Origin of the sequence: Marinomonas transparens (genome assembly GCF_016463975.1) — a bacterium.
In the GTDB taxonomy this organism is placed as follows: domain Bacteria; phylum Pseudomonadota; class Gammaproteobacteria; order Pseudomonadales; family Marinomonadaceae; genus Marinomonas; species Marinomonas transparens.
Genome location: NZ_JAEMNX010000002.1, coordinates 170,574 through 228,244, shown reverse-complemented (window position 1 = coordinate 228,244; position 57,671 = coordinate 170,574). Strand labels below are relative to the sequence as shown.

Below are 57,671 nucleotides of genomic sequence, written 5' to 3'. Positions count from 1 at the left end.
AAAATTGTCATTTCCTAAATGCACCACGGGTTATTAAAGCCTTTTAAGCATATGTGTCATAGCATCATTTTTGATAATGGCGGTGAATTTTCAGGTCATCAAAGCATTGCCAAAGCACTGAAATGTAAAACCTATTTTGCTAAGCCTTATCACTCGTGGCAGCGAGGTCTCAATGAAAATACAAATGGTCTGCTGAGACGTTTTTACCATAAGGAGTTTGCCATAGGTCAGCTCACCGATCAGGAAATTGCAGATACACAAATGCTAATCAATTTAGGGCCGAGAAAATCGCTAAACTATCTCACTCCAATTGAAGTATTATTAAATAAGCGTGTGTCACTTATTGTTGATATCTAGGATTTTTATAGATGAGTTAATTCTTTATGATTTTTGAGTCCTATTTATCTTGAAAAACACCGGTTATCTGAAAATAAAGTTTTATTTTTAGGCTTTTAATGTGAATTATTTTGTGTTAATTTTTATCAATATATAGGGAGGTATGAATAATGAAAGTAAAATCAATTGATTTTCGTCCATTCTTGTTAATAAAAGTATTTTTTTTAAATCAATGCCTTGTCTTGCATCCGATGTTAAGTTTTTATCCAATTTTATTAAAATATTTCAATGGTTTGGAAATGAATCTGGAGTGAGATATGTCAAGTTATAATAATATATACGATAAATTTTCTCAACGGCTTTCAGGTACTATTTCGGATTTTTCAGAACTTCAACTTGCCAATTTAAAAGAAAAATTTAAGACTTGTGGGCTAGTTAATGTTCGGAATATTCTTTCAAAAGATATGTGGAAGCAACTTGTTTCTGAGACCAATAATATTGTCAAGGAACACGGTATCAAGAGAAATATCAGTCTTGAACACAGTGACAATACACGTAGGGCGCTTACTACTGTTGGAAATGAGTTGTGTCGAAATAATGGCCCATGTATGTCTGCGATTTATGATAATGAGGCTTTCTTGAACTTTATCTCTGAGATAGCGGGGGAAAGGGTCAGTATATTTCCAAATCCAGTTGAACAATTAGCCGTTTCTCTAATGACAGAGCCTGGCGATACTCATGGTTGGCATTGGGATGATTGTAGTTTTGCACTCATATGGATGATTGAATGTCCTCCGCCGAGTTTCGGAGGGTTTACACAACTTGTTCCGAATACCGGTCATGAAAAAGGTAAAACGAACATCTTTGAAGTTTTAACACAGCATTCGATTGAGTCACACTATTTTCCGCAAGAGAGCTTTTATTTCTTTCGCTCAGGAAATTTTCTGCATCAGGTTCATCCGCTAGTAAAACCTACTCGACGTTTGATCATAAATATGGATTTTGTATCTGACTCTGACTTGAAGCGAAAATTGGACACTTCCACCACTGAACTATTCTACTAAATTTAAGGAAATACTAATGTTAGATGGATCTAAGAAGCTGCAATGCTCGAGAAAAATTTCTGAGAAAATTTCTGAAGTTATTACGTCGGGGGCAAACTCACCAGGCCGATTATTTCGGGATGTTGAAACGCCAATAATTATTGCAGATAAAGCAAAAGGTAGCATTATTCAAGATGTAGATGGGAATGAATACATCGATTATATGATGGGGCTCGGTCCCAACATATTGGGTCATTCACCTGATATCGTATCATCAACATTAGAAAGTCAAATTAAAAATGGAGCTGTTTTTGGTATAAATTGCAAATATGAATATGAGTTGGCTTCTCGATTGGTAAACGCAGTTTCTCATGTAGATGAGATTCGTTTTACCTGTAGTGGAACAGAAGCAGTGATGACAGCAATACGTGTTGCTAGAGCTTACACCAATAGACCCTATATTTTAAAGTTTAGAGGTGGCTATCACGGTCATTCTGACGGACTACTGACGCACGCAACAAAGAGTGCTGTGCGCAACAATCCTTTGTCTATGAGAGATGGAATCGCAGATGTCGTACGAAATGCCACGCTGATGTCTAGATATAATGACGAAACCATGGTCTGCGAAATTTTCAAGGAAAATGGAGCTAACATTGCGGCAGTGATTGTTGAGCCTGTTGCTACAAATATGGGGTTGATCCTACCCGATGTCAGTTTTTTGGGGGCGTTACGTAAATGCTGTGATGAAGCCGGTGCTGTATTAATTTTTGACGAGGTTGTATCTGGTTTCAGATGCAGTTATGGAGCAGTATCCGACGAATTAGGTGTAATTCCTGATTTAACAACATTTGGTAAGGTTATTGGCGGTGGATTACCAGTTGGTGCTTATGGCGGTCGCCGAGAGTTGATGAAACAGGTTGGTACCAATGGTGGTGTGTTTCAAGGCGGTTCTTTTGCAGGGAACCCGCTTACAATGGTTGCTGGTGTGGCTGCTCTTGATGAGCTTTCGTCGGGGCATTTATTGGATAACACAAAACTTCTAGTGGAGTATTTCTGTCAAAGGACACGCGAAAAGTTTGAAGCTTATGGGATTCCTTTTGGGATACAGAGTTATGGAACCATGGCGACTTATATCTTCAATTCGGATATGAAGAGCTTAAGAAACTTTGATGATGTAGAGCTGCAAAATTCGGATTTATTTGCAAAATTTCATCGCCGTATGGCAGAAAGAGGCGTGCTTTTTGCTCCGACAATCGAAGAACCAATTTTCTTCAGTACTGTTCACACCAAAGAGCAGATTGATTTAACGGTAGACCTATCTGTTGAAATTCTCAGTTCAATAATTTGAACAATTCTAATCATCGGTGCTAAACCGGTGCTGAGCTATTTTCATTATTGGAGGAATTCATGGATCAAAAAAGCATTTTTGAACAATTTATTGTATCCGCTGGTAAGTATCCTGATGCAATTGCAATTGTCGATTCTAAAAGCTCAATTACTTACTCCCAGCTTCTTGGGAAAATTGGGAGTATTTCAATACAACTCTACGAATTTGGGTGTCGAAGGGAGGAGATAGTACCTATTATCTCAAGTGGTGGGGCAGATATGGTCGCCGGAATGTTTGCTTGTCTTCAAGTGGCAGCGACATTTGTTCCTATTGACATATCATCGCCTTCTGAGCGAACTGTACAAATGCTTGAAGATCTTGGAAGTCGAATAGTTCTTACAGATGCCACTTCCAATATAGATCACGTCTTAATAAGCGGCTTGAATATTATTCGACCTAAGTCGAATGTTGTGTGCGATCGTAAGCGTTTACTCAGTGATGACAGTATTATATACGGTTTTTTTACCTCTGGAAGTACGGGCAAACCAAAATGTTGCTTAAATACCCATCTTGGGCTGGTTAACAGGTTTGAGTTTAATACTTCGGTAAAAATGTTAAATGTCGGCGATTCCATACTACAAAACTCAAAACACACTTTCGATCCGGTTTTGTGGCAGACCCTTTGGCCACTTACTCTCGGTGCTACAGTAGTCATTCCTGAGCGAAGCGGGCTGTTGGACATTGAGAAAACTATAGATACGATTTCACACTTCAATGTAGTCATGACGGATATTGTTCCTTCTGTGTTAACTGTGCTTTTAGATTACTTAGAACACCACCCTGATAAAGCCTCCAAATTAGAAAGCTTGATGGAACTCTTTGTTGGAGGAGAGGAAGCGTCTATTCAGTTGTTAGAACGGGTAAGGGGATTCTTGCCTTGGGTGCGTTTAACTAATACTTACGGACCAACTGAGGCTGCTATTGGTATGGTTTATCATCACTTCGATGGTACTGAAACCTCTGATATTCCGTTAGGAAAGCCAATTCCTGGAACCATTGCGGTGGTTCTGAACCAAGAATTTAAACCTGTAGAAGATGGAGAGATTGGGCAGCTTGCTATAGGTGGCGCATGCTTGGGCAAAGGATATTACAATGATTACAGCAAGACAGCATCTGTATTCAAATCTATTGAACTTACGAATGGAGTGAAAACAGTGTTTTTGACAGGTGATCGTGCGGTTATTCAAAATGAGCGAATTTACTTTCGTGGACGCACTGATAAACAAGTAAAAATTCAGGGGGTTCGGGTTGAATTAAAGGAAATTGAATCTACATTCGAAGAGCACCCAGAAATTATTCAGTTTAGAGTGGTGCCAGTGTTCCAACACAATAAGGAAACCACATTAGTATCATTTTTTACAGCTCATACAGGGCTGACCTCAAAGAATCTACGGTTATTTGCCAAAGATAGATTACCAAGAGAATTTATCCCGAGGGTCTTTAATCAAGTTTCGGAGTTTGTCACGACTACTTCTGGAAAAATAGATCGTTCTGTCATTAGGCGAATGGCAGACGAAGCTACTTTTGATAGAGTTAAAAGTAATGTTAAAGGGTTACAAGAACTAGTACAAAATCTGACAGGGATTTTGGTACAGGTGGGCGAAAATTTATTTGAGGCGGGCCTCGATTCTCTGAATGCAATACGACTTTCACTGAAAATCGAGGAAAATTTTTCAGTGAAGATGTCGACCTCACATTTATATGAAAACCCAACAATTGAAGCGATTCAGAATTTTCTTCAAAATAAGACAGGTCAAAATGTTAATGAATACTCCGTTTTTTCAAAGTGGCAAGATATAAAAATTTCACCTAAAAAAATTCGTGAAAAAGTTCTTCTTACTGGCGCTACAGGTTATCTCGGCGCTCAACTTTTATCTTATCTTAGTAAGGAAGATGGCATTGATGTTATATGCTTTATTCGGAGTTCCAATGAAGCTCAGGCTATGTCGAAGTTGCACAAAGTTGCCTTGAAATTTTCCCTGCACAATAGAATTAATTGGGACAATGTCAAAACTATCTTAGGTGATTTTACTCTTCCTGGATTGGGTATTAGCGAGAGAGATCGGGACTGGCTACTTTCAACATTAACCCGAGTTTATAATGCTGCTGCAGAGGTGAACTTTGTAAAGCCCTTTTATATGCTTGAAAGAACAAACGTTCATGCTGTTGTGGAACTAGCTGAAATAGCCGCTTCTGTTCCTGATTGTCAATTTTACCATATCTCGTCCACTACTGTGATAGGCGGAAACGGTACATATGTAGATACGCCCCCAACCGCTAGAGACTTCGGCTCAATGAGTAGTGGTTATGCACAATCTAAGCTTGCCGCAGAGTTGGCTCTGCAATCCATTTCTTGTAATGGTTTTCCGGTTACAATTTATAGAGTTGGGGAGCTTATGCCCTCTCCCACAAGCTCGATTCCGAATTCGAAATCTATTGTAGTTTGTTACCTGCGCACCTTAGCTCATATCGGTATTTTTCCAGATGATCTTGACAGTCTAGATTATAGTCCAGTAGATGCTGCGGCTAAACAAATAGTCCACCGTAATAGTGATAATAAACTCGTAGTTGGTTTAGCAAATCAGAACCGTACTAGCCTATTTAATATTGTTGAAGGATTAAATCAATCAGGAGCAAATATTGTTTCTGCTCCTAAATCACATGTATTTGAAGCTATAAGGCTTTCGGTCTCTGAGGGCTTAGCCCCCGAATACGTGTCTATCATTTGGTCGTTAATTCGAAATCTCGGCGCAGATAATCATTGGCCAATCTTGTCTTACTCTAACAAGTTGAGTGAACTTATTGGGCCATCTGGTGAATGGCCAGAAGTGTCGGTCAATTACCTTTCTCAGGGGCTAAGGCACATCTACGAAGCTAGAACTTCGAAGGCGCCTACGTATGCTTCCCTGTCATGTGAGTAATTCATTAATTTAATAGAATCGACATTATTAATTCATTTAGATAGGAATAACATTATGAATGCAGGTACTCAATGTGCTTTTCAAAATCTTGAAGCAAAAAAGACAGTTATTCTTGGGATAAACAATAATGAGGATGCAAGTGCTGTACTGTTGGTTGGTGGAAAACTAGTTGCTGCTGTTCAGGAGGAAAGGTTTTCTCGCAATAAGCTCAAGAAATGTTGGCCAATAGAAAGTATAAACTATGTGCTTAATCACGCTGGGGTGACGCTAAACGAAGTTGATATTGTTGCATATGGAGTCGCTGGTGAATTCTCGACATACGATATCTTTCCTCGTTACGCTGCTCGTATTCGAACAGAAAATGATGCTGTAGCAATCGAATCAATTTGTCGTCGAATTGAAGAAGAGGTATTAATCGACAGTGATACGTCAGCAGAATTTATTTCGTTTATTGATAAGTACGGGCTAACTGGCAAAGTTTTTAGGATGTCACACCATGAAAGCCATGGTGTTGGTGCTTATGCCTTTTCGCCCTTTAAAGATTCATTAGTGCTAACAAGTGATGGACGAGGGGATTTTGAATCTTTGTGTATATATAAGGTTCTCAATGGAAAGGTTGACAAGATCCACAGTGAACTCACAATAGATTCTATAGGATATTTTTATAGCATTATCACTGTTCTTCTTGGCTATAGTCCTTATCGTCATGAAGGGAAGGTTACAGGCTTAGCTGCACATGGTGACCCGAAAGTTTGTATTTCTCTGATGAAAAAAATGATTGATGTTATCGATGGTCGTGTTAAATCCCAATGCGGGAAATTCTATAACCCATCAATGAATAGTCTTAATGAATTGAGCTCTGAGTTAATAAATGAAGCATCACAGTATTCCCCAGAAGACATAGCCGCTGCTGCGCAAGCACATCTGGAGAATATGGTATGTTCTGTATTGCAGCAATATCTTGATCCAGACTTGCCAACTAATGTTTGCTTGAGTGGTGGAACTTTTGGAAATGTTCTGCTCAATCAAAAAATCTTTCAAATGGACGGAGTTGATAGTGTTTATGTCGTTCCATTCATGGGAGATGGCGGTCAATCGGCTTGTTCAGCTGGAGCAGCTTACTTCTCTCTTTTTAATGAAAAGCCCGCATATGAATCGCTCTTTTTAGGGCCATGGGCAAATGAAGCGGAATCACTTTCATATGTGTTAGAAAGTCTGCCGTTGTCTATTTATTGTCAAAAGGTCAGTACACCCGCACTAGAAATAGTGAAGCTACTGAAAAAAGATAATGTAGTCGCAATAGTCAAGGGGAGAATGGAGTTTGGACCAAGGTCGCTTTGTAATCGGAGTATTATTTACCATGCAGTCGATCCGACTGTAAATGATTGGCTTAATGAGCGCCTCAACAGGACTGAGTTTATGCCATTTGCTCCAGTAACGGCTTTTTCTTTAGCCCCAAAGTGTTATTTGAACTGGAGTGCTAACAATCTAAATTCATATAATATGACTATGACATTCGATTGTACCGAATTTATGCAATCACAATGTCCCGCTGCAGTACATATAGACGGTACTGCACGACCACAAATTATTTCGGCCAATGGTGATAGCTTGATGTTTGAACTTTTGACGGAATGGTTTAAAGAAACAGGCCAGCCTAGCTTAATTAATACATCTTACAATCGCCATGAAGAACCTATTGTTTGTAATATCAGGGAAGCGTTATCACCTCTAGTTGATGGAGTAGTCGATGCAGTTTTGCTTAATGAAGAATATCTTTTGACTAGAACGGAGAAAATATTATGAATTTTGATATATGGGTAGCATTTGTGGTGACGTATGCGGTGATTTGCCTTTTACCCGGACCAAGTGTGTTTATGGCTATTGCTCAATCAATATCGAAGGGTTTTTATCCCGCATTTTTGTGTATTCTTGGTGACGTTGTGGGTGGGTTTGTCGTAATGACGCTTTCTTATGTGGGCGTCGGCGCCATTCTTGCTGCTTCGTATGAGGCTTTCTTGATTCTAAAATGGATGGGTGTCGGCTATATGGCCTATTTGGGCGTCACTGCGTTGAGACATGCAAAAGGTCTTACTGAAATTACAGATAGTTTCAATCAAGCGGATAGCCTTTATTGGGAAAGTATCCGAGCTGGTTTCTTTACGGGTCTTCTTAACCCAAAAGCCATATTGTTCTATGTCGCTTTCCTTGCCCAGTTTGTTGACCCAAATCGTGAGCCAGTTCTGCAGTACGTTATTTTAAGCTTATCGGCCTCATTCGTTGTCATCCTTGTTTTATCGGGATATGCCTTGATTGGAACGAAAGCACGCGTGCTTTTTTCAAGCCTTTTAGCGAGAAAGTGTCTTGGTTTTTTGAGTGGTTTTTTATTCCTCTGTGGCAGTGCTTGGATTGCAGTAACACGTTGAAGTTTTGGGCAGACGTTAGTGCCGAGTAAGAATGTTATTTTTCTTTGACTACTACATAAGCCATTTTTATCGAGATAACCGCCTCGGCAGCTCGGATGGAGCAGCACATTACCAACCTTCATGCTTACATCAATCACCAGTTTATGGATAGTTAAAGGGCGTTGTTAACTCATAAGGGAAGCGATGAAAGAATGGCCTTACCGACTGGTGAGGTCATTTTTTTTGATTATTGACGAACAGATTAAATGAAACAATTACTGTGTAACATTAATTCTAATCAGACGAGAGTTGTAAGGCTTAGGAGTCGCTTAAGAATAGGCTGGTATTCTTAAAAAATATGCTCTAATCAGGCAAAAACGTAGCAATATTTATGGAAAAATTGCATAGTTGCTATGTTACATCTTGTAATGCTGATAGCAGCTTAAGCTGATGTTTTAGTAATAGTAAATACTTTTAATCATTCAAATTGGATAAGGGTTATCGATGTTACGGTCTTTAAAATTTCAAATATACATGCTTACTTTGTTGCCATTACTTATTGCGGGTGTGCTATCGGCGATTGGGATGCTCACGGCCATTCAAGTCGTGCAGGAAAAAACCACACAGACGATTTCTCATTCTGTTTTAGGTGTTGAAAAAAAAGGTTTAATGGCTGTGATGGACTCGGTGAGAACACTCGTCGAACCCTATGCAAAGCAGCCTAATAAAGAAGGCCTGCCTGAAGCGTTAAAGCTTTTGAACTCAATAAAATTCAATGGTGGTCAAGGTTATATATTTTCTTTTACCTCTGATGGCACCATGCTTCAACATGGCGTAAGTAACAAAATAGTGGGATCAAATATTATTGATCGTACCGATGCGAAAGGTAAGTTTTTCTTCAAAGAACTTGTTAAAGCGGCAAAAAATGGCACTCATTTCGTCGAATACTATCATCTCAAACCGGGTGCTAAAGAGCCTTCCCTAAAATACGCTTATTCCTTATACATTCCTGAGTGGGATCTAGTGATCAGTGCGGGTATTTATCTAGATGAGACACAAAAAATAGTCGATACGATAAAAGCAGAGATTAATGACTCTAAGAATTCGATACTGATTCAAAATATAGTGATTACTATTGTTGTTATGCTGCTTATTATCCTGCTGGTTTCTTTCGCTGTGGCGATACTCTATCGGTCGCTTAATACACTGCGTCTTTCGGTCGCCGACCTTGCGAATGGTAATGGCGATTTAACTGTAGAGTTACCCTATAGCTATATCGATTTAATTGATGAGATATCGAAAAACTTTAATCGTTTCCTTGCTTCTCTTAACTCTGATATCACGCATTTAAAATCGACAACCCAAGAGTTAAACCAGATTGCAAAAACGTCTTCAGAGCATCAGTTACTGTTGGTCGAGTCTGTTAACACTCAAAAAGATGGCGCTTTACAGGTGGCTGCCGCAGTAGATGAAATGTCCTCTACTGCCAGTGACATCGCTAATAATGCTGAGGTTACTCGCTCATCTGCCGAGTCTGCTAATACACAAACCAAAGATGTCCTTAATCAAGTGGAAACATCGAATGAGCAACTTGAGAACCTCAACACATTGATGACTGATGTTGAGAAGTCTATAAATGAATTAGGACAAAATGTAGAAGATATTAATTCTGCCTTAAGTGTGATCCAAAGTATCTCTGAACAAACCAACCTACTGGCACTGAACGCCGCCATTGAAGCCGCACGAGCTGGGGAACAAGGTCGAGGTTTTGCTGTTGTCGCCGATGAAGTGAGAACGCTTGCCCAGCGCAGCCAAGAGAGTACCGTTGAAATCAGTGGTATTTTAGATAAGTTGCAAGCCAGTGCTGCGAATACTGTTAGCGACATGGAACGTTCTGGCGTGCAACGCAACAAAGTGCTTGAGGCTATGTCAAATATTCGTGCGCTCATCAGTAGTAGCACTGAATCCATTGAGGGTCTGACTCTGTTGAACATTCAGGTTGCGACCGCCGCAACAGAACAATCTGCGGTTGCCGATGAGATTGCGAAGAACATCAATGGCATTGTTGTACAGGCTGATAACATTAGTTCTGGCGCAGAAAAAGCGTCTGAGCAAATGTCTGGTCTGGAGAAGCAGTCTCAGCTTATTGAAAATATAACGAGTAAATTTAAGGTGTAATAATAACTCCCCTCCGTAACAGAGTCTTTGTGCGGAGGGGATTCTGCTTTCAGGCTTATGAGTCTCCTCTAATAATATTAACTAATTGTTATTTATGAAAATAAATAACATGCCTCAGACTCTACCCCTATTAAACCCCAAGATACTTTAATGTCCGAGTGGCTATTATTTAATAGTGCTACGCAGGGATCTAGTAATAAAAAGGATGAATACTATGCTTATAAATAGAAAGTGGTTATGTACCGCATTTGGGATTGCTTTAACAATGTCGCCTCTTGTGACGCAGGCAAAGGTCACTAATTTTAGCGTTACCAACACCATCAGCCCTGTTTTTGAGGGTACCCGTTTTGGTGACGTAGGCGCCTATGAACGTATTGATGCGATTGCTGAACTTGCGATTGACCCGAACTCAACGCGGGGGAAAAAAATTGTCGATCTGGAATATGCTCCCGTAGGGAAAGACGGACTTGTTCATTACTCAACTAAGGTGTCGGTGCTGCGTCCAATAGATCCAGCAAAAGCGAATGGCACTGTATTTTATGAAGTGTTAAACCGAGGAAGAAACTTGTCTCTCGCTTTATTAAATAGGGCAAGCAGCCTTGGTATGCCTGAAACAGCTCAAGACGCGGGAGATGGCTTCTTGATGGACAATGGCTACACCCTTGTATGGAGCGGTTGGCAAACTGATTTGCCCGAGAATAAACTCAAACTGAATGCCCCTGTACTGCCTTCTGTTACTGGTCTTTCACGAGAAGAATTTATATTCGATAAAGCCGATCCGGTTGTCACTGCCAATCTAACCTATCCGGCGCTGGATATGGACAGTAAAAATGCCACGCTGACCGTGCGGCAGAACGCAGATGACCCGCGCTCCACCGTGGCCGGTTTATCCTTTAAATACCTGTCGCCTACGCAAATCGAGATTACCCGCCCCGAGGGCTTTGATAACGGCGCCATTTATGAATTCATCTATAGGGCGAAAAACGCCGTTCCCGCAGGACTGGCCTTTGCCGCCACTGCGGATGTGGTGAGCTTCTTGCGCGGTTCCAAGGGCCATGATGTGGTATCGCCATTGAAAAATATCGATAACAGCATCGGCCTTGGTCTTTCACAATCTGGGCGTTTTTTGCGCGATTTCATCTACCAAGGCTTCAATGCCGATGAGTTCAGTACTAAGGTGTTTGATGGGGTGATTACTCACATTGCTGGGTCCCGTAAGACCTATACGAATTATCGTTTTGCCAAAGTAGGCCGTTACTCTCGCCAACATGAAGACCATGATGTGCAAGGTGATCAATTTCCCTTTAGCTATGCCTCGTCAACTGACCCTTTGACGGGTCGTACCGATGGCATTTTAAAAGCATGTCGTATCAGTAATACTTGCCCTAAAATCATGCAAACGGATACCTCGACAGAGTTTTGGCAAGCAAGGGCAGCCCTAATGTCTACTGCGCCAGACGGCACCGAGATTAAGGTTCCAGACGAGGTTCGTTTGTACTTCTTGACTGGTGCACCACACTTTAATGTTTGGGGAGCGGTTAGTAAAACCGATGACGTATGCCAATACCCAACCAATCCTATCAGTGCTACACCGGTGATGCGGGCGTTAACAAGTGCAATGCAGGACTGGACAACCAATGGAACTAAGCCTCCTGCTAGCCAGTATCCAAATATTCGTGATGGCAGCCTTGTTGCCTTGTCTGAACTGCATCTACCTAACAGGATGAGCGACGACATGCCTGTTTATAATGTGCTTAAAGTAATGGATCACAGTGTTATCCCTCCTGTTGCGGGTAAAGCCTACCCCGTACTTGTGCCGCAGCTTGATGCAGATGGTATTGCCATGGGAGGCGTAAAGGTGCCTCGTGTCGCTGCACCCTTAGGAACCTATTGGGGTTGGAACTTGCGCAATGAAGGTTATGCCAAAGGTAACCTTTGTGGTTTGAAGGGCTCTTTTATTGCCTTTGCAAAAGAAAAAGGCGCGATAGAGGCCGATACACGTACCTCGATATCTGAACGTTATGGCGATGTGGAAGGCTATGTGAAAGTGGTTAAAGCGAAAGTGAAAAGCCTAGTTGATCATGGTTTTATGTTACCGGGTGATATGGACTTTGTGGTTCAACAGGCTAAAAAAGACTTTGAAAACCTTTAATAAGTCTATTAGGTGTCAGGTTAGTATAAAGCCTGACACTGCCATTTTTAATTCATTAAGTAATAGTTTTTCCATGAGTATTATTAAAAATAATACTCACCACTGATTTGTTTTGAAGAAGGTGACATTCCTGCGAAGTCGACACAAGTTTTAATAGGGAATGTCATTTTTTGATTGCTTAAAGATAAGTTATTGGCTGTGACAATCATCTCGCTTATAGCGATTTGCATTCGAAATCAGAGGGCGACTTTAGCGTCACCCTCTAATAAGTGGATAACGCTTATTGATACTTTTCTTTAAATTCCATTTTTAACCCCAATGCCGTTTCTTTTTTAAAGCCATTCCAATAGGTGTGTTCTGCTGTTGGGTTGCCTTCTGAATCCAGTGCATAAACACCGTTATTAGCATTTTCGATCAGGTCAAAATAGGATGACATGCCTAAATCTCCTTTCGTATGTAACCCCATGAAGGCGGTAATAAAATGCTGAGAAATATTATTCATACGTACATTGTCCCAAACCACATCATTGTAATGTTGAAACCCCTCACTGGTTAAATTCCATGCCTCTTTTGGTGCTGGCATAGGTGCGGCTGCTGAGTGTTCTGCATTCTCAAAGGTCAATAAATAGCGGTCAGTATTAACGCTTTCTTCGAATATGGCTTTGACGCCATTTTCATAACCTGATGTGGAATCAGCGGATCCCGCCATATACAGCATAGGCACTGATACACCTGATAAGCCTTCTTTATCCCAGAGTCCTAATTCTTTGCCCCAAGGACCAATCGAAACGATTGCCTTTAAACGTGGGTCAGGAAAAGCTTGATAAGCCTTGTTGTCAGCCGTATACATGGCCAGCAAACCGCCTGTAAAGTCCACTCCCACTTGAGAAACGGCACCACCGGCAGAAACCACTGCGCCGTATCCGCCCATTGAATAGCCAATTAAGCCAGTGTTTTGAGTGTCTATTAGGCCTGATAAAAAGTGATTTGGTTGCTCCATTGCATTCAATACAAACATTTGGTCAAGGGGGCGATTCACTAAGGTACTGACAAAAGCGTTTTGATCTCGATAGGTGCTGTCTGTGTGATCAATTGATACCACCACATAACCTTTAGAGGCCAGGTTTTCTGCAATTGGAGTCAATAAAAATCGATTACCAGGGTAACCATGAGAAATGATAATGAGCGGGTAAGGGCCAGAGTAATTTGCTGGGGGCGCATTACGTTTTGCTTTACCTGATAGGCTTACCTTGGTTGTACCATCAAATAAATACACGTTGTTATAGGCGCTGTCTTTATGATGGTGTGGTTTTTTGTCGTTTCGGTATTTTCCATAGGCTGACTTTCTATCGTTATATTTTCCGTAGTCAGATCTATAGGATTTATCAGCCGCTGGATACCAGATTTCTACGGTTAATGGTCTATCGTATATAGGTAATGAGCCATCCTTAGGATTTGGACCTTCAGTACTTAGAGTAACCACATCTATTTGGTTTGGATTAATAAGATTAAGTGTTCTTACACCAATAGAATACTCACCGTAAGGCGCTAGTGCGGGAGCATCGGGAAGGACTTGATCGATCGGGTTGTCAGCCATGGCAGTCATACTGATCAGGCAACTGATAAATATACTATTTCTTAAGCTGTTTTTCATTTTTATTTCCTACTGCAATATTTAAATGATATTAGGCCGAAATGTTTTTATATCGACAGTGGGAATATAACAAAAATACCTCTGTGTTTTATTTATATTTAATAAGTATTTTAATTGAATTATCTCAATTATCTCAATTATCTCAATTATCTTTATTTAAATTGTTTATTGTTCATATTTCTTCTTCGCAGTAGTAACTTTTTCTAGATATTTTTGAGATTCTGATTTTGGGTGGTTATATCTAAGTTTTTTATAAACATTGCTGGTTGATGTTTTATTTATCTTCTCCATTGCTATTGTTCTGTTGGCATCAAAGGTTTTTAACACATTTCCCGTGCCGCCGTTATAGGCGGAAATCATTGAGTATTCTTGACTGACTTTATTGGCGACTTTAACTAGGTATCGAGTTTTTAGAATATGCAGGTAAGCGCTACCGATATCTATGTTATTTTCAGGAGAGAAGAGCACTTCTTTTGTTGGTTGCCCCGATTTTTTCTTTACTAGGTTGTAAACATCTTTACCCGCCGTAGCAGGCACAACTTGCATTAAACCATAGGCATTGGCAGGGCTAACAGCATAAGGGTTAAAAGAACTTTCTGTTTCAATTATGCCATAGATGAGCGCTGGTGATAGGTCGTAACGTTTAGCGGCAGCAATGACATATTGGCTGTACTTTTCTTGGCGAAGGTGTTCGTGCTGTTCCACCAGTTTGAATTCAACGGCGTAAACTGTTTTTCCATTTTCTTGGCTTTTTTGCAGTTTATTGCTGACTAGATAATTTGAGTAACGTTCTGCACGCCAGCGATATTGTACTAACTTGCCATCATGGTCCATCACTTGTGGGTATAAAAAAGGGACGCCTTCGATATTGGGCGCCGAACTGGAAAAAATATCGGTTTTGCTCGGGTCTGCTGTGGTGAGTAGGGTGGTTGTGACGGCTTTTTTTAGGGCATCAAGAGGTGAGTCTGTGGTTAAGGTCTCGACACGAACTAAGCCTTTGTCAAAATCAACAATGGTTCTGGCTTGGTAGTTGTTAGTGTATTTCACGTACTTTTTCTTATCAGGGAGTTCGCTATTCTCTTTGCCCCATTTTTCATCTACTTTTTTGTTAAGTTTTTCATATAACGCTTTAATCGCTTTAAAGTCTGCCGTGATTAGTTTTTTGCTGGTTTTAGCTTGTTTCGCGATGGCTTTGACATCGTCAATATTGTCGGCATTTTGTATCTGTTCTGATAACAGCTTAATTGAGGTGAGTGAGTCGAATGATTGGCAGCCGCTTAATGTTAGTAGTAGAAAACCCATAGATATAAGGGCGAATTTCGGAACAATATTTTTTAACATTCAATGGTTACTCATATAAATAATCGATATGAAACACGTGCACTGTTGTTTAAGCATGTTAGCCGAAAGGGGCGTCTGTATTTTGTAAAATTATACAGCAATGTAATTTTAATTTAACAGGACGGGCATTTTTAACCTTGTTTCGTCTCTTTTGGGATTGATAAAGAGGGTAATTGAGCACAGGTTTTTGTTTGTGTTGGGCGGTGTGCTTTATTTATATGGCAGTGCTGTTTTTTTGTGTTGGATTCAAGGCTGCGTCATGGCCATTTCATTTGGCATCTGTTTATGCTTTCAAGCACGGTTAGCCATTACTTTGCGATATACTGTTACGACGCTTAGCCATCTTTAATGAACTTTTAAAGAGAGTCTACTTTTTAAATTGACCGCTTTATAGGCCATTTATGACTATTGAATTAAAGAATTTGCCTGAACAGGAGGTTGCTTGTTCGAATTGTCAGGCTTGTTGTTGTCGTTTAGAAGTGATGATTATTAGCGATACTGGCGTACCAGAAAAGCATATATCAGTAGATGAATGGGGAGGTGAAACCATGTTACGGCTAGGTGATGGTTGGTGCTCCGCGGTAGATAGAGACACTTACATGTGTACTATATATGAGAAGCGTCCTTGGATTTGTCGTGAGTTTGAGATGGGCTCCTATGAATGCATTGATGAGTTTAATCAGGCGTAACTTTCTCCCTAATTCTATTGTTCAGTGAAGGAATCATTATGAAAGCCACTTTTTTAGGTTTTAACCCTGAATACGCTGAAGCAGCTCCTACTTTTGAGGAAGTGAGCCAATTATCTGGTGTGGCGCTACTCGAGTTTGGTGCGCCTTGGTGTGGGTATTGTCAGGCGGCTAGGCCAGCGATAGAAGAGGTATTAAATGGTGCTTCGGAACTTTCCCATATCAAGGTCTACGATGGTAAAGGCAAGCGCTTGGGTCGAGCTTTTAAGGTGAAGCTGTGGCTGACCCTGATTCTTTTGCGTGATGGTCAGGAAGTGGAGCGTCTTGTACGACCAGTTGGTTCAGACGAAGTACGTCAGTTAGTGTCTTTCTAAAAGCCTTTTTACACTGCCTTTAAAAAACGATCATCAAAATATACACCAATAAAAAAGACCGCCGAATGGCAGTCTTTCTCAAAAGTTGTTTTATTCTAAAAGCTTAAACGATAGATGATTGGCTTTTATTGAATAGGCCGCTGTCTTTTTTGCGAGCAAAGAAGATGATGATAGCAAAGACGAATAATAGAGCAGCAGGAATAAAGTTCGCTTGGTCATATACTGCGTGATAGTACATAGCGCCAATCATGATTAAAGCTAGGCCTGCAGCAGCTAGAGAACTAAGTTTCTTGATAAAAAGGCCAATGGCACCAGAAATTTCACATACACCAATGAAGTAGCCAAAGAACACTGGTAAGCCAAGTGTTGCGAATGATTGATGCATCATTGGAACGCCCATTAATTTGCCAACGCCGCCAGCAATAAAGGCTAGAGCAGTTAGTGCCATGATGGCCCAAAGGCCGTATTTTTTAAATTTATCCATAATAAGTTACCTGTTTCGTTTGTTTCGTTTGTTTAGTTGATATGGGCTAGTATAGAGCAAAGAGACTTAATTAAAATTGATTGTATTTCATAAAGAGTATAGCTTTTTGTTATGTTTTTAATGGATGTTTTATAGGGCGCAGGTAGGTCATGACATTAGAGCAATTGAAAATGCTAAAGGCCGTGATTCAAGAGGGGTCATTGCAGGGGGCGAGTAATAGACTGTTTAAGACTCAGCCAGCCATCAGTAAGGGCTTGCAGCAGCTAGAATCAGGTTTAGGAATTGCTATATTGGATCGTTCTGGGTATAAGCTGAAGCTTACTCAACAGGGAGAGCTTATTTATCAAAAAGCTCTCATGCTGCTTGAGCAAAGCGATCAACTTAGTCAAATGGCGAAGCATTATAAAACGGGCTCTGAAGCGAAAGTCGTGATCGCCGTAGATGCCATGTTTGATTTGGAAAAACTGGTGCCCATATTTGAACACATTCAAAATGAGTTTCCTCAAACTCAAGTCATATTGAAGCAAGAGTTTGTAACGGGAGGAATTGACTCGGTGGTCAATAATAAAGCGCAACTTGCTATATCCGCTGCAGAAGCAAGCTTTTTGAATACATTTAAGTTGGTGACCCAGCATATATACACGCAAAGTATTATTAATGTTGCTGCGCCTAAGATGTTAGCCAGACATAAAGACTTGGTCGAATCTTCTCAGTTAAGGGATGAATATCAAATTATCGTTCAGGATACAGGTAACTTAACGAAAGGTGTGGAGCTTGATGTACAGCAAGGCCAAAGGAAGTGGTACGTGAATGATTACCACAGTAAGCGGACTTTATGTTTAAGTGGAATCGGTTGGGGGCGCTTGCCATATTTTATGGTGAAAGAAGACATTGAAATGGGGAGGTTGGTTCCGATTAGCCTTAATGACACGAAAACGGAGATAGAAGTCAAAAGTTATGTGATGAAACCAAAAGGTCAGGTATTAGGGCCCGTTGCTAATAAGTTGTGGGATCAAATTAGTCTGTTAGAGCATTAGTATCAGGCTTTGATGTCGATTAAGCGGCCGATGCTTTTATTGGCAGCATCAATTACTTTGGCATTGGCTTGTGCTTCTAGTTTGCTACTGTTGGCCTCTATTAGTCCATCTTGAATCTCAGAGCCAGAGTTACTTTTCTCAATAGATTGTTGCTGCCCTATTGTTTGAGTTGAGGCATCGGCGATTTTTCGACTTGCTTGGTCGAGTTTGTTCTGACTATTTTGTAAGCCAGTTTGACCATGAAGAAATGAGGAAGCGTTAATTTGCATCGTGCCAACCTTGGTTAAAAATAACCTTATTTTAAGTGTAGATAATAAGTAAGAGGTTATATTTTAGACATAAATAATACTGTTGTCAGCAAAACTGTGTCTTTCCAAGGTTGAACAATTGAGCAATGTCTATTGTATGGAATCCCCTTAGATGAATAAAAACAGGGACTTGTATGAAAAATAATGTGATTTTGAATCTTTTTAGTGTGTTTTTTGGGGCTTTATTTGCTTCTTTTGTTGTTGCTGCTGAAGCGATAAATAACGCCAATGCCGCTGCTTTTTATGCTGCCATAGAGTCTAATAATACCTTGTCATCATCTGTCGGTACCAAGGTGGAGTCGTTAAGTGCAACCTTGCTAGAAACACCTTATGGTGACGGGAGTTTGGGAGAGGGCGAGAACGGGTTATATGATAAAGACCCTTTAATTCGTTTTGATGTTTTTGATTGTACCACTTACGTAGAAGCCGTACTTGCAGGGGCGATATCGACTTCGATTGATGACTTTATGCCGAACCTTATGGCATTGCGCTATCGCGATGGCAAGGTGTCGTTTATGGCTCGTAATCATTTCCCAAGTGCCGATTGGATTCCTAACAATCAGGGGTTGTTAACCGATATCACTAAGGTCGTTGCGGGTGGTGCCATGATGGTAGGAGAAACCGTTATTGACAAAGCTGCTTGGTATCAAAAAATGGGCAAAGACCGCCTTAAATGCGATGACGAATCTTCTGCTGATTGTGATGGATTATTGAGTAAATTACATGCTGAAGGAAAGGCTTTTTCTCCGCAAACTGCGACTATCGATTATGTTCCTCTAGGTGCAGTATATTTAGATATAAAAGAAGATAAATGGGCTGGTATAAATCAAGCCTTGTTGGACCGTATTCCGACGGGAAGTATTATTAATATGGTTCGCCCTGATTGGCAGTTAACGAAATGGATTGGTACTAATATGAACGTATCTCATCAATCGATTGCGATTCGTAAAGACGGACGCTTATATCTGCGCCACGCTAGCTTGACCCATAAGAAGGTGACGGATGAGGATTTTATTGAGTACTTTTCAACGTACTTGGCTGGTTCTTCCTTAAAAGGTTTTAATGTTCAGATGTTGAATCAATAGCGACGAGTATGTTGTCTTTTTAAGTGAATAGTTTGTTGTCCTTTCAAATGAATAATGGCGCTATGTAGCGCCATTATTGTCTGCAGAGTTGGGTTTTCTACGGCCGCGCTTTCTAAAATTAGTATTGAAATGTTGCAGATGTAAGTCTAATGCGTCGCACGAAATTCTAATTTCTCTCACCGATAAAAATAGAGAATACATCAGGAAAATGAGGCTGCCTCCGAAGATATAGCTGCCGACTTGTTGATATTCCAAATAGATGGCCATCATAGACATAACGCAAAGAAAAAAACTGATGACGCCAGCTTCCTGCATTCGTCGTATTAGGTAAATACGTTGTCTTAAATTAGTGATTTGCTCAGTAGTATTGTCGTTTTCCAACTTTGGGTCAAAAGTACGAATAATGGAAGCTAGAGTGACGAATCGATTGGTGTAAGCCAGCAGTAGTAAGGAAACCGCGGGGAATAGCATAGCAGGCGTGGTTAGAGTAATGATCATAATTAGCCTTTTGATAGAAGGTAAGTGTTAATGTCTGTGTCTCTTTATATTACTGTTTTAATCGTCTTAGTATTGCTTTTTCGTCTCATAGCTTTGATGGAATATACATGCTGTATGAGATGCATTCCTTTTTTGATCTATTCTATTTTCCAATTTTAAGTAATTTAAATTTTTTAAGTTATTGTCTTATAAGTAAATATAAAGATATTTTATGTTTTAATGAAAATAAAAGAAACGTCGACTTGATTATTTTGAAATTGCGTTTTACTTTTATATTACCCATTTGTGTTTTATGGGCCACCGCTTAGTTGTATTTAAGAACAGAATGTTGCTTTGAGATGATAGACAACATGATAGGACATCATTACGGATAAATATTCAGCTTATTGTTGTTAAGCATAACGTCAAATAAAAATAAAAAGGACTTAAATATGGATATCAGCTTGACTAAAAAAACCTTAAAAACCGCCGGATTAGCGTCTTTGGCCTTGGCGTTTTCGCCACTCTATGCCGCTAGCTTAGAAGGGTATGCCACGCAAAATGGAAATACCACTGGTGGTGCTGGAGGGAATGTCGTTTACGCCACAACCGGGACGCAAATTAACCAGGCGATGTGTGAACGTGCTGACGATGATACGCCTCTGATTATTTATGTTACTGGGGTGATTAATCACGGCAATACTGAAAAAGTGAGCGGGAGTTGCGATACCAGAGATAATGAAATTCAATTCAAACGAGTGAAAAATTTATCTTTGATCGGTACCAGTGGTGGTGCTCTTTTCGACGAAATTGGCATTCATTTACGTGAAGCTTCTAATATCATTCTGCAAAATCTCCATATACGTAATGTGAAGAAGTCGGGTAGCCCAACTTCAAATGGTGGTGATGCGATTGGTATGGAAAAAGATGTATATAACGTTTGGGTAGACCATAACTTCTTAGAGGCATCAGGCGGTGAAACATCTGGCTATGACTCCTTGCTGGATATGAAAAATAATACCCAATACGTAACTGTGTCATACAACCATTTTTACCTTTCTGGAAGAGGTGGCCTAATGGGGTCAAGTGATAGTGATGACCAAAATGGTAATGTGACTTTCCACCACAACTGGTACGACACTATTGATTCACGTATGCCGTTATTACGTCATGGTACGGCCCATGCTTATAATAACTATTACAATGATATTGCCAAATCAGGTATGAACCCTCGAATTGGGGGTTCTATCAAGGCTGAAAATAACCATTTTGAAAGAGCAAAAAACCCTATTGGTACCTTCTACACCAATGATATGGGCTATTGGGACATCAGTGGTAATATTTTCGAAGATGTTACCTGGTCGCCGGCTAGTAAAGAGCATCCAGCAGGCCCTAACCCTGTCTCCACGACGTCAATTAGTATTCCATACTCTTATCAGCTAGATGCTGCTAATTGTGTGAAAAGCATCGTCATGCAAAGTGCAGGATCACAAAAAGGCTTGAAAACCTCTAATGGTAATTGTGGCGTTCACTAAGAGGACTAATCCTCATTAGGATGTGAATAGCATAAGCCATTCACAACCGTCCTATTAAGAGGCATGTATAGCATGCCTCTTTCTTTATGCAAGTTTCTAGTTAAGCCCCAGAATGATGGCTGCGCATTATCAAAATGGGGTCTTTGACATTGCTATCATGTCTGGTTAACAGTGCCACAGCAGATAATCAAAAATTCAACCTGCCCTAGTGTTATTCGGTAAAAGCATGACCCATTACTAAGGTAAGCATGAGAAGGAGATTTGCTGAACCTTAGTAGGCTTATGTGCACCTTCCTTATTTAGAGTGCGCTTCTTTCTTCGCCAAGGAAATAAATACTATACCTAACAAGATGGTCAGTGTGCCAAGGGCAAGAGAAGGCGTGAGTTTTTCATTTAGAACAATTAAGGACAACACTAACCCCACCACAGGAACGCCCAGCATAGAAAATGACATGTTGGTACTTGATAGCCAACGGCTGGCTGTGTTCACTGCTACAAAGCAGAAAGCCGTGGCGAGCGGCCCAACGAAGAGCAAAACCAGGCTAAATTCTTTTATCTGACTTATGTGCAAAGGGCCTTCACTCCAAGCAGCCAAAGTGCATAAGGGGATGGCTGCCAGCAGCATTTGCCATGGGGCCAGTTGGTACACTGTGGCTTTGCTGTTGGAGTATTTTAAATGCAGGATGCAACTAGCCCAGCATAACGAGCCGCCAAGTAGCATGGCATAGGGCAAAATATCTTCTAAAGAGTGAAAGTTTAGCGAAGCGGGGTTGAGCAGGACGACTATGCCTATAACACCGCTAATAAAACCGATTTTTTCAGATCGAGATAGGCGCTCGCCAAACAGTAAAACCGCTGCTGGTGTAACCCAAAGTGGGGTGGTATAAGCCAATATCGCAGAACGTCCAGCGTCAATTTGTGTCATGGCAATCGCGCCTAGGGCGGTAAATAACATCATTTGAATAAGACCAACACTCATCACTAAGGGCAGGTCTTGCTTACTAGGTAGTTTGAGTTGGCCTAGCCAGATTTGTATTGCAAACAAACATAGGCAGCCGGTCAAAAACCGCAACGCAGAGAACCACAAGGGGCCTACGAAGTTGAGACCATACTTCATCATGGGCCAGTTTGCTCCCCAGATAAAAATGGCAATAACCAGTAGTATGGTAGCAAGCATTTTGCTCGATAGGGTTAAGCCTGAACGTCGATGTAGCATAGCGACTAGAGCTGCCATTTTGATCTCTCTTATGATTCGATGAGGTATGGCTTAATGATAAGGAAAAAACGGTAATGAGTTATTCTTATATTTGCTGCAAAAAGTATTTATTTAGTGTATTTATTCTTTAAAGTTTTCAAATAAAGGAATAAGTTCATGGCTTCACTGGATAAAACTGATATTTCTATACTTAATGAATTGCAAGAGAATGCGCGTATTACCCATGCGGAGTTAGCCCGGAAAGTCAACTTGTCTACCACGCCTTGCTTCAATCGCGTCAAAGCCATGGAAGCATTAGGTTTGATTCGCCAACAGGTGACCTTACTGGAAGCGGATCGTTTAGGACTGACTGTGAATGTCTTTATTCATGTAAGCTTAGAAAGGCAGGTTGAAGATATTTTGCAAGGCTTTGAAAAAGCCATCGCGAATCGTGCCGAAGTGATGGAATGCTATTTAATGACAGGGGACGAGGATTATTTACTTAGGGTCGTGGTGCCTGATATGAAAACCTTAGAGCATTTTATTCTTGGCTTTCTTGCCAAAATAGCAGGGGTATCCAATATTCGTTCTAGTTTTGCCTTAAAACAAGTGCGCTATAAAACCGCCTTGCCTTTACCTGAACAAGGTGTGTCTATTACATAGATAGACAAATACATAAGGGGAAATACTATGCAGTTAGTTGTAGGCACTTTATCCACTTGGTCATCACGAGCTTGGATCTGTAGTCAGTTAGCGGGTGTTAAGCTTGATCTTATTTGGATCGATTTAAGCAAAAGTGGTTATAAGACAGAAGTGCTGAAATATGCTCCTACAGGCTTGGTTCCTGCCTTGTTGGATGATGGCTTAGTCGTGCATGATTCTTTAGCCATTGTCGAATATTTAAATGAACTCTCTGGTGGTGCTCTGTACCCAGTGGATTCATCGCAAAGAGCGATAGCCAGAAGTTTATGCATGGAAATGCATGCTGGCTTTATGAATCTAAGAAGCCAATGCCCGTTCTCGTTGGGTGCTGTCGCGCCTTTAGTGGACATCAATGACAGTATTCAGATAGAAATTAGTCGTGTTGAGGCGATTTTCTCGCAAGCTAAGTTGCCTTTTATGTTTGAACAAGCAGGTGCTGTGGATGCGTTTTACGCCATTTTGGCTTATCGACTACAGTCCTATGGTATTGTATTAGAAGGAAAAGCGGGTGAGTACCAGCAAAGTTTATTGGAATGGCCGCTATTGCAGCAGGCTATTAAGCTTAGATAAAAATTGGCTCAGTTATTTTGATAGGATAAAACGGTTATTAGAGACATCCGAGTTATCTTCTCTACTAATGGTTTTATCTACAAAGTAGATACCTCCACAAATACTACTTTTAGCCCTCGACTTTAGCCGTGTAAGTCTCTATATTCGCACCCCATTTGTGTTTATATTTTGTACGCTTTTTAGCAAGACAAGTGTAAACGGCTTTCAATTACTCTTTATCTCAGGACTCTCTTTTGATTTCCACAGCGAATATCACCATGCAATTTGGCGCAACGCCACTGTTTGAAAACATCTCCGCAAAATTTGGCAACGGCAACCGATACGGTTTGATTGGCGCGAACGGTTGTGGCAAGTCTACTTTTATGAAAATTCTGAGTGGAAAACTGGTTCCAACCTCTGGCAACGTATCTATTACTGTGGGTGAAAAGGTAGGTACCTTGAGTCAGGACCAGTTTGCTTTTGAAGAGTATTCCGTCGTGGATGCTGTGATCATGGGCGATACTGCTCTGTGGAAAGTAAAGCAGGAACGTGATGCTATTTACGCTAACCCAGAAATGAGCGAAGCAGATGGCATGCGTGCTGGTGAATTGGAGGCCGAGTTTGCTGAAATGGATGGCTACAGTGCGGAAAGTCGCGCTGGCGATATCTTGTTAGAAGCGGGCATTGCAGAAGAATATCACTTTGGTTTGATGAGCCAAGTTGCACCGGGTTGGAAACTGCGAGTCTTGTTAGCACAGGCCTTGTTCGCTAACCCAGATATCTTGCTACTGGACGAGCCAACCAACAACTTGGATATCCATACCATTAATTGGTTGGCTGGTGTGTTGAATCAACGCAAATGCACCATGATCATTATTTCCCATGACCGTCATTTTTTGAACTCAGTGTGTACTCACATGGCAGATATTGATTTTGGTGAGTTGAGAATTTACCCAGGTAACTACGAATACTTCATGGAGGCTTCGTCTTTGATTCGTGAGCAGTTGCTGACCGAAAATGCAAAGAAGAGTGCGGAAATGGATGACCTTCAAGCTTTCGTAAACCGTTTTTCTGCCAATGCATCGAAGGCGAAACAAGCCAGTTCCCGTGCTAAAAAATTAGAAAAAATCGAATTGTCAGAAGTGAAGCAATCGAGCCGTATGACACCTTCACTTAATTTCAAACAAGATAAGAAACTGCATCGCCAAGCATTGATTTTGGAAGATCTCGGACATGGTTATGAAGAGGACTTGCTTTTTACCGGTGGCAATATGATTGTCGAAGCGGGTTCAAGGCTGGCCATTATTGGTGAGAATGGCGCTGGAAAAACGACTTTTCTGCGTTGTTTAATGAATGAGTTGGACGCAAAGCAAGGTGAGATTAAATGGTCAGAAAATGCCGTGATTGGTTATTGTCCGCAGGATAGTTCCGCAGATTTTGATTGTGATTTAACCTTGTTTGATTGGATGTCTCAATGGCGTACGGCGAAACACGATGACTTGAAAGTTCGTGCTATGTTAGGCCGTTTACTGTTTACCGCAGATGACTTTAATAAAAAAGCGCGTGTTTGTTCTGGTGGTGAGAAAAATCGCCTTTTATTTGGTAAGTTGATGATGATGGATCTCAATGTATTAATTATGGATGAGCCAACGAACCACATGGATATGGAAGCGATTGAAGCGCTTAATAATGCTTTGATGGATTTTGATGGCACCTTGATTTTTGTGAGCCATGACAGAGCTTTTGTGTCGTCATTGGCAAATCGTGTCATTGAAATAAAAGATCAACAAGTAATTGATTTCCAAGGTACTTATGATGAGTACTTAGCGAGCCAGCAAGAGCTACGTTTGGTTGCCAACGGCTGATATTAGATCGTTCGGATGAATGTAAAAAGCCAACAACTTAGTGTTAAGTTGTTGGCTTTTTTGTGTGTTTCACTAGGCGAAGCTTTAAAGCTTGAAGGTCGCCATCACTTCTTGGGTTTGGTGGGACGTTCTCGCTAATGCGTCGCTGGTTTCATTATTTTGTCGTACCTGTAGGCTTGCCTGATTGGAAAGCTCTGAGATTTCTTCGTTGAGGTGATTGAGTTTTTGTACCATATCACTTTGCATGGTGACACTTTGAATTACCGTGTTGCTGGCCTTGTTTATGTCATCAACTGATGCGGCAATTTCTTGAAGGTATTGGGTCGTGAGAGCAATCTCTTCTGTGGTTTTTTTAGATTGCTGGTGGCTTTCTGTGATGCGTATTTCAGCTTCTTTAGCGCCGCTTTGCAGTTTACTTATCATGGCCTGAATTTCATCGGTAGACGCCTGAGTACGACTTGCTAGACCTCGTACTTCATCTGCAACAACGGCAAAGCCTCGTCCCTGTTCGCCTGCCCGTGCGGCTTCGATGGCGGCGTTAAGAGCCAATAGGTTAGTTTGCTCTGCAATAGCGCTGATGACGTCTAGTACCGAGCCGATGGTTTGCGATTGCTCGGCAAGTTGTACTACAGTTTTTAAGCCTGCATCCAATTCATTGGATAGTTTATCGAGAGACTGCACCGTTTGCTGAATAGAGTCTTGCCCCGTTTTGGTTTTATCCACTGTTGTTTGGGCTGAAGTAATAGTCGATTGGGTGCTTTCGATGACTTCGTCTTTAAAGCTGTCTACTTCTCTTATGGTGTCAGCCATTTGAGTAAACATACCTTCACGCTGCTGCGTGATAGCTTGCGTTTTTGACGCTACCGATTTTAGCTCTAGACTCTTTTCTTCTACTTCTTTATTGAGAGAGACCGCCTTTGTGAGGGTCTGGGATAAGCGTTCAACAAAGGTATTGTAAGAAGTGGCAATTTGGGTTAATTGGTCATTACCCGACTTTGGTAAACGGGCTGTTAGGTCCCCTTCCCCGTCAGCAATGTTTCCTAGGGCGTTTTGTATCTGACGAATAGGTAAGAGAATAGAGCGCACAATGACAAAAGAAATAAGTAGGGTGATAAGAATAATGATGGCGCTGATAATGCCAAGTCTAATGGCTTCCTGTTGAAATTGGGTGTCTACATCATCTAAATAAACACCAGAGCCAAGAATCCAACCCCAGGGCTTAAACCCCTGAACATAAGAAATTTTTTCAACTGGGTTTTCACTACCGGGTTTTGGCCATAAATAATCGACAAACCCCGCGTCTTGAGCTTTAACGACTCTGACGAATTCTGAAAAGAGTTTTTTGCCATTGGGGTCGGCTAGGTTTGATAAATCTTTGCCATCGAGTGCCGGTTTGACCGAGTGCATTACTACGACAGCGTTGTAGTCATTGATCCAAAAATATTCAGATTTTGAATAGCGTGTGTCTTTTATGGTTTCCATGGCATAGCGTTGCGCATCAGCTCTGCTGAGTTCACCTGATTGCTCAAGTTTATAAAAATGGCTAAAAACGCCTGTAGCGGTTTCTACAACATGTTTTGTTTGAGCGTATTTTTGATCCAATAAAGATTGTTTGTTGACGGTAAGCGCCATATAAACAACTAAAAACAGCCCGATAGAAAAGAAGAAAACCAAGCTGGTTAGTCGTAGGTTTATCGGGATTTTACGTAGTGTATTTATCATAAGATAACCTTTTTATTGTTGAGCTCTTTGATTGTCGTCAATGATATTTGATATTTAAACTGGTATATGTCGTTTTTTTGTTATTTCTGTTGTTTTTTTATTGATTTTACATTATTAGGGCGACGTTCTTAGCTTTGTATCGCATTGCGTTAAGAATATACAAGTCCATTTCTCTTTCCTTAGCTCTATCCTGAGCGGCTTTTATTAGGTGTTAGTTATATAAACTTTATTTATATAACCATAATGTTATTGAACTGTCATTTCTATGTCATGTTTTATCTTTAAATTAATTGTTTGCTTCCTTTTGCAGGGGGAAGTTATTCACAAGCGTAAGCTTTATTGAGCAAGCATAATTTATTGAATAACAGGGCAGTATTATGAATATTAAACATAAGAATGAATTGAGCTTTGATGAACTGGATGAGTTAGTCCGTCCAGCACCGGAAGTGGTTGAGTTTGAAGAAGTAGCCCATAAGATGGTCTCTCGTCGTGGTTTTTTAGGTGGCGGTGCCGCCGTTGGAGCTAGTGCTTTTGTTATGGGGTCTACAAGCCTAGCAGCAGGTAAGGCGTTAGCAGCGGATCAGACTGAATCTCGTCTTGCCTTTAGTATGGTGAAAGCCAATACCCTAGATACAGTTACCGTGCCAAAAGGCTACAAGTGGGAAGTGCTGGTTTCCTGGGGCGATCCATTGTTTAGTAATGCACCAGCATTAGATACCAGCACAGGCGGTACAGGCGCTTCTCAAGAATTGGCCTTTGGTGACCATAATGACGGCATGGCTTTTTTCTCGAAAGATGGCAAGCAAGTCATGGCGATCAATAACGAATACACGAATGCAAAAACCTTACATGCTAACCGTGAAGGCGGTATGCCAACCACTGCGGATGATGTGCGTAAGAACAAAGCGGCACATGGCGTGTCTATCGTTGAAGTGGATAACCGTGGCGGTCACTGGGGCATAGTGCAGGATTCACCTTATAACCGTCGTATTACTGCGGATACAGAAATGGATATTACGGGGCCTGCCCGTGGCCATGAATGGCTGAAAACATCAGCAGACCCTAAAGGTTTAGTTGCTAAAGGGACTTGGAACAACTGTGGTAATGGCCAAACCCCTTGGGGCACTTATTTAACCTGTGAAGAAAATTTTAATGGTTACTTCACGGCCAAGGACAAAGATTACAAGATGCCTGAAGCGTTTAAGCGTTACGGTGTCAGTACGAAAGGTCGTTATGATTGGGCGTTGGGAGATGAGCGTTTTGATCTTACTAAAGAGCCCAATGAACCCAATCGTTTTGGTTATGTGGTTGAAATCGACCCATTAGATCCGACTTCTCGTCCTAAAAAGCGTACGGCTCTTGGTCGCTTTAAACATGAAAATGCAGAGTTAACCATTGCGTCTGATGGTCACGTAGTGGTGTATTTAGGGGATGATGAACGTGGCGAGTTTTTATACCGTTTTGTATCCAAGCATAAGTATCTGGCCGGTGGTAATAACCGTGATTTGCTAGAAGAAGGTACCTTGTATGTGGCTAAATTCCATGACAATAATCGTGGGGAATGGCTAGCATTAACACCTAAAACAACCGGTATGACAGATGCTGAAATTTCTATTCATACTCGTATGGCGGCTTCTAAAGTAGGGGCAACGACCATGGACCGCCCAGAATGGGTAGCAGCGAACCCTAATAAAGTAGAAGTTTACTGCTGTTTGACCAACAACAAAAATCGTGGTGTGAAGCCAAATGCGGGTGGTGATGCCACGCCTGCTGGTGGCCCGAACCCACGAGTGAAGAATAACTTTGGTCAGATCTTACGTTGGAAACCCATGAATGAAGATCATACTAGTAGTGAGTTCAAGTGGGATTTGTTTGTGATGGCCGGTAATCCAGCGGTGTATGATGATGCGAATGCTGGCTCACAGAATGTGAATCAAGACAATATGTTTAATTCTCCTGATGGTTTGAAGTTTGATTCTAAGGGGTTATTGTGGATTCAAACGGATGGTAATTACTCTAACCAGAAAGGCTTTCAAGGTCAGGGTAATAACCAGATGTTGGTAGGTGATCCAGAAACGGGTGAGATTCGCCGCTTCTTAGTTGGGCCAAAAGAGTGTGAGATTACTGGCTCTGCTTGGAATGCGGAACGTACTACTATGTTCATCAGTGTGCAGCATCCAGGTGAGAAAGGTAACTCCCATTGGCCTGATGGCGGTCAGTCTGTGCCTCGTTCTAGTGTTATCGCGATTTCTCGTGAAGATGGTGCGGTGATCGGTTAAGACTTTGTACCTTTAAGTAAAACCGAATAAGTAAAAACCCCAGTATGAAATTCATGCTGGGGTTTTTGCTTATCTATTGCTCTAGTTAATCACCGCCACTTGGCTTTCGTGTGACAGATAATAACCATGTTTTTCATGATTGGTGCGAGAAATAAGTTTGCATGTGGCGTAGTCTTCTGTGGCTGTGCTTTTATATTTTAGAGGGGAATCGCTATGGATTTATTGTCTTCATTGGCAACATTAACACTGAACTGGGGGGCTTTCTTTTTTGTTTTTTTATTACTTGTCTTAGTGGTTTCCATTGCCGTTATGTACTGGGTAGATACGCATCAGACTGCTCATACTATAAGACGAAACTATCCAGTGGTTGGACGTTTTCGTTACTTTTTTGAACACCTGGGTGAGTTTTTTCGTCAGTATTTTTTTGCGATGGATCGAGAGGAGCTGCCTTTCAATCGCGCTGAACGCTCTTGGGCTTATCGAGCCGCTAAAAAGGTTGATACGACCATTGCCTTTGGCTCTACTCGTACCCTTGAAACACCGGGAGATATTTTCTTTTTAAATTGCGCTTTTCCTACCCTAGATGAAGATGCGGTTCAGCCAAGAGATGTTTGCATTGGCGAATACACTGCTAAGACCCCCTACAGAACTAATTCTGTGGTAAACATCTCAGGAATGAGCTTTGGTGCTTTATCGAAACCTGCGGTGCAGGCTTTATCAAATGGGGCTCGAAAAGCGGGTATTTGGATGAACACAGGGGAAGGGGGTTTGTCTCCTTACCATCTTGAAGGCGGTTGTGATTTAGTTTTTCAAATTGGTACGGCTAAGTATGGTGTGCGAAATAAAGAAGGGCATTTGGATGATGAAAAATTAGCAAAAATTGCAGCGCATGAAACTGTTCGCATGTTTGAAATTAAAATGAGTCAAGGAGCCAAACCTGGGAAAGGTGGCATGTTACCTGGTGAGAAAGTGACAGAGGAAATTGCGCATACTCGAGGTATTCCTGCTGGACAAGATTCTATTAGTCCAAATGGACATAGAGACATCAAATCGGTTGATGACCTTTTAAATATGATAAATCGTGTTCGTCAGGTTACTTCTAAGCCAGTGGGTTTTAAAATGGTGGTGGGAGATCTTAAATTTTTTGAAACCTTATGTGAATTGATACATAAGAAGGGCATTGAGTATTGCCCTGATTTTATCACCATTGACAGTTCCGATGGTGGTACAGGGGCGGCCCCTCAACCTTTGATGGATTATGTCGGAATGCATTTGAGAGAGAGCTTACCAATGGTCGTAAATATTATAACGGCCTATGGTTTGCGAAAGTACATTAAAATCATTTCTTCGGGCAAGTTGATTGTGCCGGGAAAAGCGGCTTGGGCATTGAGCGCAGGTGCTGACTTTGTGGTGACAGCGCGGGGTTTTTTGTTCTCGTTAGGCTGTATTCAAGCTTTGCAATGCAACAAGAATACCTGCCCGACAGGAATTACTACTCATAACCCAGAGTTGCAAAAAGGGTTAGTGCCACAGGTAAAATCTGAGAGAGTGGCGCACTACGTGGAAGGGCTTGTGCATGGTATCGGCATGATTGCCCATTCGTGTGGTGTGAAAGAGCCAAGAGAATTGAATCGCTCCCATGTTCGTATCATTGAAAATCAAAGCCGTTCGCAACTTTTCAACGAGATAAACCCAATACCGAATACCCGCCCTGAGTATATTAATATGGTCGGCTTTCATGATGCTGAAGCGTCATCTGAAGGGCGTCTACAGTGAGGGGCTTAACAGCATGTTAAAAGAGAGAAACAGATGATTCCTTTTGTGAGCCGAGCGAATGCCTCGAATCAATCTATTTGGATTGCAGCGTTATCAGCCTCGATGCCGAATGAGGTGGTTGTGCCTTTTTCCGAATTGACGGACGATCAAAGAATGCAGTGTGATTTGGCTATTGTTGCTAATCCGAGTCCTCAGGATTTATTGATGCTGCCTAATTTAAAGTGGGTTCACAGTGTTTGGGTGGGAGTAGAACGCATGATTAATGAGTTGGTTTCCCCAAGTTTTTCTATTGTTCGTCTTGTTGACCCTGAGTTGACTAATACTATGTCCGAAGCTGTGCTCGCTTGGACTCTTTTTTTGCATCGAGATATGCCCACTTATACACAACAACAAGAGCAGGTTATTTGGTTACAAAAGCCTATGGTACGAGCCAAGGATCGCCGTATAGGTGTTCTGGGACTAGGAGAGCTAGGGCAGGTTAGCGCTAAACGTCTAGTAGATAATGGCTTTTCTGTTTCAGGCTGGAGTCGCCGAGCAAAGCTGGTGGCAGGTGTTCAATGCTTTCATGGTGAAGACGGGCTCGGCCAGCTATTGAGTCAAAGTGATATTCTGATTTGCCTGTTGCCTTTGACGCCACAGACAAAGGGCCTGTTGGGTGAGAAAAACTTGTCTTTGTTGCCATTTGGAGCCGGTCTTATTAACTTCGCCAGGGGGCCTATTATCGATGATCTTGCTTTGCTTGATGCCCTTGAGCAAGGACATGTTTCCCATGCAGTATTAGATGTTTTTATGCAAGAGCCTTTGCCTTCAGATCATGTTTATTGGAGGCATCAAAATGTGAGTGTATTACCACATATTTCTGCACCGACTCACCCTCAAAGTGCCAGTAAAATTGTCGCAGACAATGTTCTTCGTTATCGATTGGATGCTAGTATTCCAGAGGCTGTTGATTTGAATCGAGGTTATTAGTCCTTACCCTTCATCTAATAAATCCAATAACAGGAAAAAAAATGCCCCATTGTATTGTTGAATATAGCCAGAATTTAGAACAAGAAGTACCACCGGCAGACTTGTTGGAAGCGGTGAAAAACGCCTGTCTTGCATCGGCACTTTTTACCGAAGAAGACGTTAAGCTACGTAGTTCTCCTTATAAAAGCTTTATGACGGCGGGTCGTGAAGATGCCTTTATCCATGTGACATTACGTATTTTGTCTGGGCGTACGACGGAGCAAAAAAGAGATCTTTCCCAGCGGGTATTAGAAGCCTTAACTGGATTCTCGTTAACCGAGGTTAGTTTCACGGTTGAAATATGTGATATGGAACGAGATAGCTACAGTAAAAAAGTGGTGCTTTCTTGAGACGGTAAGTCTTCTTTTTATGCTATTCAAAAGGTACCAACAGATGAAAGTCATTGCATGGTGTGTGATGTTTTTGCCTAGCTTACTTTGGGCACAGGGCGAAGCCGTATCAGCACCACATCAATCATCGTCGGCAGCGGCAAATTCTACCAGTGAAACGGAAGAGACTTATCGTCCAGAAGAGCCTCAAGCTCCTGAATCCATTGAAAAGCGTGCCCGTGATGCGAAAGGCTTGTTTGCCCAACGAGCGATTCGCGAGGCTGCTACCGTCGATAATCCCTTTGTTTTAACGCCCCATAAGCCGACTTATTTTTTGCCTATTAGCTATAGCAATAGCATGGAGGATGAAACGTTTTTAGGAGATAAGGCTGATACGGAAAGTTTGGATAACTTAGAGTTTACGTTTCAAGTGAGTCTGAAGTTTCCATTGGCTTATGGCATTGTCGGGCGTAATACCAGTTTGTGGGTGGGTTATACCCAGCGCTCATATTGGCAAGCTTATAACAGCAATATCTCCTCACCCTTTCGCGATACGAATTATGAACCTGAGGTTTTTATTTCGACCAAGCCTAAATGGGATTTGTTTGGCGTGAAGCCTGAGTATGTGATCTATGGCTTTGTACATCAGTCGAATGGACAGTCTGGTGAGTTGTCACGTTCTTGGAACCGTGTATACGCTGACATTTTATTTGAAAAAGGAAATACGGCCTTTTCTATTAAGCCTTGGTACCGCCTACCTGAAAGCAAAGAGATAGATGATAACCCGAATATCGAGCGTTATTATGGCTATGGTGAATTTAGCATGATACATATTATTGGTGACTACAGTATTGATGCCATGATACGCAATAATTTACGTCTATCAGGTAATAAAGGCTCATTGCAATTGGGTTTTAATTTTCCCTTATGGGGAAGGTCTAGGGGCTATGTTCAATACTTTAATGGTTATGGGCAATCTTTACTGGATTATGATCACCACACTCAGTCTGTTGGGCTTGGTATTATGTTGACCAATTGGCTATAAAATCCATACTGACATTTTTTTGTCATAAAGTTGTCATCGCTATGTCATTTTTTGCTTCTAAGGTAGATAGCAATTCAACCTAGGAGTACAACCATGAAAATGAAATTTCTTCCTGTTGCTGCAAGTGTAATGGCGCTATCTCTATTGACTGCTTGCGGTGGCGAAAATGCTAAAAAAGGTCATACACAACCTGTTGCTGAAGCGGCTTCTATGAACAATGAAGATTTGTATGAAGTGCATCATGAAGGTCGTATTTATGTGTTTGATGATCGCGCAACCTATGAGTCCTTTTTAGCGGTTGGAGAAACAACATTTCGTAAAGTTCATATTGGCGAAGGTCCAAAGGGCGAAACGATTGTATTCGGTCTAACGAGCGCAGATAAAAAGAAAACATCGGGCATTGCTTCTATTGATATGTATGAAGGCAAGTTAGCGGGTGCAGAGCCTTTTTATGGTGAAATGCGTGTAGAAGGTCGTATTTATGTATTTGGTTCTTTGAAAGAAATGAACTCGGCGCGTACCGTAGGTGAAGTGCCATTACGTTATACAGACATAGGTGCAGGGCCAAAAGGTGAGACCGTAGTATATGCATTGAATAGCAGTAATAAGAAAGTTAAGCCTACTGCAATGATTACTATGTTCAAAAAAATGAATGGAATGAAATAATAGATTTTATTCTAATATCTTGTTCTAAAAAGATAAAAACGCCTCGCTTTGTCGAGGCGTTTTTGCTTTCTATGATTGTCACAAAATTGTCATCAAAATGCCCCGGAACTGACATTTTAGTCCTTTATGTTGGGTTGTAAGACAACTCAATGAGGTGGCATAAATGAATATACTTCAAAATATACAGGCGTTTGATGTCCATACTTTCTACTGGTGTATGGCAAGGAAGCGTCGAGTTACTTTAACTAAGATTGGCCGTGCCGTTTCTTTTACGGCTGATGGCCCTTTATATGCCTTAATTGCCGCTATGTTATGGTGGGCAGGCTATGAAACATTAGTACTTGTTTTAGTCGGCGGTTTTTTATTAGAGCGGTGTTTATATTTTATTCTAAAGCATGGCTTTAAACGTAATCGCCCCGCCGATGCTCTGGAAGGCTTTAATAGTTTTATCATTCCGTCCGATCAATTTTCTTTTCCATCTGGGCATACTTCAGGTGCTTTCTTTGTGGCCTATTGTTTGAGTGACTGGTTCCCAGGATTAAATATTCTCTTATATTGTTGGGCTATTAATGTCGGCTGTTCTCGAATTTTTCTTGGGGTGCACTTTCCTACAGATACGGTCATGGGCGCTTTGCTAGGTAGTAGCTGTGCCATCCTTATGATAGGTATGCTGGCATGAAAATATTGTATGGTGTCCAAGGAACGGGCAATGGTCATATTACTCGCGCAAGGGCGATGGCCGCAGAAATGAAAGAGGCGGGTATTGAAGTAGACTTTGTCTTTTCAGGACGCCCAGCGAATGAATACTTTGATATGGAAGTATTTGGCAACTACCGTACCTTTGAAGGTCTCAGTTTTATTGCTCGTAATGGTCAATTGGATTTGTATGCGACGTGTCGTAATGCTCGATTTTTAACGTTATACCGTGATATTCGCCAGTTTAATGCTCGTGGTTATGATTTCGTTATCACTGATTTTGAGCCCATTGTGGCTTGGGCTGCGAAGCGTCAAAACATACCCTGTATCGGATTTGGTCATCAATATGCTTTTCAGCACGATATTCCTCGCTATAAGGGAGATCGTATTGCCCAGTTGATTATGGCTAACTTCGCTCCTGCGTCTACTCAGTTGGGGGCCCATTGGCATCATTTTGGTTGTCCTATTCTACCGCCACTCATTCATTCCAGTGAAACTCGTAATAGTCCAGATGCAGAACAGGTTCTAGTGTATTTACCGTTTGAAAACAGTGAAGCCGTTTTAGAGTGGTTGGAAGACGTGCCTAATTATCGCTTTCGAATGCATTGTAAGGATATTGAGCCGGGCGTGTATGGACATATCGAGATATTTCCTTTTAGTCGCCAGCGGTTCCAGCAAAACCTGAGTGAGTGTGAATCTGTATTGTGTAATGCTGGGTTTGAGCTAAATTCGGAAGCCTTGCAGCTAGGGCGGCGTATTTTAGTGAAACCTCTTCATAAGCAAATAGAGCAGCACTCTAATGTGATCGCGTTAGAATCATTAGGGCTTGCTCGAACCTCAGAGACTTTGAATGCTGATATTATTCAACATTGGTTGGAAAGTAGCCGCGTGGTGCAAATTTCCTATCCTAATGTTGCTAAAGCGGTTGTTGCTTGGTTACAAACAGGAGATGAATCGAATCTCACGGACTTATGTGCATCGCTTTGGGCACAAACCTCCAACACATATGGCATTGATTTTTCTTTTAAGACCAAATCACACCTTTGTGCTCAAAGAATTATGGCTTAAGCCATGATTCTTTGAGCTATCACTTACTTTTCTATATTCTTTAGCCGCTCATCTTTTCTATGCCGTTAGAAGTGAAGTAGATAACTAAGCCCATTTATAGTAAAAGAGAGTGATTAACAACAAAGTGATCCACTTGAAAGGTATTCACGTACGAGTCTCAGTTGCTAAAAAACGAGTCTTAGCGAATACTTTAGTGTTTCACAAGAGTGACTCAGCAGGAATGGCTTTAAATGACACGTAAAACACCTATTATTATTACTGGTGGAGGTCAACGTCTTGGGTTGGCCTGTGCAAAGGCTCTGGTGGCCCAGAATTACGAAGTGATTATTACTTATCGCACACCACGAGAAGACTTTGAACTGTTAGAAAACCAAGGTATTAGTTGTATTCAAGCGGATTTTTCAACGCAATTAGGGGTAGATAAGTTTATTGCTAGTATACAGCGAGACTATAAGGCGCTTGCTGGTATTATCCACAATGCTTCTGAATGGGTGTCTGAGAAAAACGCATCGGATACGGCTTTATTAATGGAAAAAATGTGGCAAGTTCATGTTTCAGCACCTTACCGTATAAATCTCGCATTTGAAGAATTATTATGTGCGGGTTCTAAAATAGAAGGTCAAGCAGATATTATTCACATGACGGATTATGTGTCTGAAAATGGTAGTAATAATCACATTGCCTATGCATCAAGTAAGGCTGGTTTAACCAATTTAACTTACTCGTTTGCTAAGCGGTTTGCTCCTCATATCAAGGTAAACGCTATTGCACCTTCGTTATTGATGTTTAGTGATAATGATGATGAGGAGTATCGACAAAAAACCTTGAATAAGTCTCTTCTTCAAAGGGAGCCTGGTGAGCAAGAGGGCGTGTTGGCGATACAATATATATTAAGTAGCCGCTATATAACGGGTCGAACCTTGCCCTTGGATGGAGGTCGGCATTTGGTGTAAAAGCTAAATGGACCTTTGAAAGCCTCCATAACATTTGAGAGGGCTAAGTAACTTAGGATGAATTTATGAAAACTTTCATAGCAGAAACAATTAAAGGAAATGGGCTTATCCTTTCAGAAGAAGTGATAAAAGGAACGAGTCCTGTTCTTTCAGAAACCGCAATAAAGGTACGCGAGGCCTTGGTCAATAGTGGCTTAGAGACGCCGATGATTGATAATGGACTCACAACCGAAGAAAAGTATTTCCGTATCAAGAGTGCGTTTACAGATATTGTGGAAACCTTAGGTTTAGACCTAAACGATGATAGCTTGTGTGAAACTCCCCACCGTATTGCGAAAATGTACGTAAAGGAGATTTTTTCAGGGCTAGACTATAGCCAGTTTCCTAAAATTACTGTCATCGAAAATAAGATGAAAGTGGATGAAATGGTGAAGGTGAAAGATATTAGTTTCACTAGCACTTGTGAGCACCATTTTGTGACTATTGATGGCATGGCAAAAGTCGCTTACTTGCCGAATGACAAGATTATTGGTTTATCTAAAATTAATCGTATTGTACGTTTTTTCGCTCAGCGCCCCCAGGTGCAAGAGCGTTTAACTCAGCAAATTTTAGTGACATTACAGGCTTTGCTGGAAACCGAAGATGTAGCCGTTAGTATTAATGCTGTTCACTACTGTGTGAAAGCGCGAGGTGTGATGGACGCGAGTTCATCGACGCAAACTACAGCATTAGGTGGTATGTTTAAACGTAGTGATAAAACGCGCGGTGAATTTTTATCGAATTGATTGATGGTTGATGTTGAACATAAAAAAAGAGCTATTTTAAGCTCTTTTTTTATGTTCAGAGTTTCGTTTTGTGAGCGGCTGGAGGCCTGTAGTGGATGTTATTTTAAGGTGTGTTTTAGGGGATAAGAATGAGTGACAGTAAAAAAGTAACTTGGTTTCCTGCAAAGAAGAATGGTTGGGGGTGGGGCAAGCCGAATACCTGGCAAGGTTGGCTTGTTTGGAGCTTGTATATGTTCGTTGTTATTGCGATCAGCTTTATTTTTGATCCCAAGGAGACGCTTATCCAATGGAGCATCTGGGTAGGCATTAGTACTTTTTTACTGTTACTTATTTATTACATTAAGGGGGAATCGCCCAGTTGGAAATGGAAGCGCATAGAGAGAAAAAAACATAAGTTGTTTAAGTGATTCGAAGTGAATTTAAAGATTTAAGTTTGATGTGGCGTTCGATTTAATAGCATAAAGAGATAAGGGGCGATTGTTATGCGCACATCGGGTATTTTACTCATCATTGCCTATTTAGGCTTCATTAGTTTGGGTTTGCCAGACGCTGCCCATGGTATTAATTGGCCTTTTGTAAAGGCTGAATTTGACGTCCCCATAGGTTGGTTGGGAATTGTCATTACTGCGGGTGGCATTGGCTATTTACTATCCAGCTTTTCGGTCGGTGTATTACTGGCTAAATTCGGCATCGGTTGGTTGTTATCAATCAGTAGTCTATTAGTGAGTATGGGCTTATTCGGCTTTGCAATGAGTAGTGACTTCTTTCTTTTTTCTCTATATGCCATTGTGATTGGAATGGGCTCTGGAGCAATTGATGCGGGTTTAAACTCTTATGCCGCCGAACATTTTACTGCCAAGCATATGAATTGGCTGCATGCGGCTTTTGGCGTTGGAGCAACGCTTGGCCCACTCATTGTGACCTTTGTTTTGGTACATGGTTTGCAAAATTGGCGTCTTGGCTATGGTGTTCTAGCCTGCATTCTTTTGCTGATGACAGCGGTATTTGTTTTTAGTCGGCATCTGTGGAGTAGTGATAAGCACCTGTATAGGCAAGTTGGTGAAGTTGCCCCGGTGGTTGTGGTTTCTCAACGACAGGCTTTAGCTCATCCCATTGTGCGTTTCCAGATAGCCTTTTTCTTCTTGTACACAGGGTTCGAAGTGGGAGTTGGGCAATGGGCTTTTTCTCTGATGACCGAGTCCCGTGGAATATCTGTGGCTAATGCTGGTATGTGGGTTGCAGTATACTGGGGGGCGCTTGCTTTTGGCCGTGCCATTTTTGGTTTTTTAGTAGAGCGTTTTGCGATTGATTCATTATTAAGGTTTTGCCTAATGGGGATGGTTTTAGGTGCCTTGTCATTTTGTATTAATACGACACCTTATGCGAGTTACCTAGGGTTAACCTTGATGGGATTTTGTGCTGCACCGCTTTTTCCTTGTATGGTTTCTCAAACTGCAAAGCGCATGGAGAAGGCCTATTCTACTCATGCTATTGGTTTTCAAATGAGTGGTGCCGTTCTGGGGGCGATGAGTTTGCCTTTTTTGAGCGGCTTGCTGGGAGAGTCTTTAGGGTTAACTTTATTAGGTGTGAGCTTTGTGTTTTATGCGCTTGGCTTATGGGGGATTTTTGAAATAATTCTGATTAAGTCTAAAGTGGTTAAGGTAAAAAATGACATACCTCAACCACTTTAAGATGGTCATTTTTCGGCTGTATGTAGAGTGTCTCGCTTTACTAGGTTGGGGAAAAGATACATCCATATTCCTACTACCGCTATGGTGCCGATACCGCCAACAATGATGGCCGGGACAACACCAAACCATGTGGCTGTGACGCCAGATTCAAAGTCCCCTAGTTGATTTGAACTGCCAATAAAAACCGAGTTAGCAGCGCTGACTCGCCCTCGAACTTCATCTGGTGTTTCAAGTTGCACAAGGGTAGAGCGGATAACTACGCTGATCATGTCAGAGGCTCCAAGTAAGATGAGAGCGCTCATAGATAAGATAAGATTTTCTGAAAGGCCAAATAGGATGGTAGCCACACCAAATACGGCTATTGCTGCAAACATGATTTTTCCCACGCTGTGCTCTAGTGGTCTTCGAGCAAGATAAATAGACATTAAAAGTGCTCCGAGAGCTGGGGCGCAGCGTAGTAAACCTAGCCCCCAAGGCCCTGTATGTAAGATATCTTTGGCGACAATAGGCAGCAATGCCGTTGCCCCACCTAATAAAACGGCGAACATGTCGAGAGAGATTGATCCAAGAATGGTTTTATTGCCACGGATATAAGACAGCCCACCCAGTAAATAGCTCAAATTAATAGGGGCCTTTTCTTGAGCCACAAAGTTGTAGCGTAAAAAGAGCAAAATAGTGCAAGAAACTAAAAAGCAGCTCATGCTAGAAAAGTACAGTGTTGTGGGCCCTAGTAGGTAAATAACACCTCCTAGTGCTGGGCCTGCTATAACCGAGATTTCACGAGCAGAGGCGATAGCGCTGACTGCACTGGATAGCATATGTTTTGGTACTAGGTTGGGCAGAATTGCTTGTGATGCTGGCATTTCAAAGGCACGAGCTGAGCCAAGTAGCGCGGCGCACAGATAAATCATATTGGCAGAAATACTGTCATTGAGATTGCCATAAGCGAGAATAGCGACCGTGCTTGCCATGGTGAAACGGGTGCAGATACAAATAAAGCGTCGATTGTAACGGTCTGCCACATGACCAACCACTAGAGTGAGTAGAAGTTGAGGAAGGAATTGACATAATCCGACCAAGCCTAATGCCATAGGGCTATTGGTGAGGTCATACATTTGCCAGCCAATGCCTACACTGAGCATTTGAAAAGCAAAGGAGGAGGCGATTTGCCCAATCCAAAAATGCACAAAGTTTGATTGTTTAATAAGCGATGACATAGCAGCCTTGTAGGAAGTTAATTGTCTAGATAATAGAAAAAGACAGGTTTGTCGTTAGCTAAAATGAACGGATATAAGGTATGGATTTGCGTATTAAAACCACAATCTTATTAGCATTCTATGCTACTTTGTTAATACATCAGGACTGTGTCCTTCGCTAATTTAGCGCCTTGTATTTTACCCCGTGTTTACTATCACTCAAGTTTGAATTAAGGATAAAAATTGAAGAGCTCAACTCCAGCGTTCAGCGAGCGTCTTTCTCGTTGGTTATTGTTATTGTGCTTGGTTCAAGTGGGCATTGGGCAGTCTTTTATTTTTACATCTTTACCGCCTATTGGTCGTGAAATTGGTCTAGCGGATGTTCGAATCAGTACACTTATTACCGCCGGTGCCGTTGCATTTATTGTTGCTGCATTCCTTTGGGGGGGAATTATCAATCGTATCGGGCGTGTTCGTTCTGTGATTATCGGAATGGGCAGTTATGCCGTTACGATAGCATTGACAGGTTTCGTTCTTCAGCAAGCTCTATTAACTGACTTATCAGCGGAACAAGCTTATTACAGTGTGTTATTGCTGAGGGTGGTTTTTGCGCTTGGCATTGCTGGGATTTTACCTGCTGTTCAAACCTATTTGATTGCTCATAGTGACGTTAGTAACCGCAGTGCTAACATCGCCATGATAGGGGCTTCATTTAGTATCGGAATGATAATAGGACCGGCTTTTGCAGCCTTATTGAGTGGTTTGGGTTTAACTGCACCTTTCTTTATTATCTCTTTTCTGGCTGGTATCGCCGCCATATTGGTCGTCCTATGCGTAAAGGATAAGAAGCATGTTCGTCAATTAGAAAAAAAGCCAATCATTAATTGGTTAAAGCAGCCTGTTATGCCTTTTTTAGGCATGTCCATTTTAGTGGTTTTATCCATGACTGGCGTACAGCAGATAATGGGCTTTTTGATACAGGACAGGTTTCATCTTGATGCGGCGCAGACAACGCATCAATTAGGCTTTGCCATGATGACCATGTCTTTCTTTAGTATTGTGGTTCAGATGGTATTGGTTCCTAGATTTCAGCTTGGAGTCGTCACCTTAATCTTTACCGGTGTAGGTATTGGTGTTTTATCACAATTGGCCTTTATCTTTTTAACCTCTTATTGGGGAATATTTATCGCCATGGGGTTGCTTGGTATGGGGTTTGGTTTTTTGTTTCCTGGGGTTGTAACGGCGCAAACCTTGTTAGTAGAAGATGATCAACAGAGTCGATTAGCGAGTATCAATGCTTCTATGCAAGGGATTGGAGCGGCATTAGGGCCTATTGTATTGGCTTCCTTGTATCAGTTGGGGGCTTCTGTGCCATTTATCGCATTAACCGCAACTCTTGCCTTTATGCTGATGGTTTTCCTTTATTGTCGGTCTCGACTTCTTCAAGCTTAAATGTCATTGCTAATAAAACCGCGCCTTTAATTCAGTTTCTTATGGACTGGAGGCGCTGCGTGTCTTCGCTCAACCTGTTTAGGTGAAATGCCAAAGTGTTGATGGAAGCGGCGGCTAAAATGGCTCAAGCTTAGGTAGCCTACCTCATAGCTTACTTCTGTCACTGAATGATGTTCTTGTAGCCTTTGATAAGCAAGATTCATACGGCGTTGGTGTTGGTATTCTAGAGGAGTACAGCCCAGTTGACGTTTAAATGTTTGGTAAAACCGACTGCGGCTCATGCAGGCAATTTTTGCTAGTTTTTCTGAATCTAAAGGCATGGTCAAATTTTGTTCTATCCAGTGCAAGACATTGGTTAATTCATTTGCATCAGGTGTATTCAGACTAAAGTGTAAGAGTGCATCTCTACCATGGTGTCTTAAAATTCGCGTCACTAATTCATTTACACCAAAATCGACCAATAAATCCCGATCAGGGTCATTTTGTATAAAGTCACTGGTCAGGCGGTCTAAGACCTGTTGTGTTGCCTGAGTATGTAAGGTATGCAATGGCTGGTTAGGGTCGATAATAGTACCAGAGGGCATTGATTTCACTAGGATGTCGTTCATTCGGTCACAAATTTGCGCGACCCTTTCTTTGGATATTTCTACCGTGAGACAGGTCGTTGGTTTGTCTAGTTGTGCTTCGGGGAAGTCGATAAAGACTTCTTGATCTGGTGCGAGAATGAAAGACTCGTGCGGAAGAAAGGATATGTCTTTTTGAAACTCGGTATGCATGACTTTCGCTCCTGTCACCATGCCGCAATATAATAAAGAGTCGGCTTTTAAACTGACTTTTTGTGCTTGCTCATAGGTATCGTAAATACTTAGCTCGGCATGGGGGCCAGCAAAACAGACGCGGTTTTCTACCAGTTGAGTTGCTATACGTTTTTGCCATAGTAATGGACTGGCAGCTGACATTGAACGACCCATGTTCACACCTCTTATATTTTTTGTTTGGCGTGGTTTATTTTATGTTGTTTCATCATCACTCTTGAAGGGCGTTGGGTCAATACTAATACTGGATCGTCAGACAAGTTTCATGGACTGACAGGCAAGTCTTTTTGTTTGATTTTTTCTAAAGTGGTAGGAGGGGTTAACCTCTGAAATAAAAACAACAAAAATGGAGAAACTTTATGATCTATGCAACACCAGGTAGTACAGGTAGCGTTATTTCTTTTCAAGCGGAATATGGCAACTTTATTGGCGGAGAATGGGTCACACCTGTTAAAGGTCAGTATTTTGAGAATATTAGTCCGGTAACTGGCGAAGTCTTTTGTCGTATACCTCGCTCTACAGAAGAAGATATTAATTTAGCACTTGATGCTGCCCATGCAGCGCGTGCCGCATGGGGGAAAACATCAGTCACTAATCGTTCTAATCTGTTGTTGAAAATTGCTGACCGTATTGAGCAAAACCTTGAAGCGCTCGCGGTAGCAGAAACTTGGGATAATGGTAAAGCGGTACGTGAAACACTGAATGCAGATATTCCATTAGCAGCAGATCATTTTCGTTATTTTGCGGGCTGCTTGCGAGCTCAGGAAGGCACGACTGCGGAGCTAGATGAAAATACCGTGGCCTATCACTTTCATGAACCGCTTGGTGTTGTTGGGCAAATCATCCCGTGGAACTTCCCTATTTTAATGGCCGCTTGGAAATTGGCGCCTGCTATTGCCGCAGGTAACTGTGTGGTATTGAAACCTGCAGAGCAGACTCCTGCCTCGATTCTAGAGTTGGTCAAAGTTATTCAAGACCTGCTTCCTCCAGGCGTTTTAAATATTGTTAATGGTTATGGGGCAGAAGCGGGTCAAGCCTTAGCTACCAGTAAGCGTATTGCTAAAATTGCCTTTACTGGTTCCACTCCAGTTGGCTCTCATATTCTAAAATGTGCTGCAGAAAATATTATTCCTTCAACCGTTGAGTTGGGTGGCAAATCACCAAATATCTACTTTGCCGATGTAATGGAGCAAGAAGAGGCTTTTATTAGTAAGAGTATTGAAGGTTTGGTTCTCGCTTTCTTCAACCAGGGTGAGGTTTGTACCTGTCCTTCTCGTGTTTTGATTCAAGAATCAATTTATGACGAATTCATAGCTTTAGCCATTGAGCGCACGAAGAATATTAAACGTGGAGATCCTTTAGATACGGATACGCAGGTGGGGGCCCAAGCCTCTAAAGAGCAATTTGATAAGATCATGAGTTATATCGATATAGGTAAGAAGGAAGGTGCAGAGCTATTGATCGGTGGTGATGTGGCTTCGGTTGATGGCTTTGGTAAGGGGTTTTATGTCCAGCCAACCATGTTCAAAGGCTCTAATGAGATGCGTGTCTTCCAAGAAGAAATTTTTGGCCCTGTGATCAGTATTACGACCTTCAAAGACGAAGCCGAGGCGTTGGCTATTGCTAATGATAGTGAGTTTGGTTTGGGGGCAGGGGTTTGGACACGAGATACGAATCTTGCTTATCGTATGGGGCGTAATCTAGAAGCGGGTCGAGTATGGATGAACTGTTATCATCAGTATCCTGCCCATTCTGCATTTGGAGGTTATAAAAAATCAGGTGTGGGTCGTGAGACTCACAAAATTGCATTAGAGCATTATCAACAAACTAAGAATATGTTGATTAGCTATGATGTGAATCCGCTCGGTTTTTTCTAATAACTTTGCTTAAAACGCGCAAAAAAAAGCCAAAAGACATGTCTTTTGGCTTTTTTATAGCTGATGAATCGCTAACTAAAGTGAGCGATTAATCTTTGTATTTTTTGATTTCGCCAGACTTAAGGCGTGCAAGGTAAGAAGTTAATTCTACCTTCACGATAGGCATCAAGAAGTACAGACCAATAATGTTAGCAACTGCCATTGCGAAGATAGCCGCATCAGAGAAGTCGATAACTGGGCCTAAGCTTGCCGCCGCACCAATAATGATGAAAACACAGAACATGATTTTAAATGTCAATTCTGCTTTTTTGCTTTCGCCGAATAGGTAAGTCCATGCTTTCAGGCCGTAGTAAGACCAGCTGATCATAGTTGAGAAAGCGAACAAGATAACAGCAAGTGCTAGTAGGTATGGGAACCAACTGATGCTAGCGCCAAATGCAGCAGATGTTAGAGCAACACCAGATACACCGCCTTCTGTTGCGATACGACCATTTTCTGCAATGATATACATGCCTGTCGCCGGATCAACCATTAACTGTTGTGTAATGATGATTACCAAGGCCGTCATAGTACAAATTACAACGGTATCGATGAATGGCTCAAGTAGAGAAACAAAGCCTTCAGTAATAGGTTCGCTTGTCTGTACAGCGGAGTGGGCAATCGCTGCAGAACCAACACCGGCTTCGTTAGAGAACGCAGCACGTTTGAAGCCCTGAATAAGAGCACCAACGAAACCACCAGCAATACCTAGGCCAGTGAAAGCGCCTTCGAAGATTTGGCCAAATGCCCAGCCAATTTTGTCGGCATTAACAAGCAGAATAACCAAAGCAGCACCAACGTAAAGAACACCCATGAGAGGGACAATTTTATCTGTTACGCGAGCAATGGATTTAATACCACCAACAATGACAGCGAATACAACGGCTGCAAAGATACAACCCGTGATCCAGCCAGGGTAATTACCCATTACTTGAGTTAACTGCTGGTGTGCTTGGTTGGCTTGGAACATGTTACCGCCACCAAGAGCGCCTAGAATACAGAAAACCGCAAATACAGCCGCTAGGATGCCGCCGCCAGGAATGCCTCTTTCTTTAAAACCTTTTGAAATGTAGTACATCGGGCCGCCAGAAACGCTGCCGTCTTTGTATTCATTACGGTATTTAACACCTAGGGTACATTCTGTGAATTTTGATGCCATGCCTAGTAGACCTGCAAGAATCATCCAGAAAGTTGCACCAGCACCACCGATAGAAACGGCAACTGCAACACCTGCAATGTTACCTAGACCAACGGTACCAGAAAGAGCCGTTGCTAATGCTTGGAAGTGGCTTACTTCACCTGCATCGTTAGGATTCGAGTAGTCACCTTTTACTAGTGCGATAGAATGACCAATGTTACGAAATTGAACAAAGCCAAAGTACAGAGTGAAAACACTCGCACCGACTACTAACCAAAGTACAATCCATGGAAAGCTCGTACCAGGTAATGGGGCAAAAATCAGATTGACAAACCAGCCAGTAGCAGAAGCGAAAATGGCATTTACTTTTGCATCAAGGCTTTCTGCTGCATAGGAAGAGGTGCTTAAGCTCATTGCGATAAAGGCAATAAATGCCGTAATCATGTGTGCGTATTTTTTCATGGGGAATTTCCTTAGCTTACAACCGTGACTGGGACATTAGAGCTCATAACCAAGTTTGCGGTTACACTACCAAATACACGAGCACTTAAACCTTGCTCTGTAGAGCGGGCAACAACGATTTGTTCTGCGTTGCCTTCAACTGCAATGTTATTAAGAATGGTGGAGGCTTTACCAAATTTTACATACCCTGATGCATCAATACCTGCTTCTTTAAGGGCTTTAAGAGCTGGCTCGATAACGCGTTCTTGAGCGCTTTGAGTTTCAACTTCTTTTTGTTTTTTTCGCAATGAATTTTCTTCTGGAGTTTGGAAGGTATATGGAGACCATTCCACCACGCAAACTAATTCAAGTTTACATTCAGATCCGATTAGGTTTGCAAGTCGTTTAGCGTAAGCTACCGCGCGATCACCGGCTTCACTTCCATCTACACCGACAATGATTGTGGCTGACATATGAGTCCTCTCTATTTTTATAAGGGCGAAGTTTATGTATGGGGGTACACATGCCCTTTTTGTTGTTTATGCAAGCTTTATTCCAAAGAATAGTGCTTAGGTATTTAACATCATGATATAGGGCAAAACCGTCATGAATAGGCCTAGATTGTCATATTCTGGGGATAAAAAAAACGTTTCTTTACGTTTTTTTATCATTTGTGCATTTTTTAGGTGCATTTTTTTTGAATTTAACAACAAATAGGCTAAAAAATCATTGTTTCCTATTGGAAACTTTGTATCCTGATGAAAAAAGTAGTGATGATTTAATCCCGCTTTTAATCACTACATGCTTTGTTTGACGTTAAAGATATCAACGGAAGGGCGTTTTATGGCAATCAGTTTATTTGATCTTTTTAAAGTTGGTATAGGTCCGTCTAGCTCCCATACGGTTGGCCCTATGGTGGCAGCAAATCGCTTTGCTCAACAGCTTAAGCAACGAGGTCTGCTAATGACTGTTGCTAGGATAAAAATTGATCTATATGGCTCTCTAGGAGCAACGGGTAAGGGGCATGGCACAGGCAAAGCGGTCTTAATGGGGTTGGAAGGCGAGTTGCCCGAATTTATTGACCCCAGCCTTGTCGACAAGCGGGTTGATCGTATAGAAGCGCAATCAAAATTGAGTTTGTTATCCCGGCATCCTATTTCTATTGATGTTCAGGCTGACCTTATATACCACCGCGTTGATCGTCTAGATTTTCATGCGAATGGAATGGTTCTCGCTGCTTTTGATCAAAAAGATGCTCTTATTCACAGTGCTACTTTCTATTCCGTTGGTGGTGGGTTTATTGTCCAAGAAAATGCTTCAGGTGAAGTGACCTTTGTTCCTGACAGCACTGAGCTCACGTATGACTTCCATAGTGCGGGGGAACTCATTGCTCTTTGTCGGGAGCATAATTTGTCCATTGCACAAATCATGATGGAAAATGAAAAAGCCTGGCGCACCGAGGAAGAAATAAAACAGGATATTCTTTCTATTTGGAAAGTCATGCAAGAGTGTGTGAAAAACGGCATTAAAAATGAAGGCATATTGCCTGGTGGATTAAAGGTAAAGCGTCGAGCTGCCAGTTTATACCGTGATTTAACCAGCAAAACTCGTATGGACATGATTACCCCATCATTAGGGGCAATGGATTGGGTCAACTTATATGCTCTGGCGGTGAATGAAGAAAATGCGGCTGGAGGGAGGATAGTGACAGCGCCAACGAACGGTGCAGCAGGTATTATTCCTGCTGTTTTACACTATTATTGGGAATTCTGTCCCCGCTCAAGTGAAGAGGGCATTATTGAGTTTTTCTTAACGTCTGCAGCAATTGGGCTGCTATTTAAAGAGAATGCGTCAATTTCGGGTGCAGAAGTTGGCTGTCAGGGAGAAGTAGGTTCGGCTTGTGCTATGGCAGCAGCAGGGTTGGCTGCTGCAACTGGTGGTACCCCAGAACAAATAGAAAATGCAGCTGAAATAGGGATGGAGCATAATCTTGGTTTGACCTGTGATCCGATAGGTGGTCTTGTTCAGGTTCCCTGTATCGAGCGAAATGCAATGGCTGCTATGAAAGCCATCAATTCAGCTTCTATGGCGATTCGAGGAGACGGTTCTCATTATGTTTCATTGGATAAGGTGATTCGTACTATGCGTGATACCGGCCGAGACATGAATGATAAGTATAAAGAGACCTCCCGTGGAGGCTTGGCTGTCAATGTGATCGAATGCTGATTTTATAGGGACTTATTGTCCATTAAGTTTTTGTTATAGAAGTACTTTTTTTTACGGTTTTTCTCCTTCTTATTGCTTGAGGTTATTAGGGGTTTTTATCTGAATTATCCCAGTGTAGAATAGCGCCCAATTTGCATTTTGACAGAAATGTGACAGGACGAATTCAGCGTCAAACTACCTAAAACGTCAGGAAGCGCGTTTTGTAAATTAATGCAGGCGAGCGCTTGTGAATTAACGGTTTGACATAGATTAATCAATAAAAGAAGAGCCTTATGGATCTTATGAATAACCCGAAAGAAGAGTCTAACCCGCTAGGTGGGAATGAGTTTGTTCGCGTATTAATTGCGTTAGCTTTTGTTTTAGTGTCTGGTTTCTATGCTTACTCCAATAGTGTGGGGGTTTCAAATTTATCCATTTTGGCAATCGCTGCTGCTATTGGTGCCTATATGGCAGTCAACATTGGTGCTAATGATGTGGCTAATAATGTTGGTCCAGCGGTTGGCTCTAAAGCTTTATCCCTGACTGGTGCGATTCTTATTGCGGCTGTCTTTGAAGCCGCTGGTGCTTTGATTGCTGGTGGTACCGTAGTTGGTACCATTAAGAAAGGTATCATTAATCCTAATGCGATTGGCGATGCTGAGACGTTCATTTGGGTGATGATGGCAGCTCTGTTAGCTGGGGCAATTTGGCTTAATTTAGCAACTTACCTAGGTGCGCCAGTATCAACGACTCATTCAATTGTTGGTGGTGTATTGGGTGCAGGTATTGCCGCCGGTGGTTGGGATATTGCTAACTGGAACAAGTTGATTGCGATTGTGGCAAGTTGGGTTATTTCTCCTGTTTTAGGTGGTGTTATTGCTGCTCTCTTCCTTATTTATATTAAGCGGGCTGTCACTTATAAAAACAATATGATCGAGGCGGCTAAAAAAGCGGTGCCTATTTTAGTCGGATTAATGGTTTGGGCATTTTCCACTTACCTTATTCTTAAGGGGCTTAAAAAATTGTGGAAGCTGGACATTATTTCTGCGGGAATGATTGGTCTTGCTATTGCGTTAACCGTTTACTTTATTGTTCGACCTATTATTGATAAAGCCGCTTTATCATTAAAGAACGACAAAGATGCCGTAAACAGTTTGTTTACTATTCCTTTGATTGTTTCTGCGGCACTGCTTAGTTTTGCTCACGGTGCTAATGATGTCGCTAATGCGATTGGGCCTCTAGCTGCGATTAATGATGCTTTGCACACAGGCGTGGTATCTAGTAAAGCGGCGATTCCTCTGTGGATTATGATGGTTGGTGGCATTGGTATTGCTGTTGGCTTGGCTTTATTTGGTCCTAAACTGATTAAAACGGTTGGTTCTGAAATCACTGAATTGGATAAGATGCGCGCCTTTTGTGTCGCAATGGCTGCCGCGATTACAGTGATTATTGCATCTCAACTTGGTTTACCAGTTAGTTCAACACATATTGCGGTTGGTGGTATTTTTGGGGTTGGCTTCTTACGTGAGTATTTGAAGCTTTCTTATGAGAAGAAACTCTCGGCTATTGTTGCTCATTCAGAAAAAGCTGGGCATGATATTGAACAGACTCAAGAGTTTGTTACGCGCTTTAAGTCAGCAGATGTGGAAGAAAAACGCGCTATTTTGAAAGAATTTAAAAGCGCTCAAGCTTCTGCACCTATCTCTTCGCAAGAACGTAAAGGCTTGAAGAAAGCGACCAAAAAAGAACTGGTTAAGCGTTCTGCACTGTTTCGAATTGCTGCGGCTTGGGTAATCACTGTACCTGCTTCTGGTTTGTTAGCGGCGATGCTTTTTTATATGTTACTGGGCTTTGCTGTTACTCATTCATAAGTTGTCATGGTTTATTGAAGGCCTGCTTATTGCGGGCCTTTTTGTGTCTTCACTATCCTGTCTATGCTATAAATATCCTAGCGTTTAATCTTTTGGGTAAGAAAATATTTGATTATAGGCAGCTTTAAAGGATGAAAATCACCGTATTTGTATTGATTGTTCTAAGTTTAATTGTTGTTTTTAGCATTGTTTTATCCGTTTTACGGTGGCAAAAATCACAGCGTGAACGTAAACAAAAAATGCTTGCGACTTTACTGAATAGAAGCAATCGGCTGTTGGATATTTTTCAGACAGTATCGGGTAGGTATTTACCTGGATCAGTAAAAAAAGTCTTGGTTGAATACGCTTTTTCAATCACGACTCAGTTAGTTAAAGATCATTATGATGCGCGAGCTGAACTGAACCATGCCGGGTTAGTTGAAGTTTTTGATAATTTGAAATTAGGTGAAAAAGGTGAGGTGAAAATGCGTATTGCTAGTCAAGAGGAACTGACTAGCACACAAAATACACTGCAATATTTGTCTCGCATGCTAAAAAAGCTTGCTGAGAATAGGGTGATTGATAACGGCTCCGCAAAGTATCATATGGGCCTGCTAAGGTATACTCATTCACTTGCTTATTGTGATGTATTAGTGAATCAAGCAGCACAGGATTTGGATTTAGACAAAAAAAGTAGAGCGTTAGAAAAATATCGAACTGCTTTAGTGGCATTGGAGCGGGTTTCGTCAGGTGGCTATGCACAAAAAGAAATTGCGCATTTAAAAGTCATGATTGATGATGTTGAGAAAAAATTATTTCAGCCTACTAAATAAGACTCAATATTGATAAAGAGTAAGCGTTCATCTCGCTCAACAAGAGAGAGTGATTGCACCTTTTTTAAATGAATTAGAGGATAAATACGTAACTTATGACAGCAATTACCATCACTGTTCTTTTGCTTGTTATTGGAGGCTTTATTGCTTTCGCTATTGTGCTGCAAATGAAAGAGCAAGCGCGACTAGAGAAGCTGCGTAAAATTGCTAGGTTGAATAATCAGTTGCGACAAATTCGCCGTTATCTTGATGATCTTCCTCCTCAATATCAACCAAAAGATATGCGTTTATGGCTATTTTCAAGAATGATTGCTGTTTATGATGAAATATTGGTTGTTCAGCCTGATGGTACCTTGAATCGTCGGCGTAATAATTTGGCGGAGGAGATGACCACATTTCAAACAGATAAAAAAAAGAGACGTACCAAGCCTATTAACGATGAAGTGCTAGTAATGGAGTTGAAGCGTTTATTTGAGTCTTTTAAATTATTTATTGCCCAGTCTAAAAAAGAGAAGACTTTAGATGGGGATACTGCGTTTCGTTATACTAATATGATGGAATTTTATAGCCATAAGATACATGTTGATTTTCATGCTTACCTTGCTCGTCATGCTTTTTTAAGTGGCAATATGACAACGGCGATTGAAATGTATAAGGAAGCGATTGCACAGATTGAACCTATTCAAGAGTTTCCCGAAGCTCAACCTCTTATTGAGCAATATAATGAGACCATTAGTGAAATAGAGAGCGATATGGCACTTCAGGAAGCGGAAGAGAATATTATGGCATCGGAAGATGGAGAGGATGAGGAAGAGCTTGATGATGAATGGGATAAGTTTATAGATAACAGTACTTTCCAGAAAAAAGAGCGTTTTTAAATTATACCTTTTTCCTTCTATTCTATTACTACTTCAGCGGATTTCCTTTGAATTTCACCTTGCTTATGGCTTTTGTGCCGACCTTTTTCTTTGTTTCTATTACCCCAGGTATGTGTATGACATTGGCCATGACGTTAGGTATGACGGTTGGTGTCAAGCGCGCACTTTGGATGATGCTAGGCGAATTGTTGGGCGTGGCTCTTGTTGGAGTATTGTCAGCTATTGGTGTTGCCACCTTATTACTTAATTATCCGAATGTATTTATGGTGCTTAAGTATACTGGTGGCGCTTATTTAGCTTTTATTGGCATTCAGATGTGGTTGTCGAAAGGTAAAATGGCTATTAAAGCGGATAAAGAAGGAAGTCAGCTCGCATCTCGTTTTGATCTAATGTCGCAAGGCTTTATGACCGCCATTGCGAATCCCAAGGGCTGGGCGTTTTTTGTTGCCCTATTACCACCTTTTTTAGATGCTAGCCGTTCGTTAGCGAGCCAACTCTTGGTATTAATTAGCATTATTTTGATTCTGGAACTCTCTTGTTTGCTCATCTATGCGACAGGAGGAAGAACCTTGAAGTCTATGTTAATGAAAAGCGGTAATGTACGTATTATGAATCGTATTGCGGGTTCATTAATGATTGGTGTTGGGGCTTGGCTGGCGGTGGGGTAGAGTGCTTATACTAAAAGGTTGTTTTAGAGCGTTTAGCGCCTGTTGATTTTGTTGCTTTTTTTCTTTTGCCTGAGCGCTTAGTAAAGGCCTTTCTTGTCGGGGCTGGTAAATCTTTTAGGGAATCTGTTGTAAGGTTCCTCGATATATCTAAGAGCTGAATTAGATTACTTTCCAAGTGGCTCATGAAACTTTGATAGTTGGTTTCGCCAAGGCTTATGCTATTGAGTATGGACTCCCATTGAGCAGTCATATCAGGTGTAACAAGTTGGCTTGGTAAACAATCTGCAAAAGCTCGTCCCGTAACACTGGCATGAATTTGTTTGCCTTTTCTGATCAAAAAACCTCGTTTGAAGAGCAATTCTATAATGCTTGCTCTAGTGGCATCGGTGCCTAATCCATCCGTGTCTTTTAATATTGCTTTAATGCTTTTGTCTATGACAAAGCGGTTAATACCTGTCATGGCGGCTAGTAATGTGGCATCCGTAAAAGCGGCTGGAGGTGTGGTGACTTTCTCTTGTACGACTCCTTCATGGCACCAAAGTTTTTCGCCTTTGTTAAGTTTAGGTAATTCGCTTTGCTCTTCTTCCTGATTCTGCTGTTTACTTTTAGTGGCTAGTAAGGATTTCCAGCCGAGTGAAATAGGGGTATTGCCTTTGGCTTCGAATTGCCCACCAGCTATATCGAGCTTTATATGGGAGGCTAGGTAATCGTAATCTGGGTAAAACTGCATTAAATATTGTCGAGCGATTAAGCCAAATACTTGAGCTTCGGCTTTTGATAGCGATGCCGCTTTATGGGCTTGAGTTGTTGGAATAATGGCGTGATGCGCGGTTACTTTTTTATCATTCCAAGCTTTGCTTTTTCGTTTTGAATCTGCATTCTCAGCCCCTTGACGAATTTCTGCTGTGGCCCGTGTTAAGGCGTCAATAACACCTTTGGCATCTTTGTGTTGTAGGCTGGGTAGGTAGCGACAATCTGATCGTGGGTAAGTGATCATCTGATGTCTTTCATAAAGGCTTTGGCAGGTGTCTAGTACCTGTTGAGCGGACATGGAAAAGGCTTTAGCAGCATCAATCTGTAAGCTAGATAAATTATAAGGTAATGGTGCTGCCTGCTTCTTTTGCATGTAACTTGCTGCTGAAACTAGAGCGGGTTGGTTGCTAATTCGAGAAGCAACGTTTTGTGCGAGCGGTAAGCTAAGCACCCTTTGTTCTTCGTCCATATAAGGTTGGCATGCGTCACTAGGCAGCCATTTTGCCTGAAAGCCTATGCCTTGTTCTGTTTCTACTTTTGCCCATACTTGATAATAGTCCTTAGGGGTAAAATTTTCTCTCTCCTTGTCCCTCATAGCTACCAACCCTAAAACTGGCGTCTGCACTCGACCTATGGATAACACGCCTTGATAGCCGGCTTGGCGACCTCTGATGGTGTAAGCACGGGTGAGGTTGAGGCCGAATAACCAATCGGCCCTTGCCCTTGCTAATGCAGAGCGGGAAAGTGCAACAAATTCTGTATTTGGTTGAAGGTTATGTAGGGCTTTTTTAACCGCTGTTTGAGTTAGGTCATTAATTAATAGGCGCTGAGTATTTTTGAGCTTTTGTTCGGGTACCTTGGCGTAGTGGAGTACTTCGTCGACTAGTAACTGTCCTTCTCTGTCAGGGTCACCAGCATGAACCAACGCATCTGCTTTTTTGATGAGCTTTTTTAATATGCCCAGTTGTTTTTTGGTATTGGTTTTTTCTTGCCATTGCCAATCAGTAGGGATGATGGGGAGATGTTCCAAATTCCATGATTTAAATGCTGGGTTGTATTGATGAGGTTCAGCTTGCTCTAGTAAGTGACCAATACACCAGCTGACACAGTCGCCATTAGGGAGCCAGATGCAACCATCTTCGTTTTTTTGTGGTGTAGGCAGGGCGCTGGCAATAGCGCGGGCGAGGCTGGGTTTTTCAGCAATGTAAAGGATCATAAATACACTTGAGACCTTCGCACGACTACTGTGCTTGCTAATACATCGTTAAAAATAGACTCGAAATGCTCATTTATAATCTTATAAACTCCGCTTTCTCGTCTATTTTTGCCTTGTCCTAGCTTCGCTCGTAACATAGTGTGAAAGATCTCTTACTGTTTATGCATACAGTAAGTGTATCCAAGAGAATAGGCTCTGGCTAGTGCTTATTTTATAGGCACAACCAAAACAGGAATGCTGCTGCTGTGGATGATTTTATTTGCAGTAGAGCCAATGATCATTTGACCTAGGCGGCTATGAGTCCGACTGTTCATGATAATCATATCGACGTTTCTTTCTTTAGCGACAGTATCTATGGAGTCTGCTGGTGTGCCGTAAACGATAACCGTTTCTGGTGGTGCAGGTAAATTGGCAAGCTCTTCTGAATATTCTTGCATCAAATTGTTTACGGATTTTTTTAGACGAGACTCTATGTCCGCCTTTGCTTCCTTACGCATGCTCTGAAGGTCTTCGGCAGGAATATAGTTATTGATCATATTGGCGGTTTGGGCGCCTAAGGGTTCCATTGAGTGCATTAAAATGATTTTAGCCTGATGAGCTAAAGCTAAGCTCATTACCAGCTCCATTGTGTCGTGAGTTTTACCGTCTAGATCATAGGCGTAAAGGATAGTCGTTATTTTAGGCAACATGATGGCGTCCTCTTATTATGTATGCCTTTAGTCTAGTCTGTTTCGTTTTCTAGACGCTGATATGTGTCAATAACGATAGTAACTTTTCATGTCTTTAGGTTTGCTTTTAATGACTGACAAATAAAAAACAGCTCATGGAGGAGATAAAAATAAAACTGACGAACAGCAGTCCCCAATAATCTAATGGTTTTTTGTCATCTTGATACTTTTCTGTGGGTGAGATAAAGCTTTTTGCCTTCATTGTTTTGCTCCTTCTGTCCATTGCTCACGAAGAGTATTAAATGATAATTATTATCGTTTGTAAACTCTATTATGCTAATTGTTTTGTCTATGTTGCTAGAAGAAGTAGGCAGTCAATATCCTAGGGGATTCTTGCTATGTTATGATACGCCTTCAAATTTACATTTATAAAAGAGAGTTTAAACATGTCAGAACTGTCGTTCGACTCGAATGAAGCAAAAATCGCATACGGCATTGGTCGTCAAATTGGTGATCAGCTACGTGGTAGTGATCTTGGTGAATTGTCTTTAACTCACCTTTTTGCCGCGATTGAAGATTCTTTGAATCAAGCAGAAATGCGCGTTCCTGGTGAAGAGCTAGAAGCGGCTTTTGCTGAATTACAGCAAAAAATGGAAGAAAAAACTCGTGAAGCCTCTGCTGGTAATGTACAAGCGGGCGAAGAGTTTCTTGCTGCAAACAAGGAAAAAGAAGGCGTTCAGGTTACTGAAAGTGGCTTACAATATGAAGAGCTAGAAGCAGGAACAGGCGCCACGCCAAGTCGTGAGTCGACAGTACGTGTTCATTACGAAGGTCGTTTACTTGATGGTCAAGTATTCGATAGCTCAATTGCTCGTGGTGAGCCAATTGAATTTCCTCTAACTGGTGTTATTGCTGGTTGGACTGAAGGTCTTCAGTTGATGAAAGAAGGTGCGAAATACCGTCTAACAATTCCTTCTGAATTAGCATACGGCGCACAAGGCGCTGGTGCAATGATTCAACCTCATTCTGTTCTTCAGTTTGATGTTGAGTTAATTGCGGTTGTTTAATTGCAACTGAGCTAAAAGACATAAAAAGAAGCGAGCAACCTTAGAGTAAGGTGCTCGCTTCTTTGTGTTTGGAATGGCGTTAGATATCTCTTTCCATGCGAATATGCATTTTTCCCGCTTCTAAAAACATTTTTCCATCGGTATGAAAATTTTGTTTTTCATAAAAGGTTTGCACATCGACTTGTGCATGTAAGAAAGCAGTCTTAATGCCCATCTGGCGCGCAACTTGTATGGCTTTGGTGACTAGCATTTCACCATAACCCTGATGGCGATAAGCTGGTAATACGGCTAGGCGTCCTAACTGGCCATCTTCTGTTAATCGACAGGTTCCAGTCGGCACAGCAGTGGTTCCGAAAGCAACGAAATGCACGGCGTCTTCATCATGCTCATCCCACTCGTCTTTCTCGTCGATACCTTGTTCAATAATGAAAACTTGTTTGCGAACAAAGGTTAGTTGGTCTTTGCTGCTTTTCCAGTCTGACGTTAATACCTTCACCTTGTCTCCTTTTATGCTTCTGGTGCAACAAGTTCGATCAACCCTTGCTGACGAATAAGAAATCGCACGAGTGGTTCTAAATCGCTATTTTGGCTTAAATCTAGACCAGAGAAATCGAATTCTACTTGATCCGTAATGGCTTGTATGAAATGAGCCAACTCTGCATTGATCTCTAGACTCTTACCATTACAAAATACGCTTATTATATTTTGATTGGTAGCGTGATAATAGCAAATACGAGCATCGCCAGGACGAATAAATGTCTGTCCTTGCATGGCATTTTGGAAGGCTTCATCCAGTTCTTTGCTATTTAAAGGCGCTAGGTATTCAGGGTATTTGCTTTCGCT

Annotated in this window: 51 protein-coding genes and 1 pseudogene (2 of these 52 cut by a window edge); 37 read left to right on the top strand and 15 right to left on the bottom strand. The window is 41.6% G+C overall.

Translation table 11 applies throughout. The features are described 5' to 3' along the window. From I8J31_RS03470 to I8J31_RS03430, 9 genes and pseudogenes are all read left to right on the top strand, one after another. Positions 1 to 18: the 3' end of an IS982 family transposase gene (locus I8J31_RS03470; protein ID WP_438941483.1), read on the top strand. The gene continues 579 nt to the left of window position 1, outside the view; only the last 18 of its 597 coding nucleotides appear in the window; its start codon lies off the left edge, out of view; it ends in the stop codon at positions 16 to 18. A gap of 45 nt (positions 19 to 63) precedes the next feature. Further along, positions 64 to 357: pseudogene (locus I8J31_RS03465) on the top strand (IS30 family transposase); the annotation flags it as partial. Positions 358 to 653: 296 nt separating this feature from the next. After that, a complete protein-coding gene (locus tag I8J31_RS03460; RefSeq protein ID WP_199466905.1) occupies positions 654 to 1,400 on the top strand; it encodes a HalD/BesD family halogenase in 747 nt (248 codons plus the stop codon). A 16-nt stretch (positions 1,401 to 1,416) separates the two neighbouring features. Continuing rightward, positions 1,417 to 2,727, top strand: coding sequence for an aspartate aminotransferase family protein (locus I8J31_RS03455; RefSeq protein ID WP_199466904.1), 1,311 nt, complete (start codon positions 1,417 to 1,419; stop codon positions 2,725 to 2,727). 59 nt (positions 2,728 to 2,786) lie between these two features. Next, on the top strand, positions 2,787 to 5,687 hold the full coding sequence (locus I8J31_RS03450; RefSeq protein WP_199466903.1) for a non-ribosomal peptide synthetase: 2,901 nt from the start codon (positions 2,787 to 2,789) through the stop codon (positions 5,685 to 5,687). A gap of 54 nt (positions 5,688 to 5,741) precedes the next feature. After that, a complete protein-coding gene (locus tag I8J31_RS03445) occupies positions 5,742 to 7,493 on the top strand; it encodes a carbamoyltransferase C-terminal domain-containing protein (protein WP_199466902.1) in 1,752 nt (583 codons plus the stop codon). Further along, complete coding sequence (locus I8J31_RS03440; protein WP_199466901.1) at positions 7,490 to 8,113, top strand: LysE family translocator; 624 nt, start codon at positions 7,490 to 7,492, stop codon at positions 8,111 to 8,113. The genes I8J31_RS03445 and I8J31_RS03440 overlap by 4 nt, the downstream gene beginning before the upstream one ends. A 483-nt stretch (positions 8,114 to 8,596) precedes the next feature. Beyond that, positions 8,597 to 10,270 (top strand): methyl-accepting chemotaxis protein, encoded by a 1,674-nt coding sequence (locus I8J31_RS03435; RefSeq protein ID WP_199466900.1) that lies wholly within the window; start codon positions 8,597 to 8,599, stop codon positions 10,268 to 10,270. Between the two features lie 214 nt (positions 10,271 to 10,484). Next, a complete protein-coding gene (locus tag I8J31_RS03430) occupies positions 10,485 to 12,422 on the top strand; it encodes an alpha/beta hydrolase domain-containing protein (protein WP_233402562.1) in 1,938 nt (645 codons plus the stop codon). Between the two features lie 280 nt (positions 12,423 to 12,702). On the opposite strand, the gene I8J31_RS03425 is transcribed toward I8J31_RS03430, so the two are convergent. Both I8J31_RS03425 and I8J31_RS03420 read right to left on the bottom strand, forming a co-directional pair. Further along, positions 12,703 to 14,076, bottom strand: a complete 1,374-nt coding sequence (locus I8J31_RS03425; protein WP_199466898.1) for an alpha/beta hydrolase family protein — start codon at positions 14,074 to 14,076, stop codon at positions 12,703 to 12,705. Positions 14,077 to 14,241: 165 nt separating this feature from the next. Next, positions 14,242 to 15,417, bottom strand: coding sequence for a murein transglycosylase domain-containing protein (locus I8J31_RS03420; protein WP_199466897.1), 1,176 nt, complete (start codon positions 15,415 to 15,417; stop codon positions 14,242 to 14,244). 401 nt (positions 15,418 to 15,818) lie between these two features. Here I8J31_RS03420 and I8J31_RS03415 point away from each other — a divergent pair, with 401 nt between their 5' ends. Together I8J31_RS03415 and I8J31_RS03410 are read left to right on the top strand one after the other, a co-directional pair. Continuing rightward, a complete protein-coding gene (locus I8J31_RS03415) occupies positions 15,819 to 16,106 on the top strand; it encodes a YkgJ family cysteine cluster protein (protein WP_199466896.1) in 288 nt (95 codons plus the stop codon). 38 nt (positions 16,107 to 16,144) lie between these two features. Further along, positions 16,145 to 16,477, top strand: a complete 333-nt coding sequence (locus tag I8J31_RS03410; protein WP_199466895.1) for a thioredoxin family protein — start codon at positions 16,145 to 16,147, stop codon at positions 16,475 to 16,477. Between the two features lie 103 nt (positions 16,478 to 16,580). Here I8J31_RS03410 and I8J31_RS03405 read toward each other — a convergent pair whose 3' ends face one another. Next, positions 16,581 to 16,961 carry a DoxX family protein gene (locus I8J31_RS03405; RefSeq protein ID WP_199466894.1) on the bottom strand — a complete coding sequence of 127 codons (381 nt, stop codon included), beginning with the start codon at positions 16,959 to 16,961 and terminating at the stop codon, positions 16,581 to 16,583. A gap of 149 nt (positions 16,962 to 17,110) precedes the next feature. On the opposite strand from I8J31_RS03405, the gene I8J31_RS03400 reads away from it, so the two are divergent. Beyond that, positions 17,111 to 17,998 (top strand): LysR family transcriptional regulator, encoded by an 888-nt coding sequence (locus tag I8J31_RS03400; RefSeq protein ID WP_199466893.1) that lies wholly within the window; start codon positions 17,111 to 17,113, stop codon positions 17,996 to 17,998. A 2-nt stretch (positions 17,999 to 18,000) separates the two neighbouring features. Here I8J31_RS03400 and I8J31_RS03395 read toward each other — a convergent pair whose 3' ends face one another. Continuing rightward, the gene (locus I8J31_RS03395; RefSeq protein ID WP_199466892.1) at positions 18,001 to 18,267 is read right to left on the bottom strand and encodes a hypothetical protein; all 267 of its coding nucleotides are present in this window, start codon (positions 18,265 to 18,267) and stop codon (positions 18,001 to 18,003) included. A gap of 173 nt (positions 18,268 to 18,440) precedes the next feature. Between I8J31_RS03395 and I8J31_RS03390 the strand changes: the two genes are divergently transcribed. After that, the gene (locus I8J31_RS03390) at positions 18,441 to 19,391 is read left to right on the top strand and encodes an N-acetylmuramoyl-L-alanine amidase-like domain-containing protein (protein ID WP_199466891.1); all 951 of its coding nucleotides are present in this window, start codon (positions 18,441 to 18,443) and stop codon (positions 19,389 to 19,391) included. A gap of 60 nt (positions 19,392 to 19,451) precedes the next feature. Here the strand turns inward: I8J31_RS03390 and I8J31_RS03385 are convergent, their stop codons facing one another. Further along, positions 19,452 to 19,889 (bottom strand): DUF2721 domain-containing protein, encoded by a 438-nt coding sequence (locus tag I8J31_RS03385; protein ID WP_199466890.1) that lies wholly within the window; start codon positions 19,887 to 19,889, stop codon positions 19,452 to 19,454. 431 nt (positions 19,890 to 20,320) lie between these two features. On the opposite strand from I8J31_RS03385, the gene I8J31_RS03380 reads away from it, so the two are divergent. Further along, positions 20,321 to 21,403: a pectate lyase family protein gene (locus tag I8J31_RS03380; protein WP_199466889.1), complete on the top strand. Its 1,083-nt coding sequence runs from the start codon at positions 20,321 to 20,323 to the stop codon at positions 21,401 to 21,403. Positions 21,404 to 21,698: 295 nt separating this feature from the next. On the opposite strand, the gene I8J31_RS03375 is transcribed toward I8J31_RS03380, so the two are convergent. After that, positions 21,699 to 22,637 carry a DMT family transporter gene (locus tag I8J31_RS03375; RefSeq protein WP_199466888.1) on the bottom strand — a complete coding sequence of 313 codons (939 nt, stop codon included), beginning with the start codon at positions 22,635 to 22,637 and terminating at the stop codon, positions 21,699 to 21,701. Between the two features lie 138 nt (positions 22,638 to 22,775). Between I8J31_RS03375 and I8J31_RS03370 the strand changes: the two genes are divergently transcribed. The 3 genes from I8J31_RS03370 (at position 22,776) to I8J31_RS03360 (ending at position 25,714) form a co-directional block, all read left to right on the top strand. Further along, positions 22,776 to 23,261: an Lrp/AsnC family transcriptional regulator gene (locus tag I8J31_RS03370; protein ID WP_199466887.1), complete on the top strand. Its 486-nt coding sequence runs from the start codon at positions 22,776 to 22,778 to the stop codon at positions 23,259 to 23,261. 27 nt (positions 23,262 to 23,288) lie between these two features. Next, positions 23,289 to 23,870, top strand: coding sequence for a glutathione S-transferase (locus I8J31_RS03365; protein ID WP_199466886.1), 582 nt, complete (start codon positions 23,289 to 23,291; stop codon positions 23,868 to 23,870). 233 nt (positions 23,871 to 24,103) lie between these two features. Next, the gene (locus I8J31_RS03360; protein WP_199466885.1) at positions 24,104 to 25,714 is read left to right on the top strand and encodes an ABC-F family ATPase; all 1,611 of its coding nucleotides are present in this window, start codon (positions 24,104 to 24,106) and stop codon (positions 25,712 to 25,714) included. An 84-nt stretch (positions 25,715 to 25,798) separates the two neighbouring features. On the opposite strand, the gene I8J31_RS03355 is transcribed toward I8J31_RS03360, so the two are convergent. Then, positions 25,799 to 27,436 (bottom strand): methyl-accepting chemotaxis protein, encoded by a 1,638-nt coding sequence (locus tag I8J31_RS03355; protein ID WP_199466884.1) that lies wholly within the window; start codon positions 27,434 to 27,436, stop codon positions 25,799 to 25,801. A 377-nt stretch (positions 27,437 to 27,813) separates the two neighbouring features. Between I8J31_RS03355 and I8J31_RS03350 the strand changes: the two genes are divergently transcribed. The 12 genes from I8J31_RS03350 (at position 27,814) to I8J31_RS03295 (ending at position 39,732) form a co-directional block, all read left to right on the top strand. Beyond that, a complete protein-coding gene (locus I8J31_RS03350; protein WP_199466883.1) occupies positions 27,814 to 29,715 on the top strand; it encodes a PhoX family protein in 1,902 nt (633 codons plus the stop codon). A gap of 213 nt (positions 29,716 to 29,928) precedes the next feature. Continuing rightward, the gene (locus I8J31_RS03345) at positions 29,929 to 31,491 is read left to right on the top strand and encodes an FMN-binding glutamate synthase family protein (RefSeq protein WP_199466882.1); all 1,563 of its coding nucleotides are present in this window, start codon (positions 29,929 to 29,931) and stop codon (positions 31,489 to 31,491) included. 33 nt (positions 31,492 to 31,524) lie between these two features. Next, positions 31,525 to 32,460: a 2-hydroxyacid dehydrogenase gene (locus I8J31_RS03340; RefSeq protein ID WP_199466881.1), complete on the top strand. Its 936-nt coding sequence runs from the start codon at positions 31,525 to 31,527 to the stop codon at positions 32,458 to 32,460. Positions 32,461 to 32,501: 41 nt separating this feature from the next. Then, positions 32,502 to 32,849 (top strand): 5-carboxymethyl-2-hydroxymuconate Delta-isomerase, encoded by a 348-nt coding sequence (locus I8J31_RS03335; protein WP_199466880.1) that lies wholly within the window; start codon positions 32,502 to 32,504, stop codon positions 32,847 to 32,849. A 43-nt stretch (positions 32,850 to 32,892) separates the two neighbouring features. Beyond that, complete coding sequence (locus I8J31_RS03330; RefSeq protein ID WP_199466879.1) at positions 32,893 to 33,873, top strand: phospholipase A; 981 nt, start codon at positions 32,893 to 32,895, stop codon at positions 33,871 to 33,873. Between the two features lie 93 nt (positions 33,874 to 33,966). Next, positions 33,967 to 34,539, top strand: a complete 573-nt coding sequence (locus tag I8J31_RS03325) for a hypothetical protein (protein ID WP_233402561.1) — start codon at positions 33,967 to 33,969, stop codon at positions 34,537 to 34,539. A 163-nt stretch (positions 34,540 to 34,702) separates the two neighbouring features. Beyond that, on the top strand, positions 34,703 to 35,218 hold the full coding sequence (locus I8J31_RS03320) for a phosphatase PAP2 family protein (RefSeq protein WP_199466878.1): 516 nt from the start codon (positions 34,703 to 34,705) through the stop codon (positions 35,216 to 35,218). Continuing rightward, positions 35,215 to 36,303 (top strand): MJ1255/VC2487 family glycosyltransferase, encoded by a 1,089-nt coding sequence (locus I8J31_RS03315; protein ID WP_199466877.1) that lies wholly within the window; start codon positions 35,215 to 35,217, stop codon positions 36,301 to 36,303. Before I8J31_RS03320 ends, I8J31_RS03315 begins: the two co-directional genes overlap by 4 nt. Positions 36,304 to 36,533: 230 nt before the next feature. Beyond that, positions 36,534 to 37,256 carry a dihydromonapterin reductase gene (gene folM / locus I8J31_RS03310; RefSeq protein WP_199466876.1) on the top strand — a complete coding sequence of 241 codons (723 nt, stop codon included), beginning with the start codon at positions 36,534 to 36,536 and terminating at the stop codon, positions 37,254 to 37,256. 65 nt (positions 37,257 to 37,321) lie between these two features. After that, positions 37,322 to 38,041 carry a GTP cyclohydrolase I FolE gene (gene folE, locus I8J31_RS03305; protein ID WP_199466875.1) on the top strand — a complete coding sequence of 240 codons (720 nt, stop codon included), beginning with the start codon at positions 37,322 to 37,324 and terminating at the stop codon, positions 38,039 to 38,041. A 128-nt stretch (positions 38,042 to 38,169) separates the two neighbouring features. Further along, positions 38,170 to 38,448, top strand: coding sequence for a hypothetical protein (locus tag I8J31_RS03300; protein WP_199466874.1), 279 nt, complete (start codon positions 38,170 to 38,172; stop codon positions 38,446 to 38,448). A 75-nt stretch (positions 38,449 to 38,523) separates the two neighbouring features. Continuing rightward, positions 38,524 to 39,732 (top strand): MFS transporter, encoded by a 1,209-nt coding sequence (locus tag I8J31_RS03295; RefSeq protein WP_199466873.1) that lies wholly within the window; start codon positions 38,524 to 38,526, stop codon positions 39,730 to 39,732. A 5-nt stretch (positions 39,733 to 39,737) separates the two neighbouring features. Here I8J31_RS03295 and I8J31_RS03290 read toward each other — a convergent pair whose 3' ends face one another. Further along, positions 39,738 to 40,949, bottom strand: a complete 1,212-nt coding sequence (locus tag I8J31_RS03290; protein WP_199466872.1) for an MFS transporter — start codon at positions 40,947 to 40,949, stop codon at positions 39,738 to 39,740. A 222-nt stretch (positions 40,950 to 41,171) separates the two neighbouring features. Between I8J31_RS03290 and I8J31_RS03285 the strand changes: the two genes are divergently transcribed. Then, positions 41,172 to 42,380 (top strand): MFS transporter, encoded by a 1,209-nt coding sequence (locus I8J31_RS03285; RefSeq protein ID WP_199466871.1) that lies wholly within the window; start codon positions 41,172 to 41,174, stop codon positions 42,378 to 42,380. Between the two features lie 26 nt (positions 42,381 to 42,406). Here the strand turns inward: I8J31_RS03285 and I8J31_RS03280 are convergent, their stop codons facing one another. Further along, a complete protein-coding gene (locus I8J31_RS03280) occupies positions 42,407 to 43,351 on the bottom strand; it encodes a helix-turn-helix domain-containing protein (protein ID WP_199466870.1) in 945 nt (314 codons plus the stop codon). Between the two features lie 203 nt (positions 43,352 to 43,554). On the opposite strand from I8J31_RS03280, the gene exaC reads away from it, so the two are divergent. After that, positions 43,555 to 45,072 carry an acetaldehyde dehydrogenase ExaC gene (gene exaC / locus I8J31_RS03275; RefSeq protein ID WP_199466869.1) on the top strand — a complete coding sequence of 506 codons (1,518 nt, stop codon included), beginning with the start codon at positions 43,555 to 43,557 and terminating at the stop codon, positions 45,070 to 45,072. An 88-nt stretch (positions 45,073 to 45,160) separates the two neighbouring features. Here the strand turns inward: exaC and I8J31_RS03270 are convergent, their stop codons facing one another. Together I8J31_RS03270 and I8J31_RS03265 are read right to left on the bottom strand one after the other, a co-directional pair. Further along, positions 45,161 to 46,711, bottom strand: coding sequence for an alanine/glycine:cation symporter family protein (locus I8J31_RS03270; RefSeq protein WP_233402560.1), 1,551 nt, complete (start codon positions 46,709 to 46,711; stop codon positions 45,161 to 45,163). An 11-nt stretch (positions 46,712 to 46,722) separates the two neighbouring features. After that, complete coding sequence (locus I8J31_RS03265; protein ID WP_199466868.1) at positions 46,723 to 47,163, bottom strand: universal stress protein; 441 nt, start codon at positions 47,161 to 47,163, stop codon at positions 46,723 to 46,725. A gap of 370 nt (positions 47,164 to 47,533) precedes the next feature. Between I8J31_RS03265 and I8J31_RS03260 the strand changes: the two genes are divergently transcribed. From I8J31_RS03260 to I8J31_RS03240, 5 genes are all read left to right on the top strand, one after another. Further along, positions 47,534 to 48,916: an L-serine ammonia-lyase gene (locus tag I8J31_RS03260; protein WP_199466867.1), complete on the top strand. Its 1,383-nt coding sequence runs from the start codon at positions 47,534 to 47,536 to the stop codon at positions 48,914 to 48,916. A 272-nt stretch (positions 48,917 to 49,188) separates the two neighbouring features. Beyond that, complete coding sequence (locus tag I8J31_RS03255; protein WP_199466866.1) at positions 49,189 to 50,766, top strand: inorganic phosphate transporter; 1,578 nt, start codon at positions 49,189 to 49,191, stop codon at positions 50,764 to 50,766. 131 nt (positions 50,767 to 50,897) lie between these two features. Further along, a complete protein-coding gene (locus I8J31_RS03250; protein WP_199466865.1) occupies positions 50,898 to 51,578 on the top strand; it encodes a hypothetical protein in 681 nt (226 codons plus the stop codon). Between the two features lie 95 nt (positions 51,579 to 51,673). Beyond that, positions 51,674 to 52,456, top strand: a complete 783-nt coding sequence (locus I8J31_RS03245) for a hypothetical protein (RefSeq protein ID WP_199466864.1) — start codon at positions 51,674 to 51,676, stop codon at positions 52,454 to 52,456. A gap of 47 nt (positions 52,457 to 52,503) precedes the next feature. Beyond that, a complete protein-coding gene (locus I8J31_RS03240; protein WP_199466863.1) occupies positions 52,504 to 53,124 on the top strand; it encodes a LysE family translocator in 621 nt (206 codons plus the stop codon). Between the two features lie 10 nt (positions 53,125 to 53,134). Here the strand turns inward: I8J31_RS03240 and I8J31_RS03235 are convergent, their stop codons facing one another. Next, positions 53,135 to 55,093: a DNA topoisomerase III gene (locus I8J31_RS03235; RefSeq protein ID WP_199466862.1), complete on the bottom strand. Its 1,959-nt coding sequence runs from the start codon at positions 55,091 to 55,093 to the stop codon at positions 53,135 to 53,137. Positions 55,094 to 55,299: 206 nt separating this feature from the next. After that, complete coding sequence (locus tag I8J31_RS03230) at positions 55,300 to 55,782, bottom strand: universal stress protein (protein ID WP_199466861.1); 483 nt, start codon at positions 55,780 to 55,782, stop codon at positions 55,300 to 55,302. A 425-nt stretch (positions 55,783 to 56,207) separates the two neighbouring features. Between I8J31_RS03230 and bamJ the strand changes: the two genes are divergently transcribed. Beyond that, positions 56,208 to 56,828 carry a BamJ family beta-barrel-assembly machinery protein gene (gene bamJ, locus I8J31_RS03225; protein WP_199466860.1) on the top strand — a complete coding sequence of 207 codons (621 nt, stop codon included), beginning with the start codon at positions 56,208 to 56,210 and terminating at the stop codon, positions 56,826 to 56,828. Between the two features lie 79 nt (positions 56,829 to 56,907). Here the strand turns inward: bamJ and I8J31_RS20825 are convergent, their stop codons facing one another. Together I8J31_RS20825 and I8J31_RS03215 are read right to left on the bottom strand one after the other, a co-directional pair. Then, complete coding sequence (locus tag I8J31_RS20825; protein ID WP_199466859.1) at positions 56,908 to 57,324, bottom strand: GNAT family N-acetyltransferase; 417 nt, start codon at positions 57,322 to 57,324, stop codon at positions 56,908 to 56,910. 11 nt (positions 57,325 to 57,335) lie between these two features. Beyond that, positions 57,336 to 57,671 carry the 3' portion of a cupin domain-containing protein gene (locus I8J31_RS03215; RefSeq protein ID WP_199466858.1) on the bottom strand. 858 nt of this gene lie beyond the right edge of the window, so 336 of the gene's 1,194 nt are visible here — the last part of the coding sequence; its start codon lies off the right edge, out of view — the gene reads right to left on this strand; its stop codon occupies positions 57,336 to 57,338.

What these genes read in the sequence shown, in the direction of transcription:
- I8J31_RS03460 (WP_199466905.1), top strand. Translation starts at nt 654, where the DNA reads ATGTCAAGTTATAATAATATATACGATAAATTTTCTCAACGGCTTTCA.
- I8J31_RS03455 (WP_199466904.1), top strand. Translation starts at nt 1,417, where the DNA reads ATGTTAGATGGATCTAAGAAGCTGCAATGCTCGAGAAAAATTTCTGAG.
- I8J31_RS03450 (WP_199466903.1), top strand. Translation starts at nt 2,787, where the DNA reads ATGGATCAAAAAAGCATTTTTGAACAATTTATTGTATCCGCTGGTAAG.
- I8J31_RS03445 (WP_199466902.1), top strand. Translation starts at nt 5,742, where the DNA reads ATGAATGCAGGTACTCAATGTGCTTTTCAAAATCTTGAAGCAAAAAAG.
- I8J31_RS03440 (WP_199466901.1), top strand. Translation starts at nt 7,490, where the DNA reads ATGAATTTTGATATATGGGTAGCATTTGTGGTGACGTATGCGGTGATT.
- I8J31_RS03435 (WP_199466900.1), top strand. Translation starts at nt 8,597, where the DNA reads ATGTTACGGTCTTTAAAATTTCAAATATACATGCTTACTTTGTTGCCA.
- I8J31_RS03430 (WP_233402562.1), top strand. Translation starts at nt 10,485, where the DNA reads ATGCTTATAAATAGAAAGTGGTTATGTACCGCATTTGGGATTGCTTTA.
- I8J31_RS03425 (WP_199466898.1), bottom strand. Translation starts at nt 14,076, where the DNA reads ATGAAAAACAGCTTAAGAAATAGTATATTTATCAGTTGCCTGATCAGT.
- I8J31_RS03420 (WP_199466897.1), bottom strand. Translation starts at nt 15,417, where the DNA reads ATGTTAAAAAATATTGTTCCGAAATTCGCCCTTATATCTATGGGTTTT.
- I8J31_RS03415 (WP_199466896.1), top strand. Translation starts at nt 15,819, where the DNA reads ATGACTATTGAATTAAAGAATTTGCCTGAACAGGAGGTTGCTTGTTCG.
- I8J31_RS03410 (WP_199466895.1), top strand. Translation starts at nt 16,145, where the DNA reads ATGAAAGCCACTTTTTTAGGTTTTAACCCTGAATACGCTGAAGCAGCT.
- I8J31_RS03405 (WP_199466894.1), bottom strand. Translation starts at nt 16,961, where the DNA reads ATGGATAAATTTAAAAAATACGGCCTTTGGGCCATCATGGCACTAACT.
- I8J31_RS03400 (WP_199466893.1), top strand. Translation starts at nt 17,111, where the DNA reads ATGACATTAGAGCAATTGAAAATGCTAAAGGCCGTGATTCAAGAGGGG.
- I8J31_RS03395 (WP_199466892.1), bottom strand. Translation starts at nt 18,267, where the DNA reads ATGCAAATTAACGCTTCCTCATTTCTTCATGGTCAAACTGGCTTACAA.
- I8J31_RS03390 (WP_199466891.1), top strand. Translation starts at nt 18,441, where the DNA reads ATGAAAAATAATGTGATTTTGAATCTTTTTAGTGTGTTTTTTGGGGCT.
- I8J31_RS03385 (WP_199466890.1), bottom strand. Translation starts at nt 19,889, where the DNA reads ATGATCATTACTCTAACCACGCCTGCTATGCTATTCCCCGCGGTTTCC.
- I8J31_RS03380 (WP_199466889.1), top strand. Translation starts at nt 20,321, where the DNA reads ATGGATATCAGCTTGACTAAAAAAACCTTAAAAACCGCCGGATTAGCG.
- I8J31_RS03375 (WP_199466888.1), bottom strand. Translation starts at nt 22,637, where the DNA reads ATGGCAGCTCTAGTCGCTATGCTACATCGACGTTCAGGCTTAACCCTA.
- I8J31_RS03370 (WP_199466887.1), top strand. Translation starts at nt 22,776, where the DNA reads ATGGCTTCACTGGATAAAACTGATATTTCTATACTTAATGAATTGCAA.
- I8J31_RS03365 (WP_199466886.1), top strand. Translation starts at nt 23,289, where the DNA reads ATGCAGTTAGTTGTAGGCACTTTATCCACTTGGTCATCACGAGCTTGG.
- I8J31_RS03355 (WP_199466884.1), bottom strand. Translation starts at nt 27,436, where the DNA reads ATGATAAATACACTACGTAAAATCCCGATAAACCTACGACTAACCAGC.
- I8J31_RS03350 (WP_199466883.1), top strand. Translation starts at nt 27,814, where the DNA reads ATGAATATTAAACATAAGAATGAATTGAGCTTTGATGAACTGGATGAG.
- I8J31_RS03345 (WP_199466882.1), top strand. Translation starts at nt 29,929, where the DNA reads ATGGATTTATTGTCTTCATTGGCAACATTAACACTGAACTGGGGGGCT.
- I8J31_RS03340 (WP_199466881.1), top strand. Translation starts at nt 31,525, where the DNA reads ATGATTCCTTTTGTGAGCCGAGCGAATGCCTCGAATCAATCTATTTGG.
- I8J31_RS03335 (WP_199466880.1), top strand. Translation starts at nt 32,502, where the DNA reads ATGCCCCATTGTATTGTTGAATATAGCCAGAATTTAGAACAAGAAGTA.
- I8J31_RS03330 (WP_199466879.1), top strand. Translation starts at nt 32,893, where the DNA reads ATGAAAGTCATTGCATGGTGTGTGATGTTTTTGCCTAGCTTACTTTGG.
- I8J31_RS03325 (WP_233402561.1), top strand. Translation starts at nt 33,967, where the DNA reads ATGAAAATGAAATTTCTTCCTGTTGCTGCAAGTGTAATGGCGCTATCT.
- I8J31_RS03320 (WP_199466878.1), top strand. Translation starts at nt 34,703, where the DNA reads ATGAATATACTTCAAAATATACAGGCGTTTGATGTCCATACTTTCTAC.
- I8J31_RS03315 (WP_199466877.1), top strand. Translation starts at nt 35,215, where the DNA reads ATGAAAATATTGTATGGTGTCCAAGGAACGGGCAATGGTCATATTACT.
- folM (WP_199466876.1), top strand. Translation starts at nt 36,534, where the DNA reads ATGACACGTAAAACACCTATTATTATTACTGGTGGAGGTCAACGTCTT.
- folE (WP_199466875.1), top strand. Translation starts at nt 37,322, where the DNA reads ATGAAAACTTTCATAGCAGAAACAATTAAAGGAAATGGGCTTATCCTT.
- I8J31_RS03300 (WP_199466874.1), top strand. Translation starts at nt 38,170, where the DNA reads ATGAGTGACAGTAAAAAAGTAACTTGGTTTCCTGCAAAGAAGAATGGT.
- I8J31_RS03295 (WP_199466873.1), top strand. Translation starts at nt 38,524, where the DNA reads ATGCGCACATCGGGTATTTTACTCATCATTGCCTATTTAGGCTTCATT.
- I8J31_RS03290 (WP_199466872.1), bottom strand. Translation starts at nt 40,949, where the DNA reads ATGTCATCGCTTATTAAACAATCAAACTTTGTGCATTTTTGGATTGGG.
- I8J31_RS03280 (WP_199466870.1), bottom strand. Translation starts at nt 43,351, where the DNA reads ATGGGTCGTTCAATGTCAGCTGCCAGTCCATTACTATGGCAAAAACGT.
- exaC (WP_199466869.1), top strand. Translation starts at nt 43,555, where the DNA reads ATGATCTATGCAACACCAGGTAGTACAGGTAGCGTTATTTCTTTTCAA.
- I8J31_RS03270 (WP_233402560.1), bottom strand. Translation starts at nt 46,711, where the DNA reads ATGAAAAAATACGCACACATGATTACGGCATTTATTGCCTTTATCGCA.
- I8J31_RS03265 (WP_199466868.1), bottom strand. Translation starts at nt 47,163, where the DNA reads ATGTCAGCCACAATCATTGTCGGTGTAGATGGAAGTGAAGCCGGTGAT.
- I8J31_RS03260 (WP_199466867.1), top strand. Translation starts at nt 47,534, where the DNA reads ATGGCAATCAGTTTATTTGATCTTTTTAAAGTTGGTATAGGTCCGTCT.
- I8J31_RS03255 (WP_199466866.1), top strand. Translation starts at nt 49,189, where the DNA reads ATGGATCTTATGAATAACCCGAAAGAAGAGTCTAACCCGCTAGGTGGG.
- I8J31_RS03250 (WP_199466865.1), top strand. Translation starts at nt 50,898, where the DNA reads ATGAAAATCACCGTATTTGTATTGATTGTTCTAAGTTTAATTGTTGTT.
- I8J31_RS03245 (WP_199466864.1), top strand. Translation starts at nt 51,674, where the DNA reads ATGACAGCAATTACCATCACTGTTCTTTTGCTTGTTATTGGAGGCTTT.
- I8J31_RS03235 (WP_199466862.1), bottom strand. Translation starts at nt 55,093, where the DNA reads ATGATCCTTTACATTGCTGAAAAACCCAGCCTCGCCCGCGCTATTGCC.
- I8J31_RS03230 (WP_199466861.1), bottom strand. Translation starts at nt 55,782, where the DNA reads ATGTTGCCTAAAATAACGACTATCCTTTACGCCTATGATCTAGACGGT.
- bamJ (WP_199466860.1), top strand. Translation starts at nt 56,208, where the DNA reads ATGTCAGAACTGTCGTTCGACTCGAATGAAGCAAAAATCGCATACGGC.